This is a genomic window from Nitrosovibrio tenuis (assembly GCF_900109785.1).
In the GTDB taxonomy this organism is placed as follows: Bacteria; Pseudomonadota; Gammaproteobacteria; order Burkholderiales; family Nitrosomonadaceae; genus Nitrosospira; species Nitrosospira tenuis_A.
The window spans coordinates 57,672-114,684 of record NZ_FOBH01000005.1 but is presented as its reverse complement, the minus strand read 5'-3'; the positions used below and the strand labels follow the sequence as shown (position 1 = coordinate 114,684).

Here is a 57,013-nt window from a genome sequence, read left to right as displayed (position 1 = left end):
CTGAAAAGGAAGGAGTTGGGTCTTCGCGTCGCACGAGAAACAGGTAACTCCGCCATGGAGGAAGCGTTTTCAAAAGAAATTAACGCGCATCAGGTGAAAATGAACAAATTCTTCGGCGAGTACGACAACGCCTTGGATGAGCTATCCAGATACAGAGGCAGCACCGTTCGTGAGGTGTTGACGGAATCCGGCAAAAAAGAGGAAGCGGGCCGGGCGGCGGCCGATCCGGCGACTGAAGCGGAGCGTGCGCGGTTCCGCCAACTGACCAGTGACAACTTTGAAGCACTCAGCAGTAGCGGAAAAAGCCCTGCCAAAGAAACGATGCTGCAAAAATGCCCGGGGAACAGCTCGCCATGAAAGCGGATTGCGTATGAGGTCGGCAAAGCTGAGGCGGGGCATGATAACGTAATATTTTTAGATTAAATCAGGCAGGGGCGATCTGTTGCAAGCAGCGCTGGCACCGCTAACCCGAGCTAAACCAACCCCGAGCTAAATCAATTTCGAGCGATCGCTACCATTCATAAAGGAGAGTCAAAATGGAGCTACAGGTTAAAAGGACGGACCTGACTGATGAAAGTACCATTGGTGAGTTATCGGTAAATGGTCAGTTTGAGTGCTACACTTTGGAAGATAAAGTCAGACCGGTCAAAATAGCGGGAAAAACAGCCATCCCCGCGGGACGCTATGAAGTGATCATCAATTTCTCGCAGCGGTTCGGCCGTCCGCTTCCGCTTGTTCTCAATGTGCCTGACTTTGAAGGCGTGCGCATACATCCTGGAAATACGGATGAAGATACCGAGGGGTGCCTGTTGGTGGGTGATACCAAAAAGCCTGATTTTGTGGGGGATAGCAGGGTCGCTTTTGAGCGTTTATTTAAAAAACTGCAGATTGCGTCTGGAAAGGAAAAAATCTATCTGGAGATCAGTTGAAGCAGGAAACATGAAATTTTTAATGCTTGCCGGTCTTGCGTCCATTCTCCTCGGCATCGCAGAGCAAGTGGAGGCTGCACCGTTCAGGCAGGAAACAACTTACACGCTGCCGTCCGGAAAAAGGGTTGGGATCGTGTTTAGGGAGCGTCCGTGCAAGCGTAACGGATGCCGCGAGGCAATTTCGGGTGTCTGGGGGACGGATGGTGGTATCCCGCGCTTTATTGCCGACGTTTTCCGGGTTTCCATAGACGGAAGAGAATTTCTCATTCCCGAGAAATTTTATCGGGACCTTGCCAACACGCGCTCGCTTGATGTGTTTGAACAGAATGGTCAAATTGCCCTCGAACTCAAGGGCGGGCAAGCCGCGGGCGCGTATACCGCACGCTTCCTGCTTGGCGGTATGTGTGGATTCGAGCGAAAAGTCTGCGGCGAGGTATGCAAGGAGATATGGGAACAGACCATCTGGTACAACTCATTTGCCTATGAAGCCGACCCACAGTGCAAAAGCGGAATACAGTGATCCGTATCCTGCTGCACCAGGTTAATCAGTGTCGTCACTAAACTTTCGAAGGGAATGCGCATGAGTTTAGTCATTGTCGCGCTTTCGCGCGCCTTTCGCGATTTGTTTCAGAGCCGGGTTTTGTGGATCATGATATGGCCCATATTGGCGGCTACCCTATTATGGTTGGTGCTGGGTGTTACCTTTTGGGATATGTTCTCGGAGTGGATCGCAAGCGCCCTTGTGGCGACTGGAATTCAAACTTGGCTGGAAAACCTGGAATCAGGATGGGTCGCGCATGGAATTCAGGCCATCGTGCAACTGATTTTGTTTGTTCCGCTGGTTTTTGTAACCGCCTTGGTAATGACCGCCCTGTTCGCCATGCCCGCCTTGATCCATCTGGTGGGCGACCGTGACTATCCCCAACTCAAGCGTGAAAACGGCGGCGGCTCTGTTGGCAGTCTTATCAATGTTCTGCTCGGGATGCCGATTTTCATCACCATATGGCTGATTACACTTCCCTTGTGGTTAGCGGGCGCGGGGGCGGTTCTTCCATTTATTGCCGCGGCCTATTTAAACCAGCGGCTGTTCCGATACGATGCATTGGCCGAACATGCGAGCCTTGAGGAAATGAACGTGATTTTTTTCGTTTATCGGACATCACTCTGGGGATTGGGGCTGTTAACCGGTCTGGTACAATTTATCCCGTTCGTGAATCTGTTCGCGCCGGTGTTGACGGCGCTGGCGTTTATCCATTTTAATCTGGCGCGTCTGTCGGAGCTGCGCCGTTCGCCTCGAGAGGTATTGTTGAAGGCCAACTAGCCCTGGGGGTGCCGGCGCAACAGGTTTCCGGCCTGTTTACCGAATGCCGACGCTGCTCGCAACAATTTTTTGATCAATCTAATACAGGTCAAGGCCAGTTGAGGAGCAATGCATTGCAATTCCGTACTCTTCCTTTAGTGGTATTCATATTGCCGGTAATGGCTGGCAGCATTAACGTTGCGTTCGCCCGGACTGGCGAGGTTGCTCCGACAGTCACGATATCCGATGCAGGCTCTCAGCTTCACGCACGATCGAATCGAACCAACCACCAAGGGCCCCGTGACGAAGCCCCGCCGAGGCTCTTGAACCTTGGCGCTCACACATTTCCGGTAAGTACGCGCAACAAATTGGTGCAGAAGTATATGAACCAGGGGTTGAATCTTTCCTATGCCTTCAACCACGCAGAGGCAGGGCTTGCGTTCCGCGAGGCTGCCAGACTGGAACCTTCGCTTGCGATGGCCTATTGGGGCCAGGCGCTCGTGCTTGGCCCCAACATCAATGCGCCGATGGATCCAAGCGCCGAACTGCCGGCGCTGGAGCTTGTGCGAAAAGCCACATCGCTCAAGGGTAACGCATCCCCACGCGAGCGGGCGCTTATTGGCGCGCTTGAGAAGCGCTATACCGGGGACCCTGCGCATCGCAAGGCAAATGATAAGGCTTATGCGGAGGCGATGCGGGATGCGCAGCGGCGTTTTCCAGACGATCTCGATATCGCCATGCTGTATGTCGAATCAATGATGGATCTCAACTCCTGGGGTTATTGGATGCGTGATGGTTACCCGCTTGAGGGGACCACCGAAATTGTCGCACTCACCGAGTCGGTGATGCAGCGCAACCCGAAGCACCCCGGTGCTGTGCATCTGTATATTCATCTGGTCGAACCCACGAGTACCGCCGAGCGAGGGGAAAAGGCAGCGGATACACTGCTCACGTTAATGCCGGATGCGGGTCATCTGCTGCATATGCCATCTCACATCTATCAACGCGTTGGCCGGTACGCCGATGCGATCAAGAGCAATCAGCTCGCCATTGCGGCTGACGAGAATTATCTTGCACATCAGCATGCCCAGGGGATGTACCCGATCATATACACTCCTCATAATATTCATTTTCTTTGGTCCGCCGCCACTGCCGACGGCCAGAGCCGGCTTGCCATGGATTCGGCGCGGAAGGTGGCCGCGACGATCGATGATGCGGCTCTGGCCGCGGTGCGGGCGGCTGCGGTGTTCCGCGTCGTGCCATACTGGGCGTACGCCAGGTTTGGAAAGTGGAACGAGATTTTTCAAGAGCCTGCGCCCCCGGCGACTAACGCGTTTCTGAAAGGGGGCTGGCATTATGCGCGAGGCCTTGCATTTGTCGCCACGAGGCAACTGGATAAAGCCGAGCAGGAGTTGAAAGCATTAAGTGAGATTGTGAAGAGTGGTTCGCTTGATTGGACGCTCATGTCGCAAAATACGGCCCGCGCCGTGCTGAGTATCGGTCCGGAAGTGCTCGCAGGAGAAATCGCCAACGCGCGTGGACAGTTCGACTCAGCCATCGCGCATATTGACCGGGCGGTTCGCCTCGAAGATGATCTGGTCTATACCGAGCCGGCGGAATGGCAATCTCCGCCAAGGCTGGTACTGGGCGCCATCCTTCTGGAAGCGGGGCGTCCGGCCGAAGCGGAGGCGGTATACTGGGAAGATCTGCGGCGGAATCGCAACAATGGATGGGCGCTCTTCGGTTTGTCACAGGCTTTGCGCGAACAAAAGAAGGACGCTCAGGCGGCGCTGGTCGAAGCCCGTTTTAGAAAGGCCTGGTCACGGGCCGACGTGGATCTCAACGCTTCGCGTTTGGGATGTATTGCGGCCCCTCAGGCAAGCTCAGCGCCATAGCGATCAGGTCTCCTGACGGCATGGGGAAGAAGCCTTTGGAACGTGAACTTCTAATATGCACCATCGGCCATTCAACGCATCCTCTGGACGTATTCATTAGCATGTTAAGGAAGAACGAGGTCACCCATGTTCTCGACGTGCGCACAGTGCCGCGCTCCCGGAAAAATCCCCAATACGATAAGGTAACTTTGCCCGAATCATTGCGTGCGGCCGGCATTACGTATACGCATCTGCCGGGGTTGGGCGGACTGCGACCTGCCCAACGCGACTCAATCAACAGAGCCTGGCGTAACGCCTCCTTTCGCGGATACGCGGACTATATGCAGACGCCGGATTTCCATACGAACGTGCAGCGGGTCATGGAATTGGCTGATGTCGAGCGTTGCGCCCTGATGTGCGCCGAAGCGGTTCCATGGCGCTGCCACCGTTCACTTATCGCCGATGCGCTGACTCTGCGCGGCGCAAGGGTTGAAGATATCATCTCTTCTCAGGGACGGAAGCTGCATATAATGACGCCATGGGCACGGACGGGTGGCTTAAGGATTTTTTATCCTCGGGCAGCAGCGGCGGGGAATGGCGATGACTAATGCAAGATCCATACGTTCACACTCGGCTTCGGCTTTGGTATGGCCTTGGTGAGCTTGGGTTGAAGCAGGGAATGACAGACAAAATGCATATCATTTGCATGATGCGGAGGTGATGATGAAGATTTTCTGGATAACAGCAGGAAGCTTGGCCGCTCTGGGTTTCCAGCCCGCGATGGCATATCAAGATGCTTTAACCGGACAAATAGGGCCAGGACCGGCAAACAATCAGGCAACCCAGCGAGGACAGGAAAATAAGGCGTCGAGACTGAGAGGCTACGAGAGCAGGGAGAACAGCCAATCGCGATCGCGAGCGCAGCAGAATGTCCCGCCGAAGCCATGGGAAGCACGGCCGTGGGAGCAGGCCCAGGACGTACGCCCGGACGAGTCGAGACAAAGGGATATGAGAAAACTGGAAGAGACACGCCGCGCCGGCAGAAAAGCCAGAAAAGAGCGTGTTGAGCGACAAAAGGAAAAGGCTCAGACGCTGAGTTACCAGGATCGGGTGAAGCAGCGCCAGACCAAATGGCAGAAACATCAGTTGGAAAGTGAGCGGTACGTTGCCGGGACACTTCCCCGGCGATAATTTGGCATAACCCGATCCATTCTCCGCCATACTATTTTGAATAGCTATCCATGTCCGAAACCCTCCTGATCACCGCCTCTTCTGCTGTCCTGCTCGTCACCATGGCCTTTCTGGTGATCAGGCTCGGCCTGCTTTCCGCGATGATGCGCGATTTGCTGGGGCAACAAGCTAGGCTGATGGAGGAAAAGCACCGGGAAATGCTCAAGGACCTGCACGAAGGTCTGTCAAAACAGGGAGACCGGTTATCCGAGGCGCTCGGCAAGACTTCCGAGCAATTACGTGGAACGGTTGAAGCACGCCTGGACCAGATTAGCGGCCACGTTACCGAGCGCCTCGATGAGGGGTTTAAAAAAACCAACGAGACTTTTACCAGTGTTATGGCGCGGCTGGCAACGATCGACGAGGCACAGAAAAAAATAGACAGCCTGACGACCAACATGGTGAGCTTGCAGGAGCTTTTAGGCGATAAGCGTTCTCGCGGGGCGTTCGGCGAAGTTCAGCTTGAAGCATTGGTGCGCAACATTTTGCCCCCCGCTGCGTATGCGATGCAGTACACGCTTTCGAACGGTCACCGCGTCGATTGTGTTTTGCATCTCCCGCCGCCGACTGGCATGGTGGCGGTGGATTCCAAATTTCCGCTGGAAAATTTTCATCGTATGTTTGACCACGATGCAAATGATGCCAGCCGTTCAATGGCGCAAAAGCAATTCAAGGCGGATGTAAAAAAGCATGTGGATGACATAGCTGGTAAATATATCGTGCCGCCGGAAACATGCGATGGCGCGGTAATGTTCGTTCCCGCCGAAGCGATTTTTGCGGAAATCCACGCATATCATTCCGACGTGGTGGATTACGCCATGCAGAAGCAGGTGTGGATCGTCTCACCCACGACGCTGATGGCTGTATTGAACACCGCACGCGCGGTATTGAAGGACCTGGAAACGCGTGAGCAGGTGCATATCATCAAGAACGAACTCTCCAGGCTTGGCAAGGATTTTATCCGCTTCGACGAGCGTATGAAAAAACTTGCCGATCATATCCGGCTGGCGAATCAGGATGTGGAGGACGTACATATTTCCAGCCGCAAGATCAGTCAGCGTTTCGCCCGGATCGATGCGGTGGAGCTGGATGCGCCGCAAGGCGAAAGCTCCGCGCTGGAAACCGAATCGAAGGGGATAGACCCAGAGGTTCCACATGGCTTGGAATCTCACTAGCTGGTACCGCCGCCGCATTCTCAAAAACGAATCCATTCCGGATGATCTCTGGCTAAAAGCTATAGCGCGACTGCGCTTTCTTCGCGGCCTGACCCTGGATGAGATTGGCCGTCTGCGGGAACATGTCACCCTGTTTCTACATGCCAAACAAATAAGCAGCGCGCACGGACTGGTCGTGACCGATGAAATGCGTGTGATGATCGCAGCGCAGGCTTGCATTCTGATTCTGAACCTTGACCTGGATTATTATGACGGTTGGGTCGAAATTATCCTTTACCCCGGCGAATTCATTCGTGATTATGAATACGTTGACGAGGCCGGTATAGTGCATCACGCGAATGAGGCGGCGTCCGGTGAATCGTGGCTTGGCGGGCCGGTGATTCTTTCCTGGGAAAATACCGTCGCTGTTGAAGCAGGAGTAGGATATAACGTGGTCATACACGAGTTTGCCCATAAACTCGATATGCTGAATGGCGATGCCAACGGGTTTCCTCCACTGCATGCGGATATGAGCCGGCAGGCGTGGAGCGACGCGTTCAACAGGGCCTATGCGCGTTTTTGTGCAAGCGTCGATGCGGATGAGGCAGTCATTATCGACTCTTATGCAGCCGAGAATCCGGCGGAGTTTTTCGCAGTAGTGAGCGAAGCTTTTTTCGAAACACCTCTGCCGATAAAACAGCATTTTCCTGCGGTCTATGAGCAGTTGGCGCTGTTTTATCGGCAGGATCCGGCGCAGCGATGGAGCGGATGATGACGGATTACTTCATAAGCGGCGATATTGGCGGAACCAAGACCTTATTGCAGGCGGCGGAGTTGAAAGCGGGCGGCGTGCAGGTGTATTGCGAACATCGCTATGCCAGCCGCGAGTACGCGAGCTTTTCCGATGTGCTCACGGATTTTATGGAGCGGGCTGCCCCAGTGCCTATGGTTGGCAAAACTCCAGAGCCCGTTGCCGCCTGTTTTGCAGTGGCTGGTCCTATTGAACAAGGAAAGGTTAGCCTCACCAATTTGCGATGGGTAATGGATAGCGCAGCTATTGCAAAGGAATTTTCCATTCCCGCAGTCAAACTCATCAATGATTTTGCGGCTGTAGCATTGAGTATCGAAACGTTATCGGCGCGGGATCTTGTAACGCTCCAGCCTGGGGAACTTCATCCAGGGGAGATGCGTGTTGCCCTTGGCGCCGGCACCGGCATGGGTGTGGCATGGCTGATATGGCAAGGTGACCGCTACGTGACATCCGCCAGCGAGGCTGGGCATATGGATTTTGCAGCGGCTGATGAATTGCAGGACAGGTTGCTGAAATATTTGCGCGGGCAGCTGGGCCACGTATCGGTCGAGCGTGTATTGTCCGGGCCGGGATTGACAAATATCTTCAACTTCCTCCAAGCCAATCAAGAAGATCGGGGAGAGGATCGCGAGGCTGATGCGCGGAGCAATCAGGGGGGCGATCGAAACAACGTTGCCGAACGCATACAGCTGAACATGGAAGAGGACGGTGCCGCTCAGGTGGCTGACCTTGCCTTCAACCACAATCATTCCACAGCTTTAAAAGCCATGGACCTATTCGTCGAAATTTACGGTGCTTATGCGGGGAATTTGGCGTTAACAGGGCTGAGCCGCGGTGGTGTGTATGTGGCAGGGGGAATTGCCCCCAAAATCATCAATAAGCTAAGAGAAGGCGGCTTCGTAAAGGCTTTTCGCAACAAGGGCCGTTTCGCCCCATTAATGGAAGAGATCCCGGTGCATGTAGTAACCAACCCTAAAGCCGGGCTGCTCGGTGCGGCACGGGAAGCACAGCGGATGCTTCATGAAAAGAGTTCCAGAACCCATTATTAATCATCAGTTCCTGCGCAGGCGCGACAGGGCCTTTCGGACAGCAGACCAAGTACGAGGGACGAGAAGGCGAAGGATGCAATCGTGCGGGCGTGCAAAGCATCATTTTTATTTAGACTGGAACCCGGGCCAGGCCTTACACTTCTTATGACGAGATGAGTATTTTCGCGGGACAACAGTTGATCAGTTGAATTGGCGGATATGAGTAAAGCATTTACGAGGGAACCTGAATCAGATAGCAACTTTGACGAAGAAGAGGCTGGCGCCTCCCTGCCGCCTTTATCTTCCCTGCCTCCCGGCAGCAGAAATTACATCACCCCAGGTGGGTATAAACGTTTGATGGACGAGTTCCTGTGGTTGATGAATAAAGAACGCCCTCAAATAACAGCCACGGTTTCCTGGGCTGCCGCAAATGGTGACCGTTCCGAGAATGCCGATTACATCTACGGTAAAAAGCGCTTGCGCGAAATCGACCGTCGCATCCGCTTTCTTACCAAGCGGCTGGATATCGCTGAAGTAGTTGATCCCGCCGCCTCGAGGGAAGATGAAGAACGGATTTTCTTCGGCGCAACGGTCACATTTGCGAATCCAAAAGGTGAGGAAAAAACGGTTTCCATCGTGGGTATCGATGAAATCGATACTTCCCGAGGCTACATAAGCTGGATTTCACCTATGGCGCGCGCACTGATCAAAGCGCGAGAAGGTGATGTGGTGACATTGCATGCGCCGGGCGGAGTGGAAGAACTGGAAATACTGGAAGTCAAATACCAGGCAATTCCGATGGAACTGTTCGGGGATGCGGGTGAGGCTGCAGCAGACAACCGAAACCCGGGTAGCCGATGAAACTTATCACTTTCGGTGGAAATATAGGGCGCAGTTAGCGAAGCGCATTACGCCTATGCTGATGGCGTCATCGCAGGTTGTGGCGGCACCCATTCTGCGTAGGGCTTGGTTACTGATGAAATTTATTACCTCTCGCGATAACGCATTTTTCAAGCAATTGATCAAGCTGGCAGGATCTGCGCAAGAACGCAAAGGGGCTGGACTAACCCTTCTCGACGGCGTTCACCTGATCGACACGTATCATCATGTCATCGGGCTGCCGCACTACCTGATCGTCAGCAAATCTTATCTTGAAAACCAGGAAGTAAAACACCTGCTGGCAGAGCAGGGGGGCGAAAAGGGCGAGAAAGTGGTTGTGTTGCCTGATAGCTTGTTCCGTGAGGTTTCTCCGGTAAAAACCCCAACGGGCATTATCGCACTCGTGCCCATTTCCTTACCCGCTTCGCTATCCGCAGCTATGCCTGCGCGGAAGGGTCAGTCGGGTGATTCTTTTTGCGTGCTGCTTGAAGCCATACAGGACCCCGGCAATCTGGGTTCCATTTTGCGTTCCGCTGCCGCAGCGGGCGCAAGCGACGCCTACCTTTCCGATGGTTGTGCCGATGCCTGGTCGCCCAAGACGCTGCGAGCGGCAATGGGTGCGCATTTTTTGCTGCGCATACACGAGCAATCCGATCTTTTAGGCGTAGCGCGAACATTCCTCGGTAAGGTGATCGCCACCAGCCTGAAGGCGAGAACAAGCCTTTATCAGACCCGTTTAACCGGACCCGTCGCATTTGTGTTCGGCAACGAGGGGGCGGGCTTGTCGGATGCCATACTGCAAGCAAGTAGTGAACAAATCTGCATTCCTATGTCCGGCGACATGGAATCATTGAATGCGGCGGCAGCGGCGGCGGTGTGTTTTTTTGAGAGGGTGAGGCAGGTAAAGGACGATCTGGATTGGACGGTCTGAATTGGACGTCTGAAGTGCAAGACTGCTGCGGACAACTATATGGATGAGAATATTCAAACTATCTAAATATTGTCAGCTGTTAAATAGTATTTTAAATCCCAAAATCTTTTGCTTGAAAATCGCTTTCTCTACACTGCCCTCTACCTGTGTTTGCTTTCAATTCCCGCCCGCATGATCCAGCCAGTTCTCCAGCCCCTGTACGTTGAGCCCGACATCGAGACTCAACAGATCATGAATCTCCTCCTGTGGCAACTTGCAGCCGTGTGCGACAATCCGGCTTAGCAACAGGTTTCCAAGCTCTTCCACCAATGCAGTGCGCCTATCGGGAACGTCGCGTAATTCTCTGGCTATCCTCACATGTGCATCGATCAGTTGGTGCAGCTCGAGGGCATGGCGCGGTAAATGGCCGATTCGTCCATAATGTGTGAGAAAAGCGTACGAGGGTTCATAGCCCATAATCCGGTCCAGCGAAGCGTGCGCCGCCACGGGATCGAACTGCACCGGGGTTGTGGTTGGGAAGACGAATTCCATGCCATCCACGTCAAATTCGCGATAGGAAAGGCCAAAAGTGTCGCCCGTAAAAAAAGATTGGCTTGATCTATCGAAGATACAATAGTGATGGCGCGCATGGCCTGGCGTATCGAGGAAAACCAGGGGCCTGCCGTTGAAATCCAGGCTGAATCCATCCGGCGCCTCGATAATACGGTTTGCATCGACCGGACGGATAACTCCATACATGCGCTTGAATTCCATTTCTCCATAGACTGACATCGCGCTCGCGATAAGCCTGGCGGGATCGGCCATGTGCCGCGCGCCGCGCGGATGCACCACCAGCTTCGCGTTGGGAAAACAACGCATGAATTCTCCGGCACCCCCGGCGTGATCGAGGTGTATATGCGTGACGAACACATACGCTATATCCGCAGGGTCGAGATTCTTTATTCCCAACACACGTATCAGCCCGGGAACCGAAGATGAGGTCCCCGTGTCGACCAATGCCGCTTTGTCGCCCTCAACGACCAAGTGGATGGCGGCCAGCCCCGGACGGAGATAATCGGCGTCAATGGCGCTAATGCCGAAGCCATAATCAGTGACCCGCGGCACATGGTCGGAAGACATAAAAGTAATCGGCGCATCGACCCGCGCTTCCGCCTGGGGATTTATCGCCTGAGAAAGGCCATTGTTTTTCATGAGGCTGCTCAGATGCCGCGGCTACGCGACTGGTTGTTTCAATTGTTCAAGTATTGCCGGGTTTTCCAGCGTAGATACATCCTGGGTTATTTCCTCGCCCCTGGCGAGCGTGCGCAGCAGGCGGCGCATGATTTTGCCGGAACGGGTCTTGGGCAGGTTGTCGCCGAAGCGGATCTCATCGGGCCTCGCAATAGGGCCTATTTCGCCGGAGACCCAATTGCGCAGTTCAATCACGGTAGCATGGGCATCCTCGCCTTGAGGGCGAGCACCTTTCAGGACGACGAACGCCACAATTGCTTCGCCTTTGATTTCGTCAGGTTTGCCCACTACCGCCGCTTCCGCGACCAGCGGGCTGGCCACCAGAGCGGATTCTATTTCCATGGTTCCCAAACGGTGGCCGGAAACGTTCAGTACATCGTCAATGCGCCCCATGATCCAGAAGTAGCCGTCCAGATCGCGGTTGGCCGAATCGCCAGCCAGATAATATTTTCCACCCAGCTCGTCAGGAAAATACGTTTTCTTGAAGCGTTCCGGATCGCCCCACAGCGTGCGCGCCTGCGAGGGGAACGGGCGCTTGATGACCAGGAATCCGCCCTTGCCGTCAGGCACATCGTGGCCCGCTTCATCCACAATGGCTGCCATGATGCCCGGTAGCGGCAACGTGCAGGAACCCGGCTTGAGCGATATGGCGCCAGGCGTGGGGGCGATCATGTGGCTGCCTGTTTCGGTTTGCCACCAGGTATCCACCACGGGGCAGCGGGATTTGCCCACAACGGTGTAATACCACATCCACGCTTCCGGATTGATTGGCTCGCCCACTGAGCCGAGCAGCCGCAGCGAAGAAAGATCGTATTTTCCGGGCAGGTCTGCGCCGAATTTTATCAGCGAGCGAATGGCGGTGGGCGCGGTGTAAAAAGTCGTTACTTTATGGTCCTGGATGAGTTTCCAGAAGCGACCCGCGTCGGGGAAAGTGGGCACTCCCTCGAACACAACCTGGGTGGCGCCTACCGCGAGCGGTCCGTATGTGACATAGCTGTGGCCGGTTACCCAGCCGACATCGGCTGTGCACCAGAACACATCGGTGGGTTTGTAATCGAATACCCATTGCATGCTCATGATGGCACCCAGAAGGTAGCCCGCGGAGGAGTGCTGTACGCCCTTCGGTTTGCCGGTCGAACCGGAGGTGTAGAGCGTAAAAAGCGGATGTTCGGCATTAACCCATTCGGGCTCGCATGAATCACTCTGGTCCTTGATCAGCTCGTGCCACCAGACATCGCGCGGAACCTGCAACGCCAGGTTTCCCTGGCCGCGTTTATAAACCACCACAGATTTCACGGAGCCGGTTCCTCCCATGGCAAGCGCTTCATCTACCGCGCTTTTCAGATGGTTGATTTTCCCGCCCCGGTGTTGCTCATCGGCGGTAATGACAGCCACCGCACCCGCATCCGTAATTCGCTCATGTAGGCTTTTGGCGGAAAAACCGCCGAATACTACCGAATGCGTTGCGCCTATGCGCGCACACGCCTGCATCGCTACCACGGCTTCGATGCTCATTGGCATATAAATAATGACACGATCACCCTTGCTGATACCCAGCGATTTCAGTCCGTTGGCAAACTGGCATACGCGCTTGTGAAGATCGCGATAAGTGGCCGTGGTCACCTTGCCGTCGTCGGCTTCAAAAATGATCGCAATCTTGTCCGGCTGAGTGGCAAGATGGCGGTCGAGGCAATTAAAGGAAACGTTCAGCTCACCATCATCAAACCATCTGAAAAAAGGATGGTGGCTTTCATCCAGAACCCGGGTGAACGGCTTGTGCCAAATGATATTTTCACGCGCTAGCTTGTCCCAGAAGGCGGGGAGATCCCTTTCAGCTTCGGCGTAGAGGTTATGGTAAGCTTGGATTCCGGACAGATTAGCCTGTTTTACAAATTTCTCATTAGGCGGGAATACACGGGTTTCATGTAAAATGGATTTAAGGGTGGACACGGGCGCCTCCGGTAGTTTTGTTCTGAAAACTCACTTATTTTTTAAAATTGTACCATTCCGGGGCCTGGAGTTTATCAACCCCTGAGTTTGTCATCCCGAGTCACCGCTTCGCAACCCAGCCATCATGAAGGATAGCTGTCGCGATTTGCCAGCCAGGCCATAGCGTATGCCGGCCGGGAAACCCCGGTTTTCACGGCGGCCCTGGCAATTTCGAATTCATCAAGTATCTTATTTCATTAATTATAAATTTTTGCTAAAATAACAATAACTATGGGCTTTTTTCAGCCCATTTTTTGTTTGTGTCAATGCCATGGATCTGTATGAATTGCTCGATTCAACCTTGTCTGGGTTGGGTTATGAACTCATTGACGTTGAACGGATTTCGCGCGGCAGGCTGCTGCGGGTGTTTATAGACAAAACCGGCGGCGTCAGCGTGGATGACTGTGTGGCCGTCAGCAATCATTTAAGCCGCCTGTTCGCGGTTGAGAATATCGATTACGATCGGCTGGAGGTTTCGTCACCTGGCCTGGATAGGCCGCTCAAAAAACCGTCTGACTTCATCCGTTTTGCGGGCGAGTCGGCTAAACTGAAACTACGTGTTGCATTGCAGGGGCAAAGAAATTTTGTTGGAATTCTGCGTGAAGTGAACGACGGAATTTTAAAATTGGAAGTGGATGGGAAAGTGCTCGATCTTGAGCTGAACAATCTTGAAAAGGCTCGTTTGGTTCCCAAATTGTAATTGTCCGAGAAATATTGGCTGGAGGTAACATGACCCGCGAGGTTCTGCTATTGGTGGATGCATTGGCGCGCGAAAAGAATGTCGAGAAAGACATTGTTTTTATCGCACTCGAATCGGCATTGGCGTCCGCTACGAAAAAGCGTTTTCATGAGGACGCTGATGTGCGCGTGTCAATAGATCATCAAACGGGCGATTATCAGTCCTTGCGCCGTTGGCAGGTGGTGCCCGACGACGCGGTGGAGGAACCCGCCCGTCAAATTGCGCTAAGCGAAGCGTTGGATCGCAATCCCGAGATCAAGCTGGAGGAATATATCGAGGAGGTGCTGGAACCGGTCGAGTTTGGGCGTATTGGCGCGCAGGCGGCGAAGCAGGTGATTTTTCAGAAGATACGCGACGCGGAGCGCGAGCAGATTCTGAACGATTTTCTCGAACGCAAGGAATTCATGGTCACCGGAACCATCAAGCGCATGGAACGCGGCAACGCTATCGTCGAATCAGGCAGGGTCGAGGCGGCGCTGCCTCGGGACCAGATGATTCCAAAGGAAAACTTGCGGGTCGGAGATCGCGTACGCGCCTACTTATACAAGGTCGAGCGTGCTGCGCGAGGACCGCAGTTGGTATTGTCGCGGATCGCACCGGAGTTTCTGATAAAACTGTTTGAGCTGGAAGTACCGGAAATTGAGGAAGGCTTGCTGGAGATCAGGGTTGCCGCACGGGACCCGGGTTCACGCGCTAAGATTGCCGTTAAATCCAATGATCCGCGCGTTGATCCGATCGGTACCTGTGTGGGCATGCGCGGCTCGAGGGTACAGGCTGTGACTGGGGAATTGGCTGGAGAAAGAGTCGATATCATTTTGTGGGCTGATGATCCCGCCACATTCGTAATTAATGCGCTGGCTCCTGCCGAGATCAGCAGCATTCTGGTGGATGAGGAAAAACATAGCATGGATATCGTGGTGGATGAGGATAACCTTGCTCAGGCGATCGGCCGCGGTGGGCAAAATGTGCGGCTGGCCTCGGAGTTGACCGGCTGGGAACTCAACATCATGACGATGGAGGAGTCACAGGCAAAAAATGAAGAGGAATTTTCCATCCTTCGGCAGCTTTTCATGGAAAAACTCGATGTAGACGACGAAGTTGCCGATATCCTGGTGCAGGAAGGGTTTACGACACTTGAAGAAGTGGCATACGTGCCGCTTAACGAAATGATGGAGATTGAAGCGTTTGACGAGCAGACGGTGAACGAACTCCGAACTCGAGCCCGCAACGCGCTCTTGACCGAAGCGATCGTTACCGAGGAAAAGGTGGAGCACATAGCGGAAGATCTGCTTTCGCTGGAGGGCATGGACAGTCAGACTGCGCGTGAATTGGCGGCTAAGGGCGTGAATACTCAAGAGGATCTTGCCGACCTGGCTGTCGATGATCTGATGGAAATGGTCGAGATGGACACCGAACGAGCCAGGCAATTGATCATGGCGGCACGCGCGCCATGGTTTGCTTGATTACAGCACAGAAGGCATAGCGTTATAGAAGGTTATCGATGTCTCAAATGAGTGTAGAACAATTTGCGAGTGAACTGGGCGTACTCCCGGTAGTATTGCTTGAGCAATTGAAAGCTGCCGGCGTCAGCAAGCATCAGAACCAGGATAGCCTGACTGAGACGGACAAAACTCAGCTTCTCGAGTATTTGCGCAGGCTACACGGTTCCAGGGAGGAAAAGGGCAAGATCTCCCTGCCCCCACGCCGGCAGACTTCCGAAATCAAGAAAGCGGATAGCACTGGAAAAGCGCGCAGTATCCAGGTGGAGGTTCGCAAGAAGCGTGTTATCGTAAGGGGCGACTTAAGCGATAAGGTATCGGTCGGGCTTAAAAAGGTGGAGCCGGCGGTCCCGTCCGCGGCGCCTGCGCCAGCCCCGGTCGTCGCGCCGGTAGTGGATGCCGCGCAACTTGCATTGCGGCAGGAGGAAGCAAGAAAACAGGCTGAACTGATCGCGCGGCAGACCGCGGAGCTCAGGGAAAAGAAGCAGCGGCAGAAGCCCGCCGCAGGTGAAATCAAAGAACCGGAGGTGGCTCCTGAATCGGCGGTTGCTCCTGAGCCCGTTCCGGTACCCGCACCCGCACCCGCGCCCGCGCCTGCCGGTCCAACCGAGGTTCAGGCTGGCGTTGTAGAAGCCCAGCCGCAGCCTGCGGTAACTGAAGGCACTCTGCATAAACCGGTGGTCAAACCCGAAGACAAGGCTGCCAAGGCTGAAAAGAAAAAGAAACAGACCAAGCAGGTGGTCTGGAAAGATGAAAAAGTCGAAAAACGCGGACTCAAGACGCGCGGAGACCTCTCGGGCGGGAGGGGGTGGCGTGCGCGCAAGGATAAATACAGTAAAGGCGCTGGCGAGGAGCAGGGCGCTCATAGCTTTTCCGCACCGACCGAGCCTATAGTGCACGAGGTGATGGTGCCCGAAACCATTTCTGTCGGCGCTTTAGCGCAGAAAATGTCGATCAAGGCCGCAGAAGTAATCAAGGCTTTGATGAAAATGGGGAATATGGTAACCATCAATCAGATGCTGGACCAGGAAACCGCCATGATCGTGGTGGAAGAATTAGGGCATATTGCGAAGTATGCGACATTGGACAGTCCCGAGGCATTTTTGGCTGATACTGAACTGCCGGCTGCAGGCTCGCAAACAGAGCCACGTGCGCCGGTAGTTACTGTGATGGGTCATGTTGACCACGGCAAGACATCCCTGCTGGACTATATACGGCGCACCCGCGTGGCGAGCGGGGAAGCGGGTGGCATTACACAGCATATCGGCGCTTACCACGTGGAAACGGAGCGCGGCATGGTGACCTTTCTGGATACGCCTGGCCATGAGGCCTTTACGGCTATGCGAGCCCGGGGCGCGAAGGTTACCGATTTGGTTGTATTGGTCGTGGCGGCGGATGACGGAGTCATGCCTCAGACGATCGAAGCAATTCATCATGCCAAGGCCGCCAAGGTGCCTATCGTGGTTGCAGTAACGAAAATCGACAAGCCCGAAGCGAATCCCGAGCGGATCAGGCAGGAGCTGGTGGCTCATGAAGTCGTGCCGGAAGATTGGGGCGGAGATATCATGTTTGTTGAGGTTTCCGCCAAGACCGGGCAGGGCATCGATGCACTTCTGGAAAGCGTGCTGCTCCAGGCCGAAGTGCTGGAACTCCGTGCAGCCAGGGACGCAGCCGCCAGAGGTATCGTTATTGAATCACGTCTTGACAAGGGGCGTGGACCAGTGGCAACAATACTCGTGCAATCCGGCACGCTGAAGCGTGGCGACATACTGCTGGCAGGCGCTGTATTTGGGCGGGTGCGGGCAATGCTTGACGAAAATGGCAATGCGGTGGAACAGGCAGGGCCTTCCATACCCGTGGAAATTCAGGGTTTGTCTGAAGTTCCTGTAGCGGGAGAATCGGTCATCTCATTAACGGATGAGCGCAAGGCCCGCGAGATTGCGCTCTTTCGTCAAGGCAAATTTCGCGATGTAAAACTGGCGAGGCAACAGGCCGCCAAACTGGAAAACGTATTTGAGCAGAAGGGCGAGATTAAAGTGCTTCCGCTCATCATTAAGGCTGACGTGCAGGGTTCCTATGAGGCGCTGACTCATGCTCTGCAAAGACTTTCCACCGACGAGGTCAGAGTCAACATCATCCATAGCGGGGTGGGGGCAATTACCGAATCAGACATTAATCTGGCGCTTGCTTCCAAAGCCGTTGTGATTGGTTTCAACAGCCGTGCGGATTCGGTCGCACGCAAGCTCATCGCTTCGACCGGCGTGGATGTACGTTACTACAGCATTATTTATGAGGCAGTGGATGAAATCAAGGCGGCCCTATCGGGGATGATGGCACCTGATCGCAAAGAGAATATTACCGGCTTGGTGGAGATCAGAGAGGTGTTCCGTATTTCCAAAGTGGGTGCCGTAGCGGGTTGCTATGTACTCGAAGGTGTCATCAAACGAAGTTCGCTGGTGAGACTGATACGCAACGGGCAACTGATTCATACTGGTGAACTGGATTCCTTGAAGCGCTTCAAGGACGATGTGAAAGAGGTCCGGGCGGGTTTCGAATGCGGCCTGACGTTGAAAAACTTCAATGATATCCAGACGGGCGATCAACTCGAAACTTACGAAATCGTCGAAGTCGCACGCAGCCTGTAGTGCAGGTTCGCCTGCACTGGAGCATTATGCCCAAAGATTATTCCCGCGCGCTACGTATTGCTGACCAGATTCAGCGTGAGTTATCCGATTTGATCCGCAACGAACTCAAGGACCCCCGTATTGGCATGATCACCTTGACTGGTGTTGAGGTGAGCCACGACTATGCCCATGCCAAGGTGTTCTATACGACCTTGCGGAGCGAAAGCGATAATTTTTTAACGGCCAACGGGCTGGAACATGCGGCTGGTTTTTTACGCAGCCATCTGTCGCATCGGCTGAAGCTTCGGGTAATTCCGCAACTTCATTTCATCTACGACGAGTCGATCGAGCGGGGGGTACGTCTATCGCATCTGATAGACGAAGCCGTGGCCCAGGAGAGTTCGCCGGAAGAGCCGGATAGCATTTGATTAGCCCCAATAATTGATTCCCCAGGTTTTGTCCGTCGGGCAGCTCAAGCGTGAAATCAGCGGCGTCCTGCTGCTCGATAAACCTCCTCAAATCTCCTCCAACAAGGCGCTTCAAACGGTCAAGCGCATGTTTGCGGCGGCCAAGGCCGGCCATACGGGAACCCTTGACCCAATGGCAACAGGGCTGTTGCCAATCTGCTTTGGAGAAGCCACCAAATTTTCATCGATATTGCTGGGCGCGAATAAAACTTATGATGCCACATTGAAACTGGGTTATCTCAGCACCACGGGCGATGCCGAAGGGGAAATTTCTATAGCGGGTAATGGAGAATCTCAGGGCTTGAGGTTGACGCCGCCACACGTTACGGCGGTACTGCAAAGCTTTACCGGCCCGATCATGCAGAGACCCCCTATGTATAGCGCGCTGAAGCACCAGGGAAGACCCCTGTATCGCTACGCCAGGGAAGGTGTCGTAATCGAACGGCAACCGCGGAAAGTCTACATTCATGATGTCCGCCTGGCAGCGATGGCGCATGATGAGATTCGTATCGTGGTCAATTGCGGTACGGGTACCTACGTTCGGACACTGGCTGAAGATATCGGCAGGGCGCTGGGATGCGGCGGGGCATATCTCACCGCTTTACGCCGTACTATTCTTGATGATTTCGATCTGGCGCATGCTTATACGCTGGAAGTACTTGAAGCCATGCCGATGGCCGAGCGCGAACACTGCCTGCTTTCGGCCGATAGCCTGGTCTATGACCTACCCGCTGCAACGCTGGATGCCGCAGCAACAGCATCGTTGCGGCAGGGGCGAGCGGTGGAAAATTACATCTCGGAGCATAGCTTAACGGAGGGGGAAAAGGTTCGGCTGTACGATAAGGGAAAATGCTTCTTGGGACTGGGAGAGATTACGGTCAGAGGTGAAATAGCCCCGAAGCGGCTGATAAATTTTTCTGTGGAACACTCGGCTGGTAACTGAGCATCAACCGAGGGGTATCAAATGGGCTAAGCGCTGTTGCGCTGCAACTGAGCTGTGAAATAAACTGAGCTGTAAAATAAAGAGGTTGTTTTGTTACATACTGCCCGGAGCAACGGTTATATGGTTGATTTGGGACGCATGCTGTCGGTAACATCCTTACCTATACCGCGGTAGCCGGTAAAACGGCCAGATGCATCGAACATCGGCTCGCCGCTGACCATCAAGTACTGCATGGAGCCATCAGATCTGGTACGGCTATACACAAAATCCAGAAAGGGTCGCCGCGATGCGATGTTTGATCTGAAATCCGCATACTCAGCTTCGTTCCAATGCGTTCCTTTGTTTCCTTTGGGTTCCCCCATCAACGTGTCAACGGTAATCCCGAGCATTTCAAGAACCGGCCCGTAAACCTTGGTGAAATGGCCCTTTTCATCCTGTTCCCAATACCAATCGGAAGCCAATTCAGTTAAGCGCCGAAAGCGTGCTTCACTCTCACTCAGTTCAGCGGTCCGTTGCGCCACCGTCTGCTCCAGCTCCTTATTGTAATTCTGGAGCTTTTTATACAACAGGCGTACCTCCAGCATGTTGTATATACGCGTCTGAACTTCGATCAGATCAAACGGTTTACTGACGAAATCCTTCGCCCCAGCCTGGAGCGCGCGCAGCTTATGGCCTGGCTGGGCGGTAATGACAAGCACTGGCAAATAGCCGCTCGTTTCGATTTCCTTCAGTCCTTGCAGCACCTGGAACCCATCCATGCCGGGCATCTGTAAATCGAGCAGAATCAGATCGTAGCGATTTTGGCGGTAGAGGTCGCACACCTCATGCGGATTCATTGTCGAGGATACAAAGGTATAGCCTCCATCGCTGAGCATCTGCTCAAGCAGGCGGACATTGGCATCCTGATCGTCTACGATCAGGATTTTGGCGTTAAGAATATCCGGTTTACTAATCATTTATTTCTTGCCTTGTCTGTTGCAATTGATCAATTTCAAATACCGCTCATTTTATAGATGATATGTAAAAGTGGTTATTGAACGTGAGCCGTTTTACCTTATTTTTTACTGGTACAAAAAGTCATTACAAAAACGTCGGGTTTTGTTCACCATACGTGTTTCTCAAACTCGAAATTGCCGCAAACCTCCGGGAGGGTGTGCAAAATGGAGAAAGAGATATTACGCGTTGGCCCGCATTGAAATGCGATAAGTATTTTTGTTAGCATTCTTTGCTTCCAGCAGGGCCGCATCCGCATTTTTCAAGAGTGTTTTCACGTCCTTGCCGTGGATAGGGTAAAGGCCGACTCCCGCGCTGGCGGTGACATTGACGTCGCTGCTCTGGATCTTATAGGGTTGTGACAGTGCTTTGATGACCTTATCTGTCGCTAGAGCCACGCCTCCAATACTGTTAACATGAGGCATTGCAATCACAAATTCGTCACCGCCCAGGCGTGCCACTGTATCTTCCTGCCGTACCGCAGCAATCAGGCGCGCAGCAACCATCTTCAGAAGTGAGTCGCCCGCGCCGTGGCCCAGCGTATTGTTGATTTCCCTGAATCCATCCAGGTCCAGATACACAACAGCCATGATACCGGTGTTTCTCCTTGCGTGAATAATAGCCTGCGAAACCCTTTCAAGCAGGAGCCTGCGGTTGGCAAGCCCGGTTAATGGATCATGCAGCGCCCTGAATTCCTGGGCTTTCGCATAATTTCGCGCTTGCTGATGTAACAGGCGCACTTCCAGCAAGTTGTGAACGCGCGCGAGCACCTCCGCCATATCAAATGGCTTACTGATGAAATCCTTGGCGCCGGACTGAAGTGCTCGCAGCTTACAGTCCGGATTCGCGGTGACTACCAATACGGAGAGGTAGCCATCCGTTTCGATCTGCTTTAACGCTTCCAATACTTGAAACCCATCCATGCCCGCCATTTTCAGGTCGAGCAGAATCAGATCGTAGTGGTGCTGACGGTGTAATTCTGAAACCTTGTATGGATCCGTGGTTGAGGCAATCGACGTATACTTCGCTGCCGTAAGCATGTGCTCCAGCAATTGGATATTCACTTCCTGATCGTCAACAATTAGAATTTTGGCAGCGTGGATTTCGGTTTCACTAATCATATAACTGATCCATCGAATTATTTTTGCCAACGTTTATCTAAAAAATTGTGCTTCCCAAGCCTTTGGACGAGTTCTGTCCGAGCTATTTTCCCCGGCAGCCTTGCGGCGAGTTAAGCTGGAGGGAGCTGGAAAATACGGGCAGCACTGAATGGATAAGCACGCGTACATATGAGAGAGAACTCCACTATATTATGAAACAGACAGCCGTTACATATTAACTCTATATGGCAAGAATTTCTCCGTTATCGGGGCACCCATAACGACTGAACTGCTACCGCAAAGACGGCGTCTGATGTAAACATAATAAATCCAACCCCTCGCACTACCGTTTACCCAGTGTCCTTGGCCCCAAGTCGTTGGCTTGAGCCGCGAAGTCATTCTCAACATTTTTTAACCGATAATATTGCTGTTACTTTTGAAAATACTCTGTGCGCTAACTCTCATAAGAAAGCAAAAAGTATCTTCCAGATATAAAAAAACTGTCAAGCGAACGGGCTGGGTCATTCTGGCCCTCAATAATATGAGTGGGACCCGGCCCCATGCTTGGGGCTATCGGTTGCATTCTTTCCTTTTCGTAGGAGATTGATTGACCTTTTGGGATTGACCTTGCTATAATTGCACCTATATCCTCTGACGCGGGGTGGAGCAGTCTGGCAGCTCGTCGGGCTCATAACCCGAAGGTCGTAGGTTCAAATCCTGCCCCCGCAACCCAAAGACTCTTGACTTAATTGACCTTTCTAAGTTGAAATTTTCTTAGGAAGGGATAGTTTAAATCGGTGCTAAACGGTGGGATTTCCTGTAATAATCACAGCAGAATCACAGCTTTCTTCTGCAAAAATCTCCGCCGCCTTAACTCCCTTATCCCGGCATCTGGCACAGCATCAGGCAAGGCCTTCCCATGTACGTGTCTGATCATCATCCAATTCTAGTGGCCCCATCTGTTCGGCTGCCCACATAGGCGACTCCCCAACTGATAGTATCGTGCTCGCATAGGTACACCGGGTTTAATATGGCCGTCTGTATCTGATACCGACTCTTTTAACCGCTATTATCCACAAGCGCTGCCGGATTGGCTTGTCGCCTGCCCATTGTTCCAGAGTTCGAGGATTCTCGAACGCCTCTTTCCCTGCAGGCAGGATGTGAAGCCAGCAACATCGGAGAATGAGAAACGCTTACTCCGAAACTTGCTGAATGGTCGGTTTTCTTATTGGGAGTGAGATAGATTGAACAGTAACAATAGGGCAATCACAGAAATTTATCGTTAGTGTTTTTTGTGCCCTGCCATTTTCGGCGGTTTTCAGGCGGCGATTGGCGGAACCCGCAATCACTCTGATTCCAGCCCAACAGCATCTCGATAAACCATAGTAATTCCGGCAGCAGAAGCCGGTAGCCTTCCTGCCACCTCCGATAATCATTGCTCTGGTTCGTACTTGGATCATTTGCTAAAAGTCCCGGCTGCTTGTGTTTTCCCTATAGCCCTCGGTTTCGCAGTAGACGCGGGCTTCGACTCAGGGCACAATACGGAAATTATGGAACGCAAGAGTTCTGCCTCGGTTTTTCGCTGTTCCCTTTGCTGATTTTTAACTTTTATGGCGGGCCTCCCCGCATTGCATGGTAGTGAACCTGGTCAGGTCCGGAAGGAAGCAGCCACAGCTATTTTCTGCAAGTGCCGGGGATCAGGCTCGCCACCCTTTTATCTGCACAGGTGGTCGTAGTGCAATAGAACCGGCAGCAGCGGTTTCTGCTCCACCGATGGCTGAAGGCGGGATAAATCCACTGGTTTTTTACAGCCTTCAAGCCTCAGCCTGAATAAATCGTTTCATCCATTCAATATCGTGTCTCAGATTCAAGTTCTCGCCCGTAAGTGGCGACCAAAGAGCTTTCTCGAACTCACCGGCCAGGATCACGTCGTCAGAGCGCTTACCAACGCGCTTGAGCAAAAGCGGCTGCATCATGCTTATCTATTTACAGGCACGCGAGGAGTCGGCAAGACCACCATAGCGCGAATTTTAGCCAAAGCGCTTAATTGTGGAACGGGTGTGACATCAGCGCCCTGTGGCATATGCTCCGCCTGTACCGAAATCGATAGCGGGCGCTTCGTCGACCTGATCGAGATGGACGCGGCTTCCAATACTCAGGTGGATAAGATGCGCGAATTGCTGGAAAACGCGTTCTATGCCCCTACCGTTGCCCGCTACAAGGTGTACATCATCGACGAAGTACACATGCTCTCCAAATCTGCGTTCAATGCCATGTTGAAAACTTTGGAAGAGCCGCCGGAACACATCAAATTTATACTCGCCACGACCGATCCGCAGAAAATTCCGGTAACAGTTCTGTCTCGCTGCCTGCAATTCAACCTGAAGCAGATCCCAGCCCCGCTCATCGCGTCACACCTCAAGCACGTGCTTGAGCAGGAACACATAAGCTGCGATAGCGCTTCATTGCAGTTGCTGGCGCAATCCGCACGGGGCAGCATGCGCGACGCCTTGAGCATGCTGGATCAGGCGATCGCTTTCGGTGAAGGCAAGATCGAAGAGGCTGGGGTACGCACCATGCTCGGCGCCATTGATCGGACTTACCTTTACGAGCTGCTGGATGCTCTGACGCATAAAGATGGGCTGCGCATGCTGGCAATAGCGGATGAGATGGAAACCCGCAGTCTATCGTTCGATGCCGCATTACAGGATCTGGCCGGGTTGTTGCATCGCCTTGCTCTGGCACAAATAGTGCCATCGGCTATCGGCGAAGATATGCCCGAGCACGAACGGATTCTCGCGCTGGCAGAAACGTTCGCCCCGGAGGACGTTCAGTTATTTTATCAGATTGCCATCCAGGGCCGCGACGACTTGAGCCGTGCGCCCGATGAATATGCAGGTTTCACGATGACACTGATGCGGATGCTGGCTTTCATGCCGGAGGATATATCTCCAGCGCCGGCAATAATGCCAATGTCCGGTGCGCTGGCAGCGCACCGTACGCACTCAACCATCAAGGCAACATCAGAGGCGGAAAACCAGAAAGCTAAACACGATCCAGAGGCGGCGAAGGCGGGTGATATTGCAGAGGTTGTAGCACCATCATCGGCAGCGGAGACCCCGGCACCGAAGCCGGACTCGACCGCGCACCCATTCAGCGACGACTGGATGACGATAGTCAGCCAGTTAAAGCTGAGCGGGATGCCAAAAATGCTGGCTCAGCACTGCGAAGTGAAACATTTTGCGGCGGATGAAATAGAATTTTGTATACCTGAGATACATCGGCATTTGCTTGATAAGTCCTACCAGGACCGATTGCGGGCCGCCCTGAGGGAACACCTGGGCAAGCCGGTTCGGGTGAAGTTTACGATCGGGACTGTCACCGGGATGAGCCCAGCGGAGCTGGAGAATCGCGAGAAGCAGGAAAAGCAATCGCAGGCCGTCGCAGCCATTGAATCCGACCCGTTTGTGCGGGACCTGGTGGAAAATTTCGATGCAAAACTGATCGTTTCTTCGATCAAACCCATTCAATAGCGGAGGTAAAAATGATGAAAGGCGGCTTGGGCAATCTGATGAAGCAGGCTCAGCAAATGCAGGAGAACATGAAAGCCATGCAAGAAAAATTAGCCTCGATAGAAGTCGAAGGTCAATCCGGTGCCGGTATGGTCAAAGTTGTCATGACCTGCCGTTATGATGTGAAACGTGTCAGCATCGACAGCAGCCTGATGGGTGATGATAAGGAAATGCTGGAAGATCTGATTGCCGCTGCGGTAAACGACGCAGTGCGCCGGGTGGAATCCACCACGCAGGAAAAAATGGCTGGCTTCACCTCGGGGCTGAGTTTACCGCCCGGGATGAAACTGCCGTTTTAATTGTTAACAAAGAGAATACGGATGGGGCCAATGGCTGAAATGTCGAGCCAGCCTGCCACGGAGCACCTGGAAGCGCCCAGAAGCGATTGCGATTTTTACGATCGATGTTTTCTTTACGTTTCATCTAATTGAAAACCCCGCGCAGCCTTGACGACCTGATCAACGCATTACGCTGTCTGCCCGGCGTGGGCCCAAGGTCGGCGCAGCGTATGGCTTACCATTTGTTGCAGCGCGACCATGAAGGTGCGCAGCGCCTTGCCAGTTCGCTCGACTATGCGCTGCAACATATCAGGCATTGCGAGAAATGTAATAACTTTACCGAAGAAGTCGTATGCGAGTTATGCAGATCTCATCATCGCGACGCGGCATTGCTGTGCGTAGTCGAGATGCCTGCCGACCTGCTCATGATGGAACAGGCTCACTGTTACAAAGGCATGTATTTCGTGCTGATGGGCAGATTGTCGCCGCTGGACGGTATCGGGCCACGGGAAATTCATCTTGACCGGCTGCTGAAGCGGACTCAGGACGGGCTCGTGAAGGAAGTCGTACTCGCCACCAACTTTACAGTGGAAGGCGAGGCCACGGCTCATTATATCGGTGAGTTGCTGCACGACAAAGGTCTGAAAATCACGCGAATCGCCCGCGGACTGCCCGTGGGTGGAGAGCTGGAACATGTGGATAGCGGCACATTGGCGCAGGCGGTGATTGAGCGCCGCGAGATGTAGCAGCTATCTGTCAGGAAGAATCACCATGATTCTTCATTCCCCGGCCGGCTTGGGAATTCAATCTAGTCTTTCAATGATGTGCTTTATGAGCCCATGTGTAGAGGGTTTAAACCGGAATAAGGCAAGATTCCATGAACTTCGCCATTATGGGCATACCGGATTCCAGCCGAACCAAAACGCTTTGCACGCACAAAAGATTCGATTCCGGTTTCCGCCATACAGCCATTGTACTGTTTGACCGGTTGGTAAACTTAGCGCAATGCAAAGCCTGAAAGTGAGAGTCAAATGAAAGCCAGGCTATCGAAGCCAACGAAATCCCCGAAATCGCCCCAGTTGCCCCAGTTGCCCCTGTCATCCCACCCGCAGGAATCCCGGAGATCGGTAAGAAACAAGATGTCGCGGGTTACCGGTACTAACCCTGCCTCCGCTTCCGCCTCGGCCATAACCCAAAAATTGCACAAGCTGCTGGCGCAGGCAGGATTGGGCTCACGGCGCGAAATGGAAGAACTGATCGCCGCAGGCCAAGCGACTGTTAACGGAAAAGTGGCGCACGTCGGCGATCGGGTAGGACCGGCCGATGTCGTCCGTGTAGGAAAGCGCGTCGTCCATTTCAAATCCGCGGAACGTCTGCCGAGAGTTCTGCTTTATCACAAGCCGGAGGGAGAGATCGTCAGTCGCGATGATCCACAAGAGCGCCCCTCGGTGTTTGATAAACTTCCTCAATTGAGATCGTCGAAATGGGTATCTGTCGGCAGACTTGATTACAACACCAGTGGCCTGCTGATTTTTACCACTGATGGGCAATTGGCTAACCGGTTAACCCATCCGCGTTTCGAGATCGAGCGCGAGTATGCCGTGCGAATTATAGGACGCTTGACGCCCGAGCAGGCGAACGTATTGACAACTGAGGTTAAACTGGAAGATGGCCCGGCCAAATTCGACCATCTGTCGGATCAGGGCGGCGAAGGTTCAAACCGCTGGTACCGGGTGATATTGAAGGAGGGCAGGAATCGCGAAGTGCGTCGCATGTTCGAAGCGGTGGGATTGACAGTAAGCCGCCTGATGCGGGTGCGCTTCGGTCCTATAAATCTACCGCCGCGTTTGAAACGCGGAAAATCCATGGAATTGGACGAGGCCGAGACTAAGCGTTTGCTGGAATTGGTCGCTTCTCAAACTGATGGGAGCTCATGACGCTTTAACAGAAATACAAACTCGTCCCCAGCGCTCGTTTCAAGCCAGGTGAAAGGAGTTCGGGGAAACGCTCGTTCCAGAGCTTCTTGATTATGTCCGGCTTCGACGATCAGCATTCCCCCGGTGGTTAAATGGCTGGCTGCGCTATGGATTATTTCGCGGATCACGTCCAGCCCATCTTCCCCTCCCGCCAGGGCATTGCGCGGCTCATGGCGATACTCCTCGGGAAGCGTCGCCATCGATTCGGCGCTGACATAAGGCGGATTGCTGACAATTAGGTCATAGCGGCGCTCTTGCAATCCGGCAAACAGATCGGATTGGATGAGATTGATTTTGTGCTCCAGGCCATAATCCGCCACGTTCTTCCGGGCCACCTGAAGCGCGTCCTGCGAAATATCAGCGGCATCGATCATAGCGTGTTCAAAAGCGTGGGCGAGCAGTACCGCAAGGCATCCCGAGCCAGTGCACAGATCAAGCGCCGAATGGATGTCATCCGGTTCCTCTACCCATGGAGAAAGCTGCTCGCGCAGCAACTCGGCAATGAAGGAACGCGGCACAATTACGCGCTCGTCCACATAGAACCTGAAATCCCCCAGCCAGGCTTCCTTGGCAAGATATGCAGCAGGAATTCTTTCGGTCGCGCGACGCCGAATCACATTCACAACCTGCTCCAGTTCAGGTGTCGTGAGATGCGCATCAAGAAAAGGTTCCAGGCGATCGAGCGGAAGGTGCAAGGTATGCAGGATGAGATAAGCCGCCTCGTCATACGCAGAGGTAGAGCCATGGCCAAAAAAAAGCCCCACCTCGTTGAAACGGCTTACTGCGAAGCGCAACAGGTCGCGAACTGTGGAAAGTTGGGATTTGGCCTCGCAGTACATATTTTTTTATACAATAATGATGGCTATAACTATTCGCTAGTCCTGCTGCCTGCAAACGGATAAGGCCGATAGGTCCGATAGTTCGCTAGGCCGCTCGGTTGAGCTTTACCCCCATCTATCGAAATTTTACGGTTCAGATAGCCAATGAATTATATCGGCAGCAAATGCTCCATCGTCAAGCGGTATATTTCCGGCAGTTGCTCCAGATCTTTTACTTCCACGTACTCGTTAATCTTATGGATGGTGGCGTTACGCGGACCCATCTCTACCACTTGAGGGCAAATATCAGCAATGAATCGTCCGTCGGAAGTCCCGCCTGAGGTGGAAAGCTGAGGTTCGATTCCCGTTACGGTTTTAATCGCGCGGCTTATCGCTTCCACCAGATCACCCCTGGGGGTGAGGTAGGGTTTGCCCGAGAGTTCCCACCGCACGTCATAATCGAGGTGGTGCCGGTCGAGAATCTCATGAACTCGGGCTTGCAGTGATTCGACCGTGCTGGCTGTGGAGAAACGGAAATTGAACAGGATCGTTACTTCGCCGGGAATTACGTTGGCCGCGCCGGTACCGCCATTGATATTGGAAATCTGCCAGGTGGTAGGCGGAAAGTACTCGTTGCCTTTATCCCATTCGGTTTGTGCCATTTCTGCAATGGCAGGGGCTGCGAGATGTATGGGATTTTTTGCCAGATGAGGATAGGCGATGTGCCCCTGAATACCCTTGACGATAAGCGTTCCAGACAATGAGCCGCGTCTGCCGTTTTTGATCGTATCGCCCAGCATGTCCACGCAGGTGGGTTCACCCACAATGCAATAATCGATCGGCTCATTGCGCGCTTTGAGTGTTTCCACTACCCGGACGGTGCCATCAATGGCAACGCCTTCCTCATCCGAGGTGATAAGCAGTGCAATGGAGCCGCCATGGTCTGGATATTTCGCCACAAACGTTTCGATTGCGGTAACAAATGCCGCCAGCGACCCTTTCATATCGGCGGCGCCTCGACCGTAGAGCCTGTCACTGCGGACTTCCGGTATGAAGGGATCGCTTTCCCATTTGGCGAGCGGACCAGTCGGCACTACATCGGTGTGGCCCGCGAAGCACAGCAGGGGTGCATTCATTCCGCGCCGCGCCCATAGATTATCCACCTCGCCACAGCGTATTTTTTCAATGGCAAAGCCGATTTTTTTCAATCGCTCGATCAGTATGTCCTGGCAGCCGTTGTCAAAGGGTGTCAGAGAGCGGCAGGCAATCAGCTTCTCGGCGAGGGCCAGCGTGTCATTGTGCATGGAATATTTCCTGGAAAGAGACAAGTTCTAATGAACCATCCTGGATGAGCTTCATCGAGGTGATAATACCAAGGCACTCTCTCACAGCCTAGATTCCGCGCAGAAGCTCATTGATACCTGTTTTAGCGCGGGTTTTGGCATCTACTTGTTTAACGATGACCGCGCAATAGAGGCTGTATTTTCCATCCACCGAGGGAAGATTGCCGGAAACCACTACCGAGCCTGGCGGAATACGGCCATAGCTTGTTTCACCGGTTTCGCGGTTATAAATCTTGGTGCTCTGGCCGATATATACACCCATCGAAATGACTGAATTCTCCCCGACGACGACGCCTTCGACGATTTCCGAGCGTGCGCCGATAAAGCAATTATCCTCGATGATAGTAGGATTTGCCTGAACCGGTTCGAGCACTCCGCCTATGCCCACTCCGCCGGATAAATGCACATTTTTTCCAATCTGGGCACAGGAACCGACTGTGGCCCAGGTATCCACCATGGTGCCCTCATCAACATATGCGCCTATGTTTACATAGGAGGGCATCAGCACGACATTACTGGCAATAAACGCGCCTTTGCGTACTGCCGCAGGCGGCACCACACGGAAGCCGCCGTTACGGAAGTCCTTGGAACTGTAATCCGCAAACTTGGAGGGCACCTTATCAAAATAATTGGAGAAGCCGCCCTTGATGAAGCTATTGTCTTCAATACGGAAGGACAGCAATACGGCCTTTTTGATCCATTGGTGTGTTTTCCATTCGCCGTTGGTTCTTTCCGCGACGCGCAGTTTGCCGTTGTCGAGCATTTCCAGAACCTGCGCGACGGATTCCTTGAGTTTGGCCTCGACATTCCGAGGCGTAATTTCAGCACGGCGTTCGAACGCTTCTTCTATGGTATTTTGGAGCTGATCCATGTTTTCCCTTTCCCTTTTTTCCTTCTTCCTGGCTACAATATTTTTATCAATTCAGATCTTCGCGACCGCTGTCTGCTAATTTAGGTTGGATGCCAGCATTGCGATTCGTCCGGCCGCCTCGACACATTCCGCCAATGGCGCGACCAGGGCGATTCGAATGAAATTCTCTCCAGGATTGATACGATTCGCAAAGCGCGCAAGATAACTGCCGGGTAAGACCGTGACATTATAATCGCGATAAAGCTGGCGGGTGAACTCAACATCATTAACCGGAGTCCTTATCCATAAATAAAAGGCCGCGTCCGGCATGGATACCGGAAGGATTTCCTTCAATAATTCAATGACTGCGGCAAATTTCTCCCGGTACAAGCGGCGGTTCTCGATAACATGCACCTCGTCGTCCCAGGCCGCACCGCTTGCGGCCTGAACTGCTGGGTTCATCGCACTGCCGTGGTAAGTTCGATAGAGCAGAAACTTTCGCAGTATTGCCGCATCGCCCGCCACAAACCCGGAACGCATGCCCGGTACGTTGGATCTCTTCGACAGGCTGCCGAAGACTACCAGCCGCGGGAAGCCGTCGCGGCCCAGGTGATGGGCGGCTTCGAGCGCGCCAAGGGGAGGGGCGGCTTCGTCGAAATAGATGTCAGCGTAGCATTCATCCGAAGCAATGATGAACCCGTGACGGTCCGATAGTTCGAACAGCTGCTGCCACTCATCCATCGACATGACTCTGCCGGTGGGGTTACCGGGCGAGCAGACATACACCAGTTGTGCGCGCGACCAGACCTCCCTGGGCAACTGAGCATAGTCGAGTGCAAAATTATTCTCCGGCAGTGTGTTTAGAAAATGAGGCGTAGCGCCCGCCAACAAGGCTGCGCCTTCGTAAATCTGATAGAAAGGATTGGGGCACACCACTCCCGCTTCGGGGCGAGATAAGTCAATCACCGCCTGGGCAATGGAGAAAAGAGCCTCGCGGCTGCCGTTAACGGGAATAATTTCCGCATCGTGATCGATGGCAGGCAGGCGATACCGCCGCATCAACCATGTCGCGATGCTCGCACGCAGCGCCGGGGTCCCTAGCGTGGTGGGATAATGTGCCATCGCAGAAAGACTAGCCGTCAGCGCATTGCGAATGAGTTCGGGTGTCGCATGCTTGGGCTCCCCGATGTGCAGGTTAATCGGAACAAAAGATTGGTTGGGGGTAATGTCCTCAAACAGCTTGTTGAGCTTCTGGAATGGATAAGGCTGTAGCCGATCGAGATTGGGATTCAATTTAATTAATAAGGCGCGAAGGTAATACGAGTTGGCAGGGCGGGTCGGCAGGAACTGTCGATTTCCTGAGATGAAGCTTTTAATCAAGACAGAATTATAAAGGGCGGGCGCTTGCTGACCAAACAAAATAAGCAAAATATGGGAAACACTTTGCCAGTGGCAGCTTTGCTCGTTGGCGCAATTATTTGGGGACTGCTCTGGTATCCCTACCGTCTTTTAGAGCAAGCGCAGATACATGGCGCCATCGCAACCGCAATCACCTATGTTATTGCGCTGCTGATAGGGTTGGCCATATTCCGCAACCATTTGCGCAAATCCAGAATATTCGACGGTCAAACACATTTATTATTCTGGATCGGAGTATTTGCAGGCTGGGCCAATCTTGCGTACGTACTCGGGGTTATTCATGGCGAAATCATGCGGGTGTTGCTGCTGTTTTACCTGGCACCGCTATGGACTATTCTATTCGCACGCCTTCTGCTGAATGAACAATTGAGCCCGCACGGGTATCTGGTTATCGCCCTTTCGCTGATCGGTGCCATGGTGATGTTGTGGCAACCGAAAGGCGGATTTTCGCTGCCTTCATCCTACGGCGATTGGATGGGATTATCAGCCGGCTTCATGTTTGCGCTTTCGAATGTGCTGAGCCGTAAAGATCAGTACCACGACATCCAGTTGAAATCGGTGGCTGTGTGGGTAGGGGTAGCGCTGATAGCGTCCGGTTACAGCCTGCTCCTGCGCGATTTGCCGGTTTTTGACGATATTTCTCCTAATACTTATCTGCTTCTGGCGGGAGTGGGGCTCATCGTATTTTTCCTGAGCCTGGTCATGCAATATGGCCTCACGCATGTGCCTGCCAATCAGGCTATCGTTATTATGCTGTTTGAATTAGTGGCCGCGGCCATCGCAGCGCACTTCCTGACGGACGAGGCCATGACAATCCGGGAATGGATTGGAGGCGTAATGATTATTTCGGCAAGCCTGTTTTCAGCAAGGATGAATCGTGGCTAAATGCAGGCTCGCGCTTCCGCCGAGCGCTTCCATAACATAACCGCATGCGCTGGGTAATGTATAGCTATGTATCGGTTCGAAGAGGAGTGAATAAGCATGAGCCATCATGTCGTTGTTCTGGAACGGGACTCGCTCAAGGCGCGGGTGCGCCGGCCGAGGTTCGAGCATACTTATGAGGAATACGCCCACACGCCTCCTGATCAGATTGTTGCGCGACTACGGTTTGCGACAGTGGCAATCATTAACAAAGTGCAGTTGAGCAATGAGATCCTCGCGCAACTGCCCAAGCTGAAAATGGTGGCGATTTCCGCAACCGGATATAATGGTATCGATATTGCTGCCTGCCGCAACCGCGGCATCGCCGTGGCGAACATCCGCAATTACGCTATCCATACCGTGCCGGAGCATGTGTTTGCGCTGGTACTTGCATTACGGCGGAATCTAGTGGCCTACCGGTACGAAATCGAGCAGGGGGCATGGCAGAAATCGGAGCAATTCTGTCTGTTCACCCATCATATTAGCGAGCTGTCTGGTTCCACAATGGGAATAATAGGAGAGGGTGCGATTGGGCAGGGAACCGCCGCGATCGCGCGGGGTTTTGGAATGCGCGTGCTGTTCGCCTATCATGACTCCTCTAAAAAGAAAGAGGTAAGGCTCACTCCATTGGATCAGGTCATGGCCGAGTCGGATGTTCTCTCCCTGCACTGTCCGTTAACACCCGCCACACAAAACCTGATCGGTATCGAGGAATTGCGCAAAATGAAGCGCAGCGCACTGCTGATCAATACTGCGCGAGGTGGGTTGGTCAACGAGGCTGCGCTGGTTCAGGCGCTGGATGAAGGGTTGATCGCTGGAGCGGGTTTTGACGTGCTCACCGAAGAGCCGCCGGTAAATGGCAATCCGTTACTCGACCTGCGCCGGCCCAATTTCATCCTGACGCCCCACGTGGCCTGGGCTTCGGATCAGGCCATGCAGGTTCTCGCCGATCAGTTGATCGATAATATCGAAGCCTGGGTGGCGGGAAAGCCGCAGAACCTGGTTACCTGAGCATAACTTGGACGCCAGCCTCATGAATACGAACGGGGAACGAGGAATGGGGAATGGGGAATGGGGAATTCGAGCTCTACCATATCCGCCCGAGTGATGATGCAGTACATGGCTGAGGTATGGCTGCGTGCAGATAGCGTGAATGCTCAACCGGACGATAGTTGACAAGCCATCTTCCCTTCGATAGTCTCCTACGGTTCGGCTTTAGCCTGATCAATTCATGCGGTTGAGTACACTACTTCGAAGTATTTTAAGATATTAATTTCATTAAAACCATTAACCACAGGAGAGAGTGATGGAACTTAAGGGATCGAAAACTGAAGGGAATCTGAAGGCGGCCTTTGCCGGAGAATCCCAGGCAAACCGCCGTTATCTCTACTTTGCTGCCAAGGCGGATGTGGAAGGCCAAAACGATGTGGCGACGGTCTTCCGTTCCACGGCCGAAGGCGAAACCGGGCATGCCCATGGTCATCTGGAGTATCTTGAAGCGAGTGGCGACCCGGCTACGGGCCTGCCTATCGGATCATCGCGGGAAAATCTCCAGGCAGCCATCGCTGGCGAAACTCACGAATACACCGATATGTATCCCGGCATGGCCAAGTCCGCGCGGGAAGAAGGTTTTGATGAAATCGCCGATTGGTTCGAGACTTTGGCGAAGGCCGAGCGCTCTCACGCCAATCGCTTTCAGAAAGCCCTGGATAACCTGGCTGAATAATATTCTTAAGCAAAATAACGGATGGCCCGGACCGAGCGCCGGTCCGGCCGTCGCTCGCTCTAGATTCGCGCTGTTTATTTCCCATCCAATTTTTTGCATGGCATGACCACCCGAGAAGGAAGCCTGGAGCCACCGAAGCGTCATCCGCTCGATTGGGAAAATCCGGATTTTTATGACGAACCCAAGTTGTTCGCCGAGATGGAGCGCGTCTTCGACATTTGCCACGGCTGCCGCCGCTGCGTCAACCTGTGCACGGCATTTCCGCGCTTGTTCGATCTCATAGACGAGGGATCGACAGGCGAGTTGGATGGGGTGGAAAAGCAGAAATTCTGGGAGGTGGCAGATCGCTGCTATCTCTGTGATATGTGCTTCATGACGAAGTGCCCTTATGTTCCCCCCCATCCGTGGGATATCGATTTTCCACATCTGATGTTACGCGCCAAAGCGGTCAAGCATAAAAAAGGGGACATCCGTTTACGCGATAAATTGCTCTCCAGTACCGATGCGATGGGTAAGCTGGCGAGTATTCCCGTGGTGGCGCAGACAGTCAATGCCATGAACAAAGCGCCAGCAGCTCGCAAGCTGATGGATAATATGCTGGGTATTCATGCTGAGCGGAAATTGCCCGAGTATGACAGCCGCAGGTTCCGTCCTAACGCGCGGATCAATTCATCGCACGAGGTTCGGGACGGCGCCAGAACATCGGGCAAGGTGGCGATCTATGCCACCTGCTACATCAATTACAATGAACCGGGAATCGGGCACGATCTGGTGAAAATACTCGATCACAACGAGATTCCGGTGCATCTGGTGGAAAAAGAGGCGTGTTGCGGAATGCCGAAGCTGGAACTGGGTGATCTGCAGGCAGTGAAGGAACTCAAAACGAGGAATATTCCACCTTTGGCGAAACTGGCAAAGGAAGGATATGCGATATTGACTGCTGTGCCATCATGCACACTCATGTACAAGCAGGAATTGCCGCTCATGTTTCCCGACGATGGGGACGTAAAAGCGGTGGCGGAGTCAATGTTCGATCCGTTCGAGTACCTGATGTTACGGAACCGGGATGGCTTGTTGAAAACTGATTTCACGCAGCCTCTGGGTAATGTTTCCTACCACATCCCTTGCCATTTACGCGTGCAAAATGTCGGGCAGAAGACCAGGGAAATGCTTCAAATGATACCGGGGACCAAGGTGAATGTTGTGGAACGCTGCTCCGGCCACGACGGAACCTGGGGCGTCAAAACCGAGCATTTTGCCGAATCGATGAAAATTGGCAAGCCGGTATTCAGGCAAATGGCCGCGTCCAGCCCGGATTACATCAGCTCCGATTGTGCCATTGCCGCCCGTCATATCGAACAGGGAATGGGCGATACCAAGGCACAGAAACAGCACCCGCTGACGCTCATGCGCATCGCCTATGGACTTGAATAGTGGGACGTGATGAGTGGGACATGACTGAGTGGGACTTGACTGAGTGGGGCTTGACTGAGTGGGGCTTGGCCGGATCGTTATTCAAACACGCCGCCGCTCATTCGACACATATGAAATTAAAATGCCCTTGATTAACCGCGATAGCCTGTTGACCCTCGAGGCCTATGCCAAAGCACGGCAGGATTTCCGCGCCCGGGTCATGGCGCACAAGAAAAACCGCAAGATTCATCTTGGGGAAAATGTAACGCTCATTTTTGAGGACGAGCTGACGATACGGTATCAGATTCAGGAAATGCTTCGGGCGGAAAAGATTTTTGATGAAGCTGGCATACAGGAGGAGCTGGAAGCGTACGGCCCCCTGGTTCCGGATGGCGCCAACTGGAAAGCGACCATGATGATCGAATTTCCCGACCCGGCCGAGCGCGCCGCGAGGCTAAGGGAATTGATCGGAATCCAAGATGGGGTATGGGTGAAAGTAGAAGCGTTTGATCAGATTTATGCCGTTGCCGATGAGGACCTGGAGCGAGATACCGGGGAAAAGACCTCATCAGTACATTTCCTGCGTTTTGAGCTCGCCCCCTCCATGATTGAAGCGCTGCGCCATGGCGCACCCTTGAGCATGGGTATCGACCATCCCGCCTATAACGCGCCACCTGAATCGGTGACTGGGGCAGTGCGGGAATCCTTACTCAATGATTTGACTTCGAGTATCGCTGCGTAATGAAGAGACTTTTGCTGTTGCTGTGCTCGGTTCCGGCTATAGCTTCGCCTACAGCTTATGCACAAAAAGACGTTGCCGACTACGAGTTTGAGAATGAAAAACCCTGGATCGAGATACAGGCACAATTGCCACCTTATCCTCAGACTGAAAATCTTCTGCAATTCGATGCCGGTCCGGCGAGCGCCAACTCGCATTACGTCGATGCTCCATCCATCTCGCTGGGAGAGGATAACGTTGTGCGTTTTAGCCTCGTGACCAAATCACCTTCAGGCGCAATGAATGTAAGCTATGAGGGTATACGTTGCCAGACCGCGGAAAAAAGAACGTATGCCTACGGCCGTAACAATAATACCTGGATTCAGGCACGAATGTCGAAATGGGTCAATCTGGAAAATATTGCCCAAAATTACCCGCAGCGAGCGCTTTACCGGTATTTTTTCTGCCCGCTCGGAGTTGATATGGTTAGAGATACCGACGAGGCTATCCGGGCCTTGAAAGCCGGGATTCATCCGCGAGCTGTCCGGTACTAGAACCGAATATTCCCGAACCGGATATTCCCTTCCTCTCCACAGTCACCTCGATCGCTCGTAAAGCGTCTTTGCCCGCATTCCCATGCGGCAATAGCCCAGGACGGGCCCAGGCAATTTGTCGATCAGGGTTTTGAATTGCGCGACATGCCCGTCGTTTATCTGTCCAGGTATGACGGGCAGGTAGGCAAACTCCAAGCCCAATTTTCGTGCTTCAGATTCAAGAAAGTTATGATCCGGATGAGCGCCGCCATCCTCGCTATCCGGACGGTTGCAGATCACACTTTTAAAACCGGCCGCCTTGATGTCAATTAAGTCCTCAGGGTCGATCTGCGGGCTGGTTGAAAAATGGGCGTCAATTTCGGTGAGCGGTTTCATGATAGTCCTCGGAGATAGTAAGACATTGCGGCTGCGATCTTTAGCGATATTCTACGCCAGCTTTCAGGATTTGGGCTAAAGGGCTGGGGCTAAAGCAAAACCAGATTATCCCTATGGATGAGTTCGGGTTCGCCCACATAACCCAAAATGGCCTCGATTTCGTTGCTTGTCCGCCGCAGTATTCTGCGTGTTTCCGCGGCGCTGTAATTGACTAATCCCCGAGCGATTTCTTTTCCTCGTGCGTCCAGGCAACCCACCACTTCGCCGCGTTCGAAGTTGCCGCTGACATTCGTGACGCCTATCGACAGCAGACTCTTGCCGCCGACCGCGAGCGCTTTCACGGCACCTTCGTCCAGGGTAATGTTTCCGCGCATCTGCAGATGGTCGGCGAGCCATTGTTTACGCGCTGCCAGCATCATGGTTTCAGCCAATAGTTGCGTGCCAACCGCATTTCCTTCAGCGAGTTGAATCAGGACGCCGGGCTCGTGTCCGGATGCGATTACGGTATGTGCCCCACTGCGTGCGGCACGCTTTGCGGCCAGCACTTTGGTCAGCATGCCGCCGCGCCCGATGTCGCTGCCCGCGCCGCCCGCCATCGCTTCAATGGCAGGGTCTCCGGCTCTGGCTTCCTCAACCAGCCGGGCCTGGGTGTTCTTGCGCGGGTCGGCGGTAAATAGTCCACCCTGGTCGGTGAGGATTATCAGCACATCGGCCTCGATCAAATTGGTGACCAGCGCAGCAAGGGTGTCGTTGTCCCCAAAGCGAATTTCGTCGGTTGCAACGGTGTCGTTCTCGTTGATGACGGGAATCACGTTCATGCCAAGCAGGGCAAGTAACGTCGAGCGGGCATTGAGGTAACGTTTCCGGTCCGACAGATCCTCATGAGTGAGCAGTATTTGCGCGGCATGCAGGCCATGAGCACGAAAACAGGATTCGTAAGCCTGCACAAGCCCCATTTGCCCAACTGCCGCAGCGGCCTGCAATTCATACAATGCATGAGGACGCTTTTTCCATTTGAGGCGCTGCATACCTTCCGCTATTGCTCCGGAAGATACCAGCACGACTTCTTTATCCATTTCATTGAGCTTGGCAATTTGCTCTGCCCAGCACGCAAGCGCGGCATGATCCAGCCCTTGTCCCTGGTTCGTGACCAAGCTGCTGCCGACCTTGACGACGATGCGCCGGGAACCTTTTACGATGGATTGCATGGCTTAATTGTGGTCGTAACGTAAAGCTTTCATTTAAATTTGGGGTAGGGGCTATTAGCGGCTTTGGCAAAAGCACGGGAAAAAAATGAAGTTGCTCAAACTGAGGCATTAGGACGGCAGGGCGAATAGTATAAACTTTGCTGCGCGCTTAATAAAGAACGGCGCCAGGACCCGCGAAGCGATCGGGCAGCGAAGGGGATGCCACGACCGTGTTGAGGGCATTATGATGTCGGTACACTCACTCTCAGGTCGAACACTTCCTGCGAAAGGCACTGCTCCATCCTGCGCGGTCGCTCCAGGGGGGAGGTAAGCGGTATCTCTAGCGCGGAATGAGTTTGCGTCGAAGTAACGACAAGGTCAATCTGCGCCCGGCTGCGAGGGCTGGATAAACTGCCGCGGCAATTTTTTTATTGTGGAACAATAACCGGTTCAGCATGCCGACCGCGCCGGAGTCATTACCGAGTATAGACAAAAGGTGCATGCCTTCTGCGCCATAGTAGTGATGCCCGTGCCACATGACAATCATGCCGTCATTGATCTCCATTCCTTTGGAGCGCAATTCCCGAACGAGGCCGGGTCTTTCCCTGGCATTGATCAGTTCCACGTCGCCCGCATTTTTACGCACGGAATAGAACCTGACGAAGTTTGCGCAGAGCGGGCAATCGCCGTCGTACACGACAAGCAACCGGTCGGAATCATTCTCATCCGTCGACATCATGCCCATCCCAGCCAGTCGCGAATCAATGAGTTTGCTACCATTAGCGATGGATAGGTCGCGAGAAAGGGCCAGACAAACGCATTCAGTCCCATAAAATAAGCATTGGAAAAATGAAATGCGGCGAAGCACAAGAGGCCTGCAATCGCCAGAGCCGGGGGGGCAAACAAGATGAGTGGAAACAGCATTTCCGTTACGATGGTGGTCCAGCAGACGAATGAGCAAAAACGGGGGCGATGTTCACCAAAATAAACCGCCGATGGATGCCCGTACGATTGAGTTTTCATTACTCCCATCAATGCGCTTCCGTCACGCCAAACGGGTGAAGCGAGCTTTGCCGCGCCCGCTACGAAGTAGGCTAATGTCGCTTGCCCACCGATTGCCAGAACCCCGGATAAAACCAGGTGGTTATCATTGAAAGCTATTCCGGCTGACATGATAGCCACTCCCGCGGCGATGACCATTCCCATCTGATCCGATCCGTCGCCCCCAAACCACGTGCGGCGGGATATATAAAAACATGAGAGCAAAATGATGCTGCTGCACGGTAAATCTGCCGGGCCCGGGTAGGGCGTGAGCAACGCAAGCGCGGCAGCAATACGGCACAACAAGACCGCTATCACAACGCGTTCGGAATGCACATACGGGCGAATGGCAGGGGTACAGATCAGGTTTGGCCGCAAGCGCAGAACAGCCCACGATAACAGACCGTTTGTGCGGAAGAGATGAAGATTAAAGAACCATTCCGCCGCGGAGAGCAGCGACCAGGCGGCCAATAAAAATTTGGTTATGACGAGACATAAAGCGATCTCCACCAGGACCCCTGCTTCACCTGCCATGGAAACTGGAGAGGAAGGAGCACTCCAGTTTTCGCTCATCATGCCCCGTTGATTCGATAATGGCGATTTGAAATTCTACGGCGTCCGGCTCAGGCGGCACGGCATGCGCCGCGTAATACAAGAGAAGCAGGTAAGGTACAGTAAAAGGAATCCCGGCGGTACCAATATTCTCGCGCTTCAATAGCAATTTTATTGCCTGGACAGCGTCATTCATGATCTTGGATGAGCGCTTTTGAGGGTTCCAGACATACCCGAATCTCGGCCGGGAGGAATAGACGGGAACGCTTCTCCAGCATGTCAAGCGTCCGTCGCCGCAACGCTCCCTTATTACCAAATGGTAATCCCTGACGCCGGGATTCGGTGCGAAGAAAGTCCAGCGTGGAATAACATGCAGTGCATTGAATGTGTTAATAAGAGGCTGAAAACGCGAATGTTGCGCCAATAACGTGATGACCAGCCACAGCGTTACTATCGAATACAGCAGGACAGCGGCCAGCGACATATTCGGTTCTATCGGTGGCTGAGCGCGTTCTGACGACGTCTCATGAGCGTATCCAGCGACAGTCCCTCGCCACCCACCAGACCTACGTTGTCGCCGGCTTGAGCCTCGCCGGCGTTACCGATGGGTATGACTATCTGCTCGTATTTATCGGAAACATCGGAGGTCATTTTTCGTGCATCGATGACAGGGTCCAGTCCATCAAGTTCCAATTCGGTAAGTCTGGTCATAATTCCTCCTAAAATGAGTGGCAAGAAAATACGTTCGTGAAATTCATATAAATGCCGGGCTGTGAAAACGGCCTAAAATACTACGATCAACCTGCGGCCATAAGAACAGCCAGGCGGCACTCGCACGCCTCGATTGCGGGGCATTGCAATGATGCTCTGCAACTTCAGTTATAGCAAAACGTGGCATGCATTTCATCACGCTTTTATACACCTGTATGACCCGCGGGATGAATTCAGACATAATTCAGCCGTACCCACCAGATCAATTATTCCTCCTGTTTTGCCGATTCGTGTTCCAGGTAGTCCATAATGGCATAAGTCAGCTCATTGCAGCCTTCCCCGCTGATCGCTGAAATGATAAAGGTTTTCTCCTTCCATCCGAGGCTCCGGATGAATTTCTTGCAAATTTTTTCCCGCTCAATTTCCGGCAGGAGATCGGCTTTGTTGAGCACCAGCCAGCGTGGCTTTTGATAAAGGGACTCATCATATTTCCTGAGCTCATCGACGATGGCTTTGGCTTCGCGCACAGGATTGATGGTTTGATCCAGCGGGGCGATATCCACCACATGCAGGAGCAACCGCGTGCGTGCAAGGTGTTTCAAAAAGCGGTGGCCCAAACCCGCGCCTTCCGCTGCACCTTCTATCAGGCCGGGGATATCCGCCATGACGAAGCTGCGGTTCTGATCGACGCGCACCATGCCCAGGTTGGGGTGCACGGTGGTGAAAGGATAATCCGCCACCTTCGGGCGGGCGGCGGAAACCGCGCGAATCAGGGTAGATTTCCCCGCGTTGGGCATGCCAAGGAGCCCCACGTCGGCCAAAACCTTGAGCTCCAGTTTAAGGTCGAATTCTTCTCCTGGTTCACCCGGAGTAAATTGACGGGGAGCACGGTTGGTGCTGGATTTAAAATGAAGATTGCCGAGCCCGCCCGTACCGCCCTTGGCTAACAACACTTTTTGCTCATGGCGCTGCAGATCGGCAATGATTTCTCCGGTGGCCGCATTTGCTATGACGGTTCCAACCGGCATGCGCAAAGTGATGTCGTCAGCCCCCTTTCCGTAGCAATCGGCGCCACGTCCGTTTTCTCCATTTTTCGCGCGATGGATGCGGGCAAAGCGATAGTCGACCAATGTATTGATGTTGCGGTCGGCCAGGGCAAAAATACTGCCGCCCCGTCCGCCGTCGCCGCCTGAGGGGCCGCCTTTTGGAATGTACTTTTCGCGGCGGAAGCTTGCCGCACCGTCGCCCCCGTCTCCGGCACTCACATGTATTTTTGCTTCATCTATATATTTCATCAAATGCTTTGAGTATATGGCTATAAACAAAAAAGCCCTATCGTATTTGACAGGGCTTTTGGGGCAACGATTCTGAGAATCTAGGCCGGGATAATACTGACTGTTTTCCGCTGTTCCGAACCCTTCAAACCGAAGCTGACTGTGCCGGTGGTCTTGGCAAAAAGCGTGTGATCCTTGCCCATGCCTACATTATCGCCGGGATGGACCTTCGTGCCGCGCTGGCGGATAATGATACTGCCAGCCGGGATCAACTCGCCGCCAAAGCTCTTCACGCCCAAACGCTTGGAATTCGAATCGCGACCGTTTCGGGAACTTCCGCCCGCTTTTTTATGTGCCATGACAAGTTCTCCTAGGCGGAAATGCCCGTGATCTGAATTTCGGTGTAATTCTGCCGGTGCCCCTGGTGTTTCTGATAGTGTTTGCGCCGGCGCATTTTAAAAATGCGCACTTTGTCGTGCCTGCCCTGTTCCAGCACTGTGGCTTTGACTGAGGCACCGTTCAAGAGAGGTTTACCCATTGATATGTTATCGCCATCGGCAACCATCAACACCTGATCGATCACGAGTTCGCTACCGATCTCCGCCGGTACCTGCTCAATTTTAAGCTTCAGCCCGTTCTCAACCCGGTACTGCTTCCCACCGGTTTTTATGATTGCATACATACTGGACTCCCTTATTGCTGACTGATTGTTGCCAAACGCCGTCAAAAATCGCGCGTTGAAAAGGGCAAACGCGGATTATACATAGCCGCCCTGCTAAGGTCAAAGGCCTGTTGCGGATGAGTTTTATATGGAAACTGTGTGGGCACTATAATGCCGAACTTGACACGTTGGCGGCTAGGTTTCTACCATGGCAGCTTTTTTCAGGAACCTTTGTGTCAATTGAACGTATCAAGAGTCTGATCGCGCAAGACATGGTCGCGGTCGACGCGGTCATCCGCGAAAAACTTTATTCGGATGTAGAGCTCATCCGGCAAGTAAGCGAATATATCATCAATAGCGGCGGGAAGCGCCTGCGCCCCGCGCTTGTCATTCTTTCTGCTGGCGCCTTTGGTTATTCCGGAAAATATCAGTACAATCTCGCGGCGATCGTTGAATTCATTCATACCGCGACCTTGCTGCACGATGACGTCGTGGATGCGTCCGAGTTACGGCGTAGCAAGGCAACCGCAAATGCCCTGTTTGGCAATGCCGCGAGCGTATTGGTTGGCGATTTCCTTTACTCCCGGGCGTTCCAGATGATGGTGGAAGTGGACAATATGCGCGTCATGCGGGTATTGGCTGATGCCACCAATACCATTGCGGAAGGCGAAGTATTGCAATTGCTCAATGTGCACGATCCTGATGTCGATGAGGAAAACTATCTACGGGTGATTCGTTACAAAACTGCGAAGCTGTTTGAGGCGGCAACCCGGCTTGGTGCAATCCTCGGCAATGCCCCATCGGCTGAGGAGGAAGCAATGGCGGTGTATGGCATGCATCTCGGCACAGCGTTTCAATTGACGGACGATATGCTGGATTATTCCGGTGACTATCAGGAAACCGGTAAAAACCTTGGGGATGATCTGGCTGAAGGCAAACCGACACTGCCGCTTATTTATGCGATGAGAACGGGATCGAGTGCCCAGGCGGCGATCATACGCAATGCCATCGAACAGGGCGGCGAGGGCGGCTTTCAGCCGGTCCTGGATGTTATCCAGCAAACCGGCGCGCTCGATTATGCCCGGCAGCGCGCGCAAACCGAATCCGATATCGCATCCAGAATGATTTCCCTGCTGCCTGACTCCGATTATAAGGAATGCCTGCTGCAATTGAGCACTTTCGCGGTGGCGCGAAACTACTGAGCTCGTTTCAGCATTTTCAATTTGCTCGGTTACCTCTTCCTGCGTACAATTGGCGCCCACGTGCTTGGAAACTCAGCATTAATTGCGTCATAGGTGTGGCAAACGATCAGAAAGTAGAAAGCTGGAATCAGCTCGGGGTGTAGCTCAGCCTGGTAGAGTACTGCGTTCGGGACGCAGGAGTCGGAGGTTCGAATCCTCTCACCCCGACCATCTTTTTTTTCACATCGGCCTTCCCAAATAGCCTCGCATTGAGGACTACTATTTCCTGTAATGCAGCTTTCCGAAATTCAGTCGGGTTCGGCTAATTTTTGCCGATTGCCTGGTTTTCGCTTCTTATCGGCCCACTCTTCTGCTTAAATTCTCGCATTCCATTCCGCCGGACGAACCATCGGATGGATGAGAGAACGAACGTGGCGATAATAACCATCTAACGCCCCCCTGCTGCGCAGGGAGAGGGTAAGGGATGAGAAGGGTGCTGCCCCAGACTTGCACCGCGCTATGCAACCGGTAGAATGCGTTTCATGGTTAAACGAAACATCAGTCTCGATGTAATGCGCCAATGGAGGTCACGCATTGGGTAGAATTCTATTCTTCATCCTTATTGCGGCGCTCTTTTTATGGCTGATAAGCAGCTACCGGCGGGCGCTTAAAAAGCGGCAGGAGGAAAGAAAAGGCCCGGCAACGCTCGAAGGCGAGGACATGGTGCGCTGCGTTCACTGCGGGGTGCATTTGCCCAGGAGCGAGAGCATCACGTCAGAAGGCAAGTATTTCTGTAGCGATGAGCATCGGCGGTTGCATTCGCAGGGCTAAACCGGATATTTATGAATCCTGCGCGAGTGACCACAGCTCTAACTGGAAATGCAGAAAACGCGAGTCAGAAAATAGAGAGCCAGGCGGCGGACGGCCTGGGCAGCATACGTTTTATCCCTTCGCCCAATTTTGACGAACGCCCGGCTGGATATGCTATCAGCCTGCTGGTAATTCATAACATCAGCCTGCCGCCGGATGAGTTCAGCGGCGATGGAGTGATCGAGCTCTTCACGAACTCACTCGATCCCGAAGCTCATCCGTATTACCAGCAACTTCGCGGCCTCAAGGTTTCGGCTCATTTCTTCATTCGCCGGAGCGGCGAAATCATTCAGTTTGTTCCCTGCGGGAATAGAGCCTGGCATGCGGGAGAATCCTGCTGGCAGGGTAGGAGCCGTTGCAACGATTATTCTGTTGGTATAGAACTTGAGGGCACTGATACCGTGCCGTTTACGGACGAGCAATATGTTGCACTGGTGGCGCTGACGCGCACGCTACAACAAACTTATCCCATCACCGATATTACCGGTCATTCCGATATTGCACCGGGCCGCAAGACCGATCCCGGCCCCTGCTTTGACTGGGCCCGCTATCGGGCTGCATTACGGGCCACATTGGATGGGGCTGGTTGACTGATTCCTGTTCACCCGAAATAATGAGGAAGAGACTATCGGGAGGATATACGGATTTTTTCCTTGGCACCTGAGGTGTTGCCGCGGGGCGTGGAACTGTTCGGTATGAAATCTTGGCCCTGCAGGTAGTCTTCGTAGCTGCCTTTGAAATCGGTTGTTCCGTCGGACTTCATTTCGATGATGCGAGTAGCCAGCGAGGAAACAAATTCCCGGTCATGCGAAACGAAAATAAGTGTACCGTTATATTTCTCCAGTGCGCTATTCAGGGATTCAATGGATTCCATGTCGAGGTGATTGGTGGGCTCATCCATGAGCAATACATTATTTCGTTGCAGCATGAGTTTACCGAACAGCATGCGGCCTTCCTCACCGCCGGAGATGACCTGGACCGATTTTTTCACTTCATCGCCGGAAAACAGTAATCTGCCGAGAACGCTGCGTACGGCCTGATCGTCATCGTTTTCTCCACACCACTGCGTCATCCAGTCGGTAAGCGACAGATCGATTGCAAAATCGGCGGAATGATCCTGCGCGAAATAGCCTGGACGGGCCTTCTCCGCCCACTTCACCTCCCCTGCATCGGGAGCCAGATCGCCGGCAATGCAGCGCAGTAGCGTGGTCTTGCCGATGCCGTTTGGCCCGATGATGGCCACTTTCTCGCCCGCTTCCACGTTGAGGCTGAATTTGTGAAATAACGGCTTTTCCATGCCGGGAAAATGTTTGGTGATACTTTGCACCGATACTGCCAGACGATGCAATTTCTCCCGCTCATCCACATCGAGTCGGATGTAAGGGTACTGCCGGCTGGAGGGTTTCACATCCTCCAGCTTTATTTTCTCGATCTGGCGTGCGCGGCTGGTGGCCTGCCGCGCCTTGGAGGCATTCGCGGAAAAACGGCTTACAAACGCTTGTAATTCGGCAATCTGGGTTTTCTTCTTGGCGTTGTCCGCCAGCATGCGTTCTCGCACCTGGGTGGAAGCCGTCATATAGTCATCATAATTTCCCGGGTAGATACGGATTTCGCCATAGTCCAGATCCGCCATGTGAGTGCAGACACTGTTTAAAAAATGACGGTCATGGGAAATGATGATGATCGTGCTCCTGCTTTGGTTAATGACGTCTTCCAGCCAGCGGATAGTGTTGATGTCCAGATTGTTGGTGGGTTCGTCCAGCAGCAGAATGTCGGGATCGGCAAATAACGCCTGTGCCAGCAGCACTCTCAGCTTGAACCCCGGCGCTATAGCGCTCATCGGCGCCTGATGCTGCGGCAGTGGAATACCCACGCCCAGCAGCAACTCTCCCGCACGGGCTTCCGCGGAATAGCCATCCAATTCGGCGAAGCGCGCCTCGAGTTCCGCGGCATGCATATAATCGGCCTCGGTAGCGTCAGGGTTGGCGTAGATTGCGTCGCGTTCTTCTTTCACCCGCCATAGCTCGTCATGACCCATCATTACGCAATCGATCACGAGACAGTCCTCGAAGGCGAACTGATCCTGACGCAATTTGCCTACTCGCTCGCCGGCGTCGACACTGATATTGCCGGAGGTCGGCTCCAGGTCGCCGCCGAGTATTTTCATGAAGGTGGACTTGCCCGAGCCGTTGGCGCCGATCAGGCCATAGCGATTGCCATCGCTGAATTTGACTGAAACGTTTTCGAACAGGGGCTTGGCCCCGAACTGCATGGTAATGTTGGCAGTGGTGATCAAAGCGTGCGTCCTGAAAAATGCGAGCGTAAAACTCTCTATTTTATATAATTTTTCAAGAAATTGCGAACACGTTTAAAGCCATCTTCCAGAGATTTCCTAGGGTTTCACATCATCCTGTATCATTGCGGTTTCCAAATTACAGCCCTGCTTCATGAAAATCACTTTCCTTGATTTCGAGCAGCCCATCGCCGAGCTTGAGGCAAAAATCGACGAGTTGCGTTTTGCTCAGGACGACTCAGCGGTGGACATTTCCGCCGAAATTGTGCGTCTTCAGAAGAAAAGCCATTCCCTCACCCACGGGATTTACGCAAAGCTGACTCCGTGGCAGATATCGCAGGTGGCGCGCCATCCGCAACGACCTTACACGCTGGATTATATTCAGCATCTGTTTACCGATTTCGAGGAACTTCACGGCGATCGGAACTTTGCCGATGATTACGCGATAATTGGCGGGTTGGCTCGATTCAATGGGCAAACGGTAATGGTTATCGGTCACCAGAAAGGGCGCGACACCAAGGAAAAAATCCATCGCAACTTCGGCATGCCCAAGCCCGAAGGGTACCGCAAGGCGCTGCGTTTGATGCGCCTGGCTGAAAAATTTTCCGTGCCCCTGTTTACCTTTATCGATACCCCGGGCGCTTATCCCGGCATCGGTGCAGAGGAGCGCGGGCAATCAGAAGCCATCGGGAAAAACCTCTATGTTCTGGCGGAGTTGAAGGTGCCGGTGATTTGCACCATCATCGGTGAAGGCGGTTCCGGCGGGGCGCTGGCGCTGGCAGTGGGCGATATCGTGCAGATGCTGCAATATGCAACCTACTCGGTTATTTCCCCCGAAGGTTGCGCCTCGATCTTGTGGAAAAGTGCTGACAAGGCGCCTGAAGCCGCCGAAATCATGGGCATCACCGCCCATCGCCTCAAAACGATGGGGCTGATTGACCGGATTATCAACGAACCGCCCGGCGGTGCTCATCGTGATTACCTGACTATCATGCAATCCGTAAAAAAAGTATTGCAGGAATCGCTCAGGCACCTCCAGGAGCATTCAACCGAAGCGTTGCTGGAGAAGCGCTTCGAGCGATTGATGGGATATGGCAAGTACAAGGAAGTCAAAGTCAAGTAGCCTGCGCGGCACGATCGAAAATGTATTGCGTGAACAGGTTCGGCCCGGCAATCATCTGGTGGTGGCGCTGAGTGGTGGAGTTGACTCGGTTGTACTGCTGAATGTGTTGATCCCCCTTTCGGCTCAGATTCCGCTCATGCTCTCCGCTATTCACATCAATCACGGCATTAGCGCCCATGCGGCCAAATGGGCGGCATTTTGCTGTGATCTGTGCCGATCTGCAGGAATTCCCCTCAAAATCGCCCACCTCAAAATCCGCAGAAAACGGGGCGTCAGCCTTGAAGCCGCTGCGCGCGAGGGACGTTATCGCGAATTTAAGAAACTTAAAGCGGATTATGTGGTGCTGGCTCAGCATCTGGATGATCAGGCTGAAACCCTGCTTCTGCAATTGTTGCGTGGCGCCGGGGTGAAGGGGCTGGGGGCAATGCCTGTCGTCAGGAATCACACATTGGAAATAAGCGAGTCCACCGCCGCGGCAACCGATAAACCGGCCACAGGTGAGGAACCAAAATTATTGCGACCCATGCTCCACCTATCGCGGCGCGAGATTGAAGATTACGCCCAGGAACATGGCTTGCAGTGGATCACCGACGAAAGTAATGTTGACGTTTCTTTTGATCGGAATTTTCTGCGTCATCAAGTTTTACCCTTGCTGGAAACTCGTTTTCCGTCATATCGAAGCACGCTATCGCGGGCGAGCCGCCATATGGCGGAGGCATCGATCCTGCTGGATGAATTGGCCGAGGCCGATAGCGCAGGATGTGCTACATCCGGAAGGCTTCACATTGATGAATTGCGGAAGCTGGATTTGCCCCGGGCAAGGAATCTTTTGCGCTACACGCTGGCGCAGCGGGGCGCCATATTGCCCAGTACGGCAAAAATGGATGAAATGCTGAGGCAACTTTTATCGTTGCGTTCGGATGCAAGAATGCATGTGGTTTTCGGAAATACCGAGATCCGCTGCTTCCGCGGAGAGGTTTACGTGGGTAAAGCGAGCATACGGAGAGCGGGTACAGGGAAAACGGGCCCGGCGGTGGCCATGAAAGGGTGGCCTCAATGGTGCGGAGAAGGGCAGCTTGCCATCGGCGAGCCTGGCGGAGTCATCCGCTTTGTGCGTCGCAAAAGCGCTGGGATCAATCTGAAAAAACTTACAGAGCTCCCGGTCACAGTCCGTTTTCGGCAAGGGGGAGAGCGCCTGCGCCCCGATTGCAATCGGCCGCGCCGCAGCCTAAAAAATCTCCTGCGGGAAGCATCCTTTCCCCCCTGGGAGCGGGAGGCATTGCCATTAATATTCAGCGGCGAACGTCTCGCATGCGTACCCGGTATCGGTGTGGATTGCGATTTCCAGGCGGCGTCGGGCGAGGAAGGATTAGTGGTGAGTTGGGAAAGAAATGGCTGAATAAGTCGCCAGCCAGCAGAGTACCGATAAGCAACCAGACCGAGGCCCGAGTTCGAGCCCCAAGTCGTCGCATTACGCCAGGTCATGCCAGCTTAAGCCAACTCGAAAACAAGCACCTCTGCATTCTGCCCCTGATCCAGAACCAAGCGCTCTTCGCCGGTAAGCATGGCACCATCGCCCGGATTTAGAGGCGTACCATTCACGGACACGTTCCCGCGCGCGACGTGAACGTACGCATCGCTGTCCTGTGCGAGAGCCCGCTCAACCCGCTCGCTTCCATCCAGGAGAGCGCCGTACATTTTCGCATCCGCGTGAATGGTTACCGACCCATCTGAGCCATCGGGTGAGGCAATCAGGCGCAGCCGTCCACGCTTTTCGGCATCGCCAAAATATTTTTCTTCATAGCTCGGTTGGATTCCTGTTACGTTGGGAAGGAACCAGATTTGCAGAAAATGAACCTTCTCATCCTTGGAAGGATTGAATTCGCTATGTTGCACGCCTGTGCCGGCGCTCATGCGCTGCACGCTGCCCGGACGAATGATGGAACCGGTACCCATACTGTCCTTGTGCGCGAGCGCCCCTTCCAGCACGTAACTGACAATTTCCATGTCGCGGTGGCCATGTGTGCCAAAACCACGGCCAGACTCGACGGTGTCGTCGTTGATGACGCGCAGCGCACGAAACTGGATGTGTTTGGGATCGTGGTAATCCGCAAAGGAAAAGCTGTGCCAGGAATTCAGCTACCCGTGATCAGCATGGCCCCTTTCCCGGGCGCGACGTAATTCCATCATAATGCTCTCCTTTCGAAGTAGGTAGTATGGACAATACCTCTTTTATGCACTGGTTGCCATAGGGCTGTCCGTGGGCGCCGACGGGGTGCCACCAATAAAATGCGAGACTCTGGGTGGCGCACTGCCGATATGGAATTGATGAATAATTTCCTGAACTCGCTGGTCTTCTCGGGTCACGCGTTCGTGTTGACGCAAATGATCGAGCCATGAAGCATCCTGAAAAACCTCGATATAGCATCCGGGCGCGGCAACGTTCTCGAAAATTCCCCAGCCGAACGCTCCATCCCGCCGCCGGATTGCGCCGAGTTGCTGCATTGCGTCCAGGAAGGCTTCGCGCCGGTCCAGCGCAATCTCGTATTCGACAGTAATCAGCACGGGGCCGCGATTCGTATCCGGTTCTCCTACGGCTGGCGGATGGGGCCAATGGTAGGATGGGGCCAGGTCGAGCATCTCGCCGAAGCCAAGATTGAATTTGCGCACAGCCAGCGTGGCCAATATCGCGCCAGCGGCCGAAATCAGCAGCGCGGCGGGGATGCCGGCCTGTGCGGCAATCCAACCCCACAGCAGGCTGCCAAGCGTCATACCAGTAGAGAAAACCATGATGTAAAGCGATAATGCGCGGCCCCGAACCCAGGCTGGAACCGACGTCTGCGCAGCGACCTGGAGGGACGAGAACACACTGACCCACGCCGCGCCGTACATTACCATAACGCCATACAGGGCCGCTTCGCTGCGGATCGTGGCGAGGGCTACGGTGGCCAGGGCGTATACCACGCTTGCGATAAATACCAGACGGTCACGTGAGACGTGCCGGTGCAGCCGCGGCAGAATAACAATGGCCGCAACAGCCCCCACGCCGACGAAAGTCAGAAGAAGTCCGTAAGTGTTCGGGCCGCCTCCAAGCTCGTTTCGAGCGATCAGCGGGAGGAGTGCCCATGCGGACGTTGCGAAGACAATAAAGGCGGTTGTACGAATAAGGACTGCGTGGAACGGTGATGCCATGCGCGCATAGCGCAACCCGGCCCACAGCGCTTGAAGGAAACGTTCGGGAGGAAGAGATCGCTCCTGCGGCTCGCGCTTCCAATACCACAGCATCAGCATCATGCCAACGAAGGAAACCGCGTTAAGGGTATACGCAGCCCATGCCCCGAACTGTGCCAGAAGCAGCCCGGCCAATGCGGGACCGATCGAGCGCGAGACATTCATCGACAGCGAACCCAATGCAACGGCTTGCGGCAATAGATTTTTGGGCACGAGTTCAGGTGCGGTGACGTTCAGCGCCGGTGTGGCCATCGCCCCGCCGAGGCCCAAGGCAAAGGTCAGGATCAACAGGTTCCAGGCATCCAGCCGGTCGGTTGCGGCAAGAACCGCCAGCGCGGCCGACATAAGAACCAGCCATATTTGTGTAGCGAGCAGATAACGGCGGCGATCTACAATATCGGTCAGCGCACCGGCGATCAGCGTGAACAATACCATGGGCAACGAAGCGGCCGATTGCACGAGGGAGACCATGATGGGCGAGGGGGACAGTTCGGTCATTACCCAGCCGGAGGCTGTGCCGTTGATCCATGTGCCGATGTTGGAGCCAAGTGAAGCCAGCCAGAAAGTCCGGAACGCGGATACCTTAAGAGGCATCCAGGCTCCAGGGTTCGGGCTCTTCGATATACCATTGTCGATAGGCTTACTCACCACTGCTCATCAATAAAAAGCTTGACATGAGGAAGTCTATACACTTCTGCCACTCGCGCGTGTCACGGCCTTGCCTGGTTGTTCATACCCAGGCGCGGGCGGGTGTAAACCGCATCTTCTTGTGATGTCTTCATGGAATTTCCAGCCTGGAAGGGGAGTATCCGCAGGGACGGGCTTGATCGTTGCGGCCGGTTGCGAACCAGTGATATTTGGCAGGAAGCCCCTTGATACCCGATCAGCAGCAAGGAGATATCGTCGAGGTTGATCCTCGCATTTTGCCTATTTGTTTCATATCACCCCGGTTTAGTTCGGGGAAAAAACAAACTTGTTCATGACATATGCCCCATTCGGCCGCTTTGATAATCCGTCATCGCCTGGCGAATCTCCTCGGAGCTGTTCATAACAAATGGGCCGCTGCCCATAATCGGTTCGTCTATCGGTTCGCCGCAGAGCAGCAGCGCTGTTGCATTCTGCGCGCTATTTATACAGATACGTTCGCCCGCTCGGTCAAACAGACCAACTTCCGCCGGGCCGATGGTTTCGTCGCCCTCTATGTGTACTGAACCTTGGAGCACAACCAGTATGGTGGTGTAGTCTTCCGGCACCGGAAGGTCGATCCGTTGCTCGCTATCCAGGCGTAAATCACACATATTGATCGGGGTGAAGGTGTGAGCCGGGCCGGTCACTCCATTGAATTGGCCGGCAATGACGCGCACGCTTCCCTGGTTGTCAGGTAGATTCAAAGCGGGAATCTGGCTATTCACGATCGCCTGATAATGCGGCGGTGACATTTTATCCTTGGCAGGCAGATTGACCCATAACTGAACCATCTCAAACATGCCGCCGCGTCGCGCAAAATCGCGGCCATGAAATTCTTCGTGAACCAGGCCGGATGCCGCAGTCATCCATTGCACATCGCCGGGGCCAATTCTGCCTCCACCACCGGAACTGTCCCGATGCTCGACCTCGCCGCTATAGACGATGGTCACTGTCTCGAATCCGCGATGCGGATGGCCGCCCACACCGAGGCGTTTTTCGGTCGGTGGGAATTCCATGGGACCGGCATAATCGAGCAACAGGAACGGACTGATCGTTGCACCCAGGGTTGAATAGCCAAGGAGCGTGCGTACAGGAAAGCCGTCGCCGACCCAGTGACGTTCTGTACTGCGCTGAATGCGTTGCAGCTTTTTGCATGGTTTTTCAGGTTTTATCGTCTGCATAACTATCTCCTCGGCGGAAAGAAAATCGTCAATCATGAGGACCTCGCTGGTGAGGTGTATTTTAAGAGATCGGAAATTTTCTTTCTGAAGTATTCGTGCCCCACTCATCCATGGGCGTTAAGGGTGCGGCAGTCAGACATTGCCGTGCCGCAAGTTCATGTTGAGCCAATGATGAGCTAAACATCAACGATTGCAACCTTGTTGAGTCTATCGGACGGATTTCAAAGGTATCCATTCAAAACCTTTACCCCAGGGGCCATTTAATCGTAGAGATTTACTACCCGTGCGGTTACTATATGTATAGACCCTAGGCTCCAAACCGCAAGTCTGTTTTATTTAAATTGCATTTTTCGCAGCACAGAAAGATAAAATCGAGAAATGGTCCACCCATAAGGTCCAGGCAGCGTATGGCAAGTTTTTCGTAAATGGCCAAAACCAAATCCACATACTCCTGCACTGAATGCGGCGGCCAGACCTTGAAATGGCAGGGTCAGTGCCCGCATTGCCAGGCCTGGAATACGCTGGTCGAGGCCATTGCCGAAAAGACGGCGTCCCGCTTCATACCCGTATCCGAAAGCGGCCGGGTCCAGAATCTGAGCGAGGTGGAAGCGGGGGAGGAGCCGCGCTACTCCACCGGCGTGGCGGAATTTGACCGGGTGCTCGGTGGTGGTCTAGTCCATGGCGGAGTCATATTGTTGGGAGGCGATCCAGGGATTGGGAAATCGACATTATTGTTGCAGGCGCTATGCCGCATGTCCTGTATGTCCGATACGTCTCCTGGACGCAACGTGCTGTATGTGAGCGGGGAGGAGTCAGCGCGCCAGGTGGCGTTACGGGCTAGGCGCATGGCGTTGGATGCGAAAGCGGTGCATTTGCTGGCGGAAATCCGCCTGGAGAAAATCCAGGCAGTGCTGGAGGAACGCAAACCCGATATAGCCGTGATCGACTCGATTCAGACTGTTTATTCGGACGCGCTGCAGTCAGCGCCAGGTTCAGTCGCGCAGGTGCGCGAGTGCGCCGCGCAATTGACGCGGCTGGCGAAGGCCAGCGGCATCTGCATTATTCTGGTTGGCCATGTTACCAAGGAAGGCGCGCTGGCCGGTCCCCGTGTGTTGGAGCACATGGTCGATACGGTGCTCTACTTCGAGGGGGATACGCACTCGAGTTTTCGGCTGATTCGCGCTTTCAAGAATCGCTTTGGCGCCGTAAACGAACTCGGCGTATTTGCCATGGGGGAAAAAGGCTTGCGTGAAGTGAGCAATCCATCGGCATTGTTTCTGTCTCACCATGGCGGGCAGGTGCCGGGCTCTTGCGTGATGGTGACTCAGGAAGGCACGCGACCGTTGCTGGTGGAAATTCAGGCTCTGGTGGACGAGGCCCATGCCCCGAACGTCAGGCGATTAAGCGTGGGCCTGGAACAGAATCGGCTCGCAATGTTGCTCGCGGTGTTGCACCGCCACGCGGGCATTGTCTGTTTTGATCAGGATGTGTTCGTGAATGCTGTGGGCGGCGTGAAAATTACGGAGCCGGGCGCGGACCTTGCAGTATTGCTAGCCATCGTTTCATCGCTCAAGAATAAGCCGCTTCCCGAAAAAACGGTGGTATTTGGAGAAGTTGGCCTGGCCGGAGAAGTACGCCCGGTCCAGCGGGGGCAGGAACGGTTGAAAGAAGCAGCTAAACTGGGTTTTGTTCAGGCTATCGTTCCCAAGGCCAACAAGCCGAAACAGTTAATCTCTGGAATGGAGGTTGTTGCGGTGGAACGCGTGGACGAAGCCGTGGCAAAGGTGCGTTAAAATCGATTTGCAGGCATCCAGCAGTTATTCATGAGTAATAAGCGGAGGTTGTGGATATTGGGTATTCTTTCGCTGGGCATGGTTTTGATTGCAGCGATGGTTCCCCCGATTCCCCAGCCTCCGGAATATCATCAGTTTGCCGACCGACGCAGTTATTTCGGCATCCCCAATTTTTTTAATGTAACGTCCAATCTTGCTTTTCTCTTCGTTGGAATAGCCGGCCTGAGTTTTCTGCTGTGGTCCTGCTTATCCTCGAGGTATAACTCTTTCATTGAGCTGCGCGAACGCTGGCCCTATCTGATTCTGTTCCTGAGCGTGGCGGTAACAGGCATTGGTTCGGCCTATTATCACCTGGCGCCGGATAACAGTCGCTTGGTATGGGATCGGCTGCCAATCGCGGTGGCCATCATGGCTTTGCTTTCTGCGGCTTTAACAGAGCGCGTCGGTCTGAGGGTAGGTTTGCGGCTGCTGCCCATGTTGGTTGCGATGGGCGCTGTGAGTGTAACGCACTGGTACTGGAGCGAGCAGCAGGGAGCCGGTAATCTGAACTTTTATATCGTTGTGCAGTTCTATTCGATTTTGCTTATTGTTCTGCTTGCAATGTTTTTCCCATCGCAATACACCCGGGGAGCCGATATCTACCTCGTTTTTGCGTGGTACGGCGCCGCCAAGCTGGCGGAAGTTGCCGACCGGGAAATCTATGATTTAGGACATTTGATAAGCGGCCATACGGCAAAGCATGTGCTCGCAGCAATTGGCGCTTATTGGATCTTGCGCATGCTCAAAAAACGGAAGTCCCTGGCAGGAGAATTACATGCATCTTACAGAAGCTTATGAACTGATGGGCGGTGAAACAGTTTTGCGCCGCCTGGTGGATCGTTTTTACGATCTGATGGATGAGGACCCGGACTATTATCGAATACGTAAACTTCATCCGGAAAATCTGGCCAGTTCGCGGCAGAAGTTGTTCATGTTTCTGTCCGGATTGACGGGCGGCCCCTCCTTATACACCGATAAGTATGGCGAACCCCGCATGCGCACGCGCCACTTGCCCTTTGCAATAGGGGTTTGTGAGCGCGATCAGTGGCTGTCCTGTATGAATCGCGCGATGGAAGACACCGGGCTGAATGAGCACTTGTCGAAGAAGCTTGCCATGGCGTTTTATCAAACAGCCGATTTCATGCGTAACCAGCCGGAAGAGTAAAACATCCGTAATGTTAGGTTGTAATACTCGCACTTGATCATGTTGCGCCAGCCCGGTGTTTTTTCACGAGCTGTCGGTCCGTCCGTGTCTTAGTTGAATATGACCCTACTGTCCACTTGGTCAGACTGAAATGAAAAGACCGCTTGCCGGTTTCGGCAGCGGTCTGGTCATCAAACCTTCCAAAAACCCACTTCGGAACGCCCTACTCGAGCCGGACTCGAGTTCAATCGAGACACATGTCGGTTACAGAGTGTAAAGGAAGACTGATAAAGAAGTGCTCAGGCCGCATGCGGGCGAGCCTGGCCATCCTCATTCACGCAGAATCAGTTCACTTTGTTCTT

General features: G+C 53.6%; 57 protein-coding genes, 2 tRNA genes and 1 other RNA gene (2 of these 60 only partly in view). 38 read left to right on the top strand and 22 right to left on the bottom strand.

What is annotated here, in order from left to right; translation table 11 throughout:
* The 12 genes from BMX00_RS08365 to BMX00_RS08310 all read left to right on the top strand — a co-directional run.
* Nucleotides 1–357, top strand: the 3' portion of a protein-coding gene (locus tag BMX00_RS08365) for a serine/threonine protein kinase (RefSeq protein ID WP_090828568.1). 984 nt of this gene lie to the left of the window's left edge; the window shows 357 of its 1,341 coding nt (coding positions 985–1,341); its start codon lies beyond the left edge, outside the window; the stop codon is at nt 355–357.
* Between the two features lie 179 nt (nt 358–536).
* Entirely contained in the window at nt 537–929 is a 393-nt protein-coding gene (locus tag BMX00_RS08360) for a DUF5675 family protein (RefSeq protein WP_090828567.1), read from the top strand.
* Between the two features lie 10 nt (nt 930–939).
* The gene (locus BMX00_RS08355) at nt 940–1,449 is read left to right on the top strand and encodes a hypothetical protein (protein ID WP_090828566.1); all 510 of its coding nucleotides are present in this window, start codon (nt 940–942) and stop codon (nt 1,447–1,449) included.
* A 60-nt stretch (nt 1,450–1,509) separates the two neighbouring features.
* Complete coding sequence (locus BMX00_RS08350; protein WP_090828565.1) at nt 1,510–2,250, top strand: EI24 domain-containing protein; 741 nt, start codon at nt 1,510–1,512, stop codon at nt 2,248–2,250.
* A 113-nt stretch (nt 2,251–2,363) separates the two neighbouring features.
* Entirely contained in the window at nt 2,364–4,124 is a 1,761-nt protein-coding gene (locus tag BMX00_RS08345) for a tetratricopeptide repeat protein (protein WP_090828564.1), read from the top strand.
* Nucleotides 4,125–4,144: 20 nt separating this feature from the next.
* On the top strand, nt 4,145–4,711 hold the full coding sequence (locus BMX00_RS08340) for a DUF488 domain-containing protein (protein ID WP_090828563.1): 567 nt from the start codon (nt 4,145–4,147) through the stop codon (nt 4,709–4,711).
* A 115-nt stretch (nt 4,712–4,826) separates the two neighbouring features.
* Nucleotides 4,827–5,294 carry a hypothetical protein gene (locus BMX00_RS08335; protein ID WP_090828562.1) on the top strand — a complete coding sequence of 156 codons (468 nt, stop codon included), beginning with the start codon at nt 4,827–4,829 and terminating at the stop codon, nt 5,292–5,294.
* 50 nt (nt 5,295–5,344) lie between these two features.
* Nucleotides 5,345–6,508, top strand: a complete 1,164-nt coding sequence (locus BMX00_RS08330) for a DNA recombination protein RmuC (protein WP_090828561.1) — start codon at nt 5,345–5,347, stop codon at nt 6,506–6,508.
* Nucleotides 6,489–7,259, top strand: coding sequence for a M90 family metallopeptidase (locus BMX00_RS08325; RefSeq protein ID WP_090828560.1), 771 nt, complete (start codon nt 6,489–6,491; stop codon nt 7,257–7,259). Before BMX00_RS08330 ends, BMX00_RS08325 begins: the two co-directional genes overlap by 20 nt.
* Nucleotides 7,259–8,347 (top strand): glucokinase, encoded by a 1,089-nt coding sequence (gene glk, locus BMX00_RS08320; protein ID WP_090828659.1) that lies wholly within the window; start codon nt 7,259–7,261, stop codon nt 8,345–8,347. Before BMX00_RS08325 ends, glk begins: the two co-directional genes overlap by 1 nt.
* 198 nt (nt 8,348–8,545) lie before the next feature.
* Nucleotides 8,546–9,187, top strand: coding sequence for a transcription elongation factor GreB (gene greB, locus BMX00_RS08315; RefSeq protein ID WP_090828559.1), 642 nt, complete (start codon nt 8,546–8,548; stop codon nt 9,185–9,187).
* A gap of 115 nt (nt 9,188–9,302) precedes the next feature.
* Nucleotides 9,303–10,136, top strand: coding sequence for a TrmH family RNA methyltransferase (locus tag BMX00_RS08310; protein WP_090828658.1), 834 nt, complete (start codon nt 9,303–9,305; stop codon nt 10,134–10,136).
* Nucleotides 10,137–10,292: 156 nt separating this feature from the next.
* Here the strand turns inward: BMX00_RS08310 and BMX00_RS08305 are convergent, their stop codons facing one another.
* Both BMX00_RS08305 and acs read right to left on the bottom strand, forming a co-directional pair.
* Nucleotides 10,293–11,255, bottom strand: a complete 963-nt coding sequence (locus BMX00_RS08305; RefSeq protein WP_090828657.1) for an MBL fold metallo-hydrolase — start codon at nt 11,253–11,255, stop codon at nt 10,293–10,295.
* A 93-nt stretch (nt 11,256–11,348) separates the two neighbouring features.
* Nucleotides 11,349–13,316 carry an acetate--CoA ligase gene (gene acs / locus BMX00_RS08300; RefSeq protein WP_090828558.1) on the bottom strand — a complete coding sequence of 656 codons (1,968 nt, stop codon included), beginning with the start codon at nt 13,314–13,316 and terminating at the stop codon, nt 11,349–11,351.
* A 310-nt stretch (nt 13,317–13,626) separates the two neighbouring features.
* On the opposite strand from acs, the gene rimP reads away from it, so the two are divergent.
* From rimP to truB, 5 genes are read left to right on the top strand one after another with little or no spacing between them, the layout of a single operon-like run.
* Nucleotides 13,627–14,055, top strand: a complete 429-nt coding sequence (rimP, locus tag BMX00_RS08295) for a ribosome maturation factor RimP (RefSeq protein ID WP_090828557.1) — start codon at nt 13,627–13,629, stop codon at nt 14,053–14,055.
* 29 nt (nt 14,056–14,084) lie between these two features.
* Nucleotides 14,085–15,557: a transcription termination factor NusA gene (gene nusA, locus BMX00_RS08290; protein WP_090828556.1), complete on the top strand. Its 1,473-nt coding sequence runs from the start codon at nt 14,085–14,087 to the stop codon at nt 15,555–15,557.
* Between the two features lie 38 nt (nt 15,558–15,595).
* The gene (gene infB, locus BMX00_RS08285) at nt 15,596–18,238 is read left to right on the top strand and encodes a translation initiation factor IF-2 (protein ID WP_090828555.1); all 2,643 of its coding nucleotides are present in this window, start codon (nt 15,596–15,598) and stop codon (nt 18,236–18,238) included.
* Nucleotides 18,239–18,264: 26 nt separating this feature from the next.
* Complete coding sequence (rbfA, locus tag BMX00_RS08280) at nt 18,265–18,645, top strand: 30S ribosome-binding factor RbfA (protein WP_090828554.1); 381 nt, start codon at nt 18,265–18,267, stop codon at nt 18,643–18,645.
* 13 nt (nt 18,646–18,658) lie between these two features.
* Nucleotides 18,659–19,627, top strand: coding sequence for a tRNA pseudouridine(55) synthase TruB (gene truB / locus BMX00_RS08275; protein WP_425433882.1), 969 nt, complete (start codon nt 18,659–18,661; stop codon nt 19,625–19,627).
* A gap of 116 nt (nt 19,628–19,743) precedes the next feature.
* Here truB and BMX00_RS08270 read toward each other — a convergent pair whose 3' ends face one another.
* On the bottom strand, nt 19,744–20,583 hold the full coding sequence (locus BMX00_RS08270; RefSeq protein WP_090828553.1) for a response regulator: 840 nt from the start codon (nt 20,581–20,583) through the stop codon (nt 19,744–19,746).
* A 219-nt stretch (nt 20,584–20,802) separates the two neighbouring features.
* Nucleotides 20,803–21,741 (bottom strand): GGDEF domain-containing response regulator, encoded by a 939-nt coding sequence (locus BMX00_RS08265; protein ID WP_090828552.1) that lies wholly within the window; start codon nt 21,739–21,741, stop codon nt 20,803–20,805.
* A gap of 634 nt (nt 21,742–22,375) precedes the next feature.
* Here BMX00_RS08265 and BMX00_RS08260 point away from each other — a divergent pair.
* The 6 genes from BMX00_RS08260 to rluB all read left to right on the top strand — a co-directional run bounded on the left by BMX00_RS08260 (nt 22,376) and on the right by rluB (nt 27,507).
* Nucleotides 22,376–22,449, top strand: a tRNA-Met gene (locus BMX00_RS08260).
* A gap of 883 nt (nt 22,450–23,332) precedes the next feature.
* An RNA gene (gene ffs / locus BMX00_RS08255) (signal recognition particle sRNA small type) lies at nt 23,333–23,431 on the top strand.
* A 145-nt stretch (nt 23,432–23,576) separates the two neighbouring features.
* A complete protein-coding gene (gene dnaX / locus BMX00_RS08250; protein WP_090828551.1) occupies nt 23,577–25,253 on the top strand; it encodes a DNA polymerase III subunit gamma/tau in 1,677 nt (558 codons plus the stop codon).
* Between the two features lie 14 nt (nt 25,254–25,267).
* Nucleotides 25,268–25,591 (top strand): YbaB/EbfC family nucleoid-associated protein, encoded by a 324-nt coding sequence (locus BMX00_RS08245; RefSeq protein ID WP_177171816.1) that lies wholly within the window; start codon nt 25,268–25,270, stop codon nt 25,589–25,591.
* A gap of 128 nt (nt 25,592–25,719) precedes the next feature.
* On the top strand, nt 25,720–26,316 hold the full coding sequence (gene recR, locus BMX00_RS08240; RefSeq protein WP_090828549.1) for a recombination mediator RecR: 597 nt from the start codon (nt 25,720–25,722) through the stop codon (nt 26,314–26,316).
* 285 nt (nt 26,317–26,601) lie between these two features.
* A complete protein-coding gene (gene rluB, locus BMX00_RS08235) occupies nt 26,602–27,507 on the top strand; it encodes a 23S rRNA pseudouridine(2605) synthase RluB (protein ID WP_090828548.1) in 906 nt (301 codons plus the stop codon).
* On the opposite strand, the gene prmB is transcribed toward rluB, so the two are convergent.
* From prmB to dapC, 4 genes are all read right to left on the bottom strand, one after another.
* Nucleotides 27,486–28,385, bottom strand: a complete 900-nt coding sequence (gene prmB / locus BMX00_RS08230; RefSeq protein ID WP_090828547.1) for a 50S ribosomal protein L3 N(5)-glutamine methyltransferase — start codon at nt 28,383–28,385, stop codon at nt 27,486–27,488. The two genes, rluB and prmB, sit on opposite strands and share 22 nt — an antisense overlap.
* Nucleotides 28,386–28,534: 149 nt before the next feature.
* Nucleotides 28,535–29,668: a succinyl-diaminopimelate desuccinylase gene (dapE, locus tag BMX00_RS08225; protein WP_090828546.1), complete on the bottom strand. Its 1,134-nt coding sequence runs from the start codon at nt 29,666–29,668 to the stop codon at nt 28,535–28,537.
* Nucleotides 29,669–29,756: 88 nt separating this feature from the next.
* Nucleotides 29,757–30,578, bottom strand: a complete 822-nt coding sequence (gene dapD / locus BMX00_RS08220; RefSeq protein WP_090828545.1) for a 2,3,4,5-tetrahydropyridine-2,6-dicarboxylate N-succinyltransferase — start codon at nt 30,576–30,578, stop codon at nt 29,757–29,759.
* 75 nt (nt 30,579–30,653) lie between these two features.
* Entirely contained in the window at nt 30,654–31,850 is a 1,197-nt protein-coding gene (dapC, locus tag BMX00_RS08215; protein WP_090828655.1) for a succinyldiaminopimelate transaminase, read from the bottom strand.
* Between the two features lie 138 nt (nt 31,851–31,988).
* Here dapC and BMX00_RS08210 point away from each other — a divergent pair, with 138 nt between their 5' ends.
* The 6 genes from BMX00_RS08210 to BMX00_RS08185 all read left to right on the top strand — a co-directional run bounded on the left by BMX00_RS08210 (nt 31,989) and on the right by BMX00_RS08185 (nt 37,308).
* Complete coding sequence (locus BMX00_RS08210; RefSeq protein WP_090828544.1) at nt 31,989–32,861, top strand: DMT family transporter; 873 nt, start codon at nt 31,989–31,991, stop codon at nt 32,859–32,861.
* 96 nt (nt 32,862–32,957) lie between these two features.
* Nucleotides 32,958–33,908 carry a D-2-hydroxyacid dehydrogenase gene (locus tag BMX00_RS08205; RefSeq protein ID WP_090828543.1) on the top strand — a complete coding sequence of 317 codons (951 nt, stop codon included), beginning with the start codon at nt 32,958–32,960 and terminating at the stop codon, nt 33,906–33,908.
* A 295-nt stretch (nt 33,909–34,203) separates the two neighbouring features.
* Entirely contained in the window at nt 34,204–34,623 is a 420-nt protein-coding gene (locus tag BMX00_RS08200) for a rubrerythrin family protein (RefSeq protein ID WP_090828542.1), read from the top strand.
* A 102-nt stretch (nt 34,624–34,725) separates the two neighbouring features.
* Entirely contained in the window at nt 34,726–36,057 is a 1,332-nt protein-coding gene (locus tag BMX00_RS08195; RefSeq protein ID WP_090828541.1) for a heterodisulfide reductase-related iron-sulfur binding cluster, read from the top strand.
* 121 nt (nt 36,058–36,178) lie between these two features.
* Nucleotides 36,179–36,778: a DUF3501 family protein gene (locus BMX00_RS08190; protein WP_090828540.1), complete on the top strand. Its 600-nt coding sequence runs from the start codon at nt 36,179–36,181 to the stop codon at nt 36,776–36,778.
* A complete protein-coding gene (locus tag BMX00_RS08185) occupies nt 36,778–37,308 on the top strand; it encodes a CNP1-like family protein (protein ID WP_090828539.1) in 531 nt (176 codons plus the stop codon). Before BMX00_RS08190 ends, BMX00_RS08185 begins: the two co-directional genes overlap by 1 nt.
* A gap of 42 nt (nt 37,309–37,350) precedes the next feature.
* On the opposite strand, the gene BMX00_RS08180 is transcribed toward BMX00_RS08185, so the two are convergent.
* The 9 genes from BMX00_RS08180 to rplU all read right to left on the bottom strand — a co-directional run bounded on the left by BMX00_RS08180 (nt 37,351) and on the right by rplU (nt 43,130).
* Nucleotides 37,351–37,683: a protein tyrosine phosphatase family protein gene (locus BMX00_RS08180; protein WP_090828538.1), complete on the bottom strand. Its 333-nt coding sequence runs from the start codon at nt 37,681–37,683 to the stop codon at nt 37,351–37,353.
* Between the two features lie 89 nt (nt 37,684–37,772).
* Nucleotides 37,773–38,891, bottom strand: coding sequence for a glutamate 5-kinase (gene proB / locus BMX00_RS08175; RefSeq protein WP_090828537.1), 1,119 nt, complete (start codon nt 38,889–38,891; stop codon nt 37,773–37,775).
* A 319-nt stretch (nt 38,892–39,210) separates the two neighbouring features.
* Nucleotides 39,211–39,609, bottom strand: a complete 399-nt coding sequence (locus BMX00_RS08170) for a DCC1-like thiol-disulfide oxidoreductase family protein (RefSeq protein ID WP_177171804.1) — start codon at nt 39,607–39,609, stop codon at nt 39,211–39,213.
* A complete protein-coding gene (locus BMX00_RS08165) occupies nt 39,606–40,445 on the bottom strand; it encodes a hypothetical protein (protein ID WP_090828535.1) in 840 nt (279 codons plus the stop codon). The genes BMX00_RS08170 and BMX00_RS08165 overlap by 4 nt, the downstream gene beginning before the upstream one ends.
* Complete coding sequence (locus BMX00_RS08160; RefSeq protein ID WP_090828534.1) at nt 40,435–40,947, bottom strand: hypothetical protein; 513 nt, start codon at nt 40,945–40,947, stop codon at nt 40,435–40,437. The genes BMX00_RS08165 and BMX00_RS08160 overlap by 11 nt, the downstream gene beginning before the upstream one ends.
* Nucleotides 40,948–40,955: 8 nt before the next feature.
* Nucleotides 40,956–41,174, bottom strand: coding sequence for a hypothetical protein (locus BMX00_RS08155; RefSeq protein ID WP_090828533.1), 219 nt, complete (start codon nt 41,172–41,174; stop codon nt 40,956–40,958).
* Nucleotides 41,175–41,440: 266 nt separating this feature from the next.
* The gene (cgtA, locus tag BMX00_RS08150; RefSeq protein ID WP_090828532.1) at nt 41,441–42,469 is read right to left on the bottom strand and encodes an Obg family GTPase CgtA; all 1,029 of its coding nucleotides are present in this window, start codon (nt 42,467–42,469) and stop codon (nt 41,441–41,443) included.
* An 80-nt stretch (nt 42,470–42,549) separates the two neighbouring features.
* Nucleotides 42,550–42,807, bottom strand: coding sequence for a 50S ribosomal protein L27 (gene rpmA / locus BMX00_RS08145; protein ID WP_090828531.1), 258 nt, complete (start codon nt 42,805–42,807; stop codon nt 42,550–42,552).
* Between the two features lie 11 nt (nt 42,808–42,818).
* Nucleotides 42,819–43,130, bottom strand: coding sequence for a 50S ribosomal protein L21 (rplU, locus tag BMX00_RS08140; protein WP_090828530.1), 312 nt, complete (start codon nt 43,128–43,130; stop codon nt 42,819–42,821).
* 212 nt (nt 43,131–43,342) lie between these two features.
* Between rplU and ispB the strand changes: the two genes are divergently transcribed.
* The 4 genes from ispB (at nt 43,343) to ampD (ending at nt 45,750) form a co-directional block, all read left to right on the top strand.
* Complete coding sequence (ispB, locus tag BMX00_RS08135; protein WP_090828529.1) at nt 43,343–44,311, top strand: octaprenyl diphosphate synthase; 969 nt, start codon at nt 43,343–43,345, stop codon at nt 44,309–44,311.
* A 133-nt stretch (nt 44,312–44,444) separates the two neighbouring features.
* A tRNA-Pro gene (locus BMX00_RS08130) sits at nt 44,445–44,521 on the top strand.
* A gap of 363 nt (nt 44,522–44,884) precedes the next feature.
* Complete coding sequence (locus tag BMX00_RS08125) at nt 44,885–45,121, top strand: PP0621 family protein (protein ID WP_090828528.1); 237 nt, start codon at nt 44,885–44,887, stop codon at nt 45,119–45,121.
* 71 nt (nt 45,122–45,192) lie between these two features.
* The gene (gene ampD / locus BMX00_RS08120) at nt 45,193–45,750 is read left to right on the top strand and encodes a 1,6-anhydro-N-acetylmuramyl-L-alanine amidase AmpD (RefSeq protein WP_245727968.1); all 558 of its coding nucleotides are present in this window, start codon (nt 45,193–45,195) and stop codon (nt 45,748–45,750) included.
* Between the two features lie 35 nt (nt 45,751–45,785).
* On the opposite strand, the gene BMX00_RS08115 is transcribed toward ampD, so the two are convergent.
* A complete protein-coding gene (locus BMX00_RS08115) occupies nt 45,786–47,456 on the bottom strand; it encodes an ABC-F family ATPase (RefSeq protein ID WP_090828526.1) in 1,671 nt (556 codons plus the stop codon).
* A 151-nt stretch (nt 47,457–47,607) separates the two neighbouring features.
* Here BMX00_RS08115 and BMX00_RS08110 point away from each other — a divergent pair, with 151 nt between their 5' ends.
* The gene (locus BMX00_RS08110; RefSeq protein ID WP_090828525.1) at nt 47,608–48,576 is read left to right on the top strand and encodes an acetyl-CoA carboxylase carboxyltransferase subunit alpha; all 969 of its coding nucleotides are present in this window, start codon (nt 47,608–47,610) and stop codon (nt 48,574–48,576) included.
* Nucleotides 48,545–49,975, top strand: coding sequence for a tRNA lysidine(34) synthetase TilS (gene tilS / locus BMX00_RS08105; RefSeq protein WP_090828524.1), 1,431 nt, complete (start codon nt 48,545–48,547; stop codon nt 49,973–49,975). The genes BMX00_RS08110 and tilS overlap by 32 nt, the downstream gene beginning before the upstream one ends.
* Nucleotides 49,976–50,067: 92 nt before the next feature.
* Here tilS and BMX00_RS08100 read toward each other — a convergent pair whose 3' ends face one another.
* From BMX00_RS08100 to BMX00_RS08090, 3 genes are all read right to left on the bottom strand, one after another.
* Nucleotides 50,068–50,715, bottom strand: coding sequence for a pirin family protein (locus BMX00_RS08100; protein WP_245727959.1), 648 nt, complete (start codon nt 50,713–50,715; stop codon nt 50,068–50,070).
* Nucleotides 50,716–50,808: 93 nt separating this feature from the next.
* On the bottom strand, nt 50,809–52,401 hold the full coding sequence (locus BMX00_RS08095; protein WP_090828523.1) for an MFS transporter: 1,593 nt from the start codon (nt 52,399–52,401) through the stop codon (nt 50,809–50,811).
* Nucleotides 52,402–52,784: 383 nt separating this feature from the next.
* Complete coding sequence (locus BMX00_RS08090; protein WP_090828654.1) at nt 52,785–53,675, bottom strand: pirin family protein; 891 nt, start codon at nt 53,673–53,675, stop codon at nt 52,785–52,787.
* A gap of 425 nt (nt 53,676–54,100) precedes the next feature.
* Between BMX00_RS08090 and radA the strand changes: the two genes are divergently transcribed.
* From radA to BMX00_RS08075, 3 genes are read left to right on the top strand one after another with little or no spacing between them, the layout of a single operon-like run.
* Nucleotides 54,101–55,468, top strand: a complete 1,368-nt coding sequence (gene radA, locus BMX00_RS08085; RefSeq protein WP_090828522.1) for a DNA repair protein RadA — start codon at nt 54,101–54,103, stop codon at nt 55,466–55,468.
* A 30-nt stretch (nt 55,469–55,498) separates the two neighbouring features.
* Entirely contained in the window at nt 55,499–56,305 is an 807-nt protein-coding gene (locus BMX00_RS08080) for a ceramidase domain-containing protein (protein ID WP_245727948.1), read from the top strand.
* Nucleotides 56,283–56,672 carry a group II truncated hemoglobin gene (locus BMX00_RS08075; RefSeq protein ID WP_090828521.1) on the top strand — a complete coding sequence of 130 codons (390 nt, stop codon included), beginning with the start codon at nt 56,283–56,285 and terminating at the stop codon, nt 56,670–56,672. The genes BMX00_RS08080 and BMX00_RS08075 overlap by 23 nt, the downstream gene beginning before the upstream one ends.
* 328 nt (nt 56,673–57,000) lie before the next feature.
* On the opposite strand, the gene BMX00_RS08070 is transcribed toward BMX00_RS08075, so the two are convergent.
* On the bottom strand, nt 57,001–57,013 hold the end of the coding sequence (locus BMX00_RS08070; protein ID WP_090828520.1) for a DEAD/DEAH box helicase. Its footprint extends 1,373 nt past the window's final position; 13 of the gene's 1,386 nt are visible here — the last part of the coding sequence; its start codon lies beyond the right edge, outside the window — the gene reads right to left on this strand; its stop codon occupies nt 57,001–57,003.

Bases quoted from the DNA above. Each gene is read 5' to 3' on its own strand.
- BMX00_RS08160 (WP_090828534.1), bottom strand. From the start codon at position 40,947: ATGTCGCTGGCCGCTGTCCTGCTGTATTCGATAGTAACGCTGTGGCTG.
- rpmA (WP_090828531.1), bottom strand. From the start codon at position 42,807: ATGGCACATAAAAAAGCGGGCGGAAGTTCCCGAAACGGTCGCGATTCG.
- BMX00_RS08360 (WP_090828567.1), top strand. From the start codon at position 537: ATGGAGCTACAGGTTAAAAGGACGGACCTGACTGATGAAAGTACCATT.
- dapD (WP_090828545.1), bottom strand. From the start codon at position 30,578: ATGGATCAGCTCCAAAATACCATAGAAGAAGCGTTCGAACGCCGTGCT.
- BMX00_RS08080 (WP_245727948.1), top strand. From the start codon at position 55,499: ATGAGTAATAAGCGGAGGTTGTGGATATTGGGTATTCTTTCGCTGGGC.
- BMX00_RS08185 (WP_090828539.1), top strand. From the start codon at position 36,778: ATGAAGAGACTTTTGCTGTTGCTGTGCTCGGTTCCGGCTATAGCTTCG.
- BMX00_RS08110 (WP_090828525.1), top strand. From the start codon at position 47,608: ATGAAAATCACTTTCCTTGATTTCGAGCAGCCCATCGCCGAGCTTGAG.
- prmB (WP_090828547.1), bottom strand. From the start codon at position 28,385: ATGTACTGCGAGGCCAAATCCCAACTTTCCACAGTTCGCGACCTGTTG.
- BMX00_RS08155 (WP_090828533.1), bottom strand. From the start codon at position 41,174: ATGACCAGACTTACCGAATTGGAACTTGATGGACTGGACCCTGTCATC.
- infB (WP_090828555.1), top strand. From the start codon at position 15,596: ATGTCTCAAATGAGTGTAGAACAATTTGCGAGTGAACTGGGCGTACTC.
- BMX00_RS08165 (WP_090828535.1), bottom strand. From the start codon at position 40,445: ATGGCAGGTGAAGCAGGGGTCCTGGTGGAGATCGCTTTATGTCTCGTC.
- BMX00_RS08350 (WP_090828565.1), top strand. From the start codon at position 1,510: ATGAGTTTAGTCATTGTCGCGCTTTCGCGCGCCTTTCGCGATTTGTTT.
- cgtA (WP_090828532.1), bottom strand. From the start codon at position 42,469: ATGAAATATATAGATGAAGCAAAAATACATGTGAGTGCCGGAGACGGG.
- BMX00_RS08330 (WP_090828561.1), top strand. From the start codon at position 5,345: ATGTCCGAAACCCTCCTGATCACCGCCTCTTCTGCTGTCCTGCTCGTC.
- BMX00_RS08355 (WP_090828566.1), top strand. From the start codon at position 940: ATGAAATTTTTAATGCTTGCCGGTCTTGCGTCCATTCTCCTCGGCATC.
- BMX00_RS08270 (WP_090828553.1), bottom strand. From the start codon at position 20,583: ATGATTAGTAAACCGGATATTCTTAACGCCAAAATCCTGATCGTAGAC.
- tilS (WP_090828524.1), top strand. From the start codon at position 48,545: ATGGCAAGTACAAGGAAGTCAAAGTCAAGTAGCCTGCGCGGCACGATC.
- BMX00_RS08195 (WP_090828541.1), top strand. From the start codon at position 34,726: ATGACCACCCGAGAAGGAAGCCTGGAGCCACCGAAGCGTCATCCGCTC.
- BMX00_RS08090 (WP_090828654.1), bottom strand. From the start codon at position 53,675: ATGCAGACGATAAAACCTGAAAAACCATGCAAAAAGCTGCAACGCATT.
- BMX00_RS08170 (WP_177171804.1), bottom strand. From the start codon at position 39,609: ATGATGTCGACGGATGAGAATGATTCCGACCGGTTGCTTGTCGTGTAC.
- greB (WP_090828559.1), top strand. From the start codon at position 8,546: ATGAGTAAAGCATTTACGAGGGAACCTGAATCAGATAGCAACTTTGAC.
- BMX00_RS08245 (WP_177171816.1), top strand. From the start codon at position 25,268: ATGAAAGGCGGCTTGGGCAATCTGATGAAGCAGGCTCAGCAAATGCAG.
- BMX00_RS08200 (WP_090828542.1), top strand. From the start codon at position 34,204: ATGGAACTTAAGGGATCGAAAACTGAAGGGAATCTGAAGGCGGCCTTT.
- rbfA (WP_090828554.1), top strand. From the start codon at position 18,265: ATGCCCAAAGATTATTCCCGCGCGCTACGTATTGCTGACCAGATTCAG.
- BMX00_RS08335 (WP_090828562.1), top strand. From the start codon at position 4,827: ATGAAGATTTTCTGGATAACAGCAGGAAGCTTGGCCGCTCTGGGTTTC.
- nusA (WP_090828556.1), top strand. From the start codon at position 14,085: ATGACCCGCGAGGTTCTGCTATTGGTGGATGCATTGGCGCGCGAAAAG.
- BMX00_RS08310 (WP_090828658.1), top strand. From the start codon at position 9,303: ATGAAATTTATTACCTCTCGCGATAACGCATTTTTCAAGCAATTGATC.
- BMX00_RS08340 (WP_090828563.1), top strand. From the start codon at position 4,145: ATGGGGAAGAAGCCTTTGGAACGTGAACTTCTAATATGCACCATCGGC.
- BMX00_RS08210 (WP_090828544.1), top strand. From the start codon at position 31,989: ATGGGAAACACTTTGCCAGTGGCAGCTTTGCTCGTTGGCGCAATTATT.
- BMX00_RS08305 (WP_090828657.1), bottom strand. From the start codon at position 11,255: ATGTCTTCCGACCATGTGCCGCGGGTCACTGATTATGGCTTCGGCATT.
- BMX00_RS08095 (WP_090828523.1), bottom strand. From the start codon at position 52,401: ATGCCTCTTAAGGTATCCGCGTTCCGGACTTTCTGGCTGGCTTCACTT.
- BMX00_RS08180 (WP_090828538.1), bottom strand. From the start codon at position 37,683: ATGAAACCGCTCACCGAAATTGACGCCCATTTTTCAACCAGCCCGCAG.
- proB (WP_090828537.1), bottom strand. From the start codon at position 38,891: ATGCAATCCATCGTAAAAGGTTCCCGGCGCATCGTCGTCAAGGTCGGC.
- rimP (WP_090828557.1), top strand. From the start codon at position 13,627: ATGGATCTGTATGAATTGCTCGATTCAACCTTGTCTGGGTTGGGTTAT.
- BMX00_RS08265 (WP_090828552.1), bottom strand. From the start codon at position 21,741: ATGATTAGTGAAACCGAAATCCACGCTGCCAAAATTCTAATTGTTGAC.
- rplU (WP_090828530.1), bottom strand. From the start codon at position 43,130: ATGTATGCAATCATAAAAACCGGTGGGAAGCAGTACCGGGTTGAGAAC.
- BMX00_RS08205 (WP_090828543.1), top strand. From the start codon at position 32,958: ATGAGCCATCATGTCGTTGTTCTGGAACGGGACTCGCTCAAGGCGCGG.
- BMX00_RS08075 (WP_090828521.1), top strand. From the start codon at position 56,283: ATGCATCTTACAGAAGCTTATGAACTGATGGGCGGTGAAACAGTTTTG.
- rluB (WP_090828548.1), top strand. From the start codon at position 26,602: ATGAAAGCCAGGCTATCGAAGCCAACGAAATCCCCGAAATCGCCCCAG.
- radA (WP_090828522.1), top strand. From the start codon at position 54,101: ATGGCCAAAACCAAATCCACATACTCCTGCACTGAATGCGGCGGCCAG.
- dapE (WP_090828546.1), bottom strand. From the start codon at position 29,668: ATGCACAATGACACGCTGGCCCTCGCCGAGAAGCTGATTGCCTGCCGC.
- glk (WP_090828659.1), top strand. From the start codon at position 7,259: ATGACGGATTACTTCATAAGCGGCGATATTGGCGGAACCAAGACCTTA.
- BMX00_RS08190 (WP_090828540.1), top strand. From the start codon at position 36,179: ATGCCCTTGATTAACCGCGATAGCCTGTTGACCCTCGAGGCCTATGCC.
- BMX00_RS08325 (WP_090828560.1), top strand. From the start codon at position 6,489: ATGGCTTGGAATCTCACTAGCTGGTACCGCCGCCGCATTCTCAAAAAC.